Annotated in this window: 46 protein-coding genes and 1 pseudogene (1 of these 47 running past the window's edge); 18 read left to right on the forward strand and 29 right to left on the reverse strand. The window is 71.1% G+C overall.

Going from position 1 to position 57,671, the window contains the following annotated elements:
- The first annotated feature begins 354 nt into the window (after window positions 1–354).
- Window positions 355–945 (forward strand): 3'-5' exonuclease, encoded by a 591-nt coding sequence (locus AMK33_RS33615; protein WP_235618271.1) that lies wholly within the window; start codon window positions 355–357, stop codon window positions 943–945.
- Between the two features lie 178 nt (window positions 946–1,123).
- Here AMK33_RS33615 and AMK33_RS33620 read toward each other — a convergent pair whose 3' ends face one another.
- The 6 genes from AMK33_RS33620 to AMK33_RS33645 form a co-directional block, all read right to left on the reverse strand.
- Window positions 1,124–1,990 (reverse strand): GIY-YIG nuclease family protein, encoded by an 867-nt coding sequence (locus AMK33_RS33620; protein WP_143203887.1) that lies wholly within the window; start codon window positions 1,988–1,990, stop codon window positions 1,124–1,126.
- A 318-nt stretch (window positions 1,991–2,308) separates the two neighbouring features.
- Complete coding sequence (locus AMK33_RS33625; RefSeq protein ID WP_073936802.1) at window positions 2,309–3,607, reverse strand: TIGR02679 family protein; 1,299 nt, start codon at window positions 3,605–3,607, stop codon at window positions 2,309–2,311.
- Window positions 3,604–7,815, reverse strand: coding sequence for a TIGR02680 family protein (locus AMK33_RS33630; protein WP_073936803.1), 4,212 nt, complete (start codon window positions 7,813–7,815; stop codon window positions 3,604–3,606). Before AMK33_RS33630 ends, AMK33_RS33625 begins: the two co-directional genes overlap by 4 nt.
- On the reverse strand, window positions 7,812–9,149 hold the full coding sequence (locus AMK33_RS33635) for a TIGR02678 family protein (RefSeq protein ID WP_073936804.1): 1,338 nt from the start codon (window positions 9,147–9,149) through the stop codon (window positions 7,812–7,814). Before AMK33_RS33635 ends, AMK33_RS33630 begins: the two co-directional genes overlap by 4 nt.
- Window positions 9,149–10,798, reverse strand: a complete 1,650-nt coding sequence (locus AMK33_RS33640; protein ID WP_235618272.1) for a TIGR02677 family protein — start codon at window positions 10,796–10,798, stop codon at window positions 9,149–9,151. The genes AMK33_RS33635 and AMK33_RS33640 overlap by 1 nt, the downstream gene beginning before the upstream one ends.
- A gap of 269 nt (window positions 10,799–11,067) precedes the next feature.
- Window positions 11,068–12,792: a carbohydrate-binding module family 20 domain-containing protein gene (locus tag AMK33_RS33645; RefSeq protein WP_073936805.1), complete on the reverse strand. Its 1,725-nt coding sequence runs from the start codon at window positions 12,790–12,792 to the stop codon at window positions 11,068–11,070.
- A 395-nt stretch (window positions 12,793–13,187) separates the two neighbouring features.
- Between AMK33_RS33645 and AMK33_RS33650 the strand changes: the two genes are divergently transcribed.
- Both AMK33_RS33650 and AMK33_RS33655 read left to right on the forward strand, forming a co-directional pair.
- Window positions 13,188–16,184 carry a carbohydrate binding domain-containing protein gene (locus tag AMK33_RS33650; protein ID WP_073936806.1) on the forward strand — a complete coding sequence of 999 codons (2,997 nt, stop codon included), beginning with the start codon at window positions 13,188–13,190 and terminating at the stop codon, window positions 16,182–16,184.
- Between the two features lie 41 nt (window positions 16,185–16,225).
- On the forward strand, window positions 16,226–16,963 hold the full coding sequence (locus AMK33_RS33655) for a nitroreductase family protein (protein WP_073936916.1): 738 nt from the start codon (window positions 16,226–16,228) through the stop codon (window positions 16,961–16,963).
- Between the two features lie 78 nt (window positions 16,964–17,041).
- Here the strand turns inward: AMK33_RS33655 and AMK33_RS33660 are convergent, their stop codons facing one another.
- Genes AMK33_RS33660 through AMK33_RS33675 form a run of 4 tightly spaced genes read right to left on the reverse strand, consistent with a single transcriptional unit; the run spans window position 17,042 to window position 22,506 of the window.
- On the reverse strand, window positions 17,042–19,423 hold the full coding sequence (locus AMK33_RS33660; RefSeq protein ID WP_107425291.1) for a glycoside hydrolase family 3 N-terminal domain-containing protein: 2,382 nt from the start codon (window positions 19,421–19,423) through the stop codon (window positions 17,042–17,044).
- Window positions 19,420–20,238 carry a carbohydrate ABC transporter permease gene (locus AMK33_RS33665; protein WP_073936808.1) on the reverse strand — a complete coding sequence of 273 codons (819 nt, stop codon included), beginning with the start codon at window positions 20,236–20,238 and terminating at the stop codon, window positions 19,420–19,422. The genes AMK33_RS33660 and AMK33_RS33665 overlap by 4 nt, the downstream gene beginning before the upstream one ends.
- The gene (locus AMK33_RS33670) at window positions 20,235–21,191 is read right to left on the reverse strand and encodes a carbohydrate ABC transporter permease (RefSeq protein ID WP_073936809.1); all 957 of its coding nucleotides are present in this window, start codon (window positions 21,189–21,191) and stop codon (window positions 20,235–20,237) included. The genes AMK33_RS33665 and AMK33_RS33670 overlap by 4 nt, the downstream gene beginning before the upstream one ends.
- A gap of 10 nt (window positions 21,192–21,201) precedes the next feature.
- Window positions 21,202–22,506, reverse strand: coding sequence for an ABC transporter substrate-binding protein (locus AMK33_RS33675; RefSeq protein WP_073936810.1), 1,305 nt, complete (start codon window positions 22,504–22,506; stop codon window positions 21,202–21,204).
- Window positions 22,507–22,713: 207 nt separating this feature from the next.
- On the opposite strand from AMK33_RS33675, the gene AMK33_RS33680 reads away from it, so the two are divergent.
- On the forward strand, window positions 22,714–23,667 hold the full coding sequence (locus AMK33_RS33680; protein ID WP_383464163.1) for a LacI family DNA-binding transcriptional regulator: 954 nt from the start codon (window positions 22,714–22,716) through the stop codon (window positions 23,665–23,667).
- A 245-nt stretch (window positions 23,668–23,912) separates the two neighbouring features.
- Here the strand turns inward: AMK33_RS33680 and AMK33_RS33685 are convergent, their stop codons facing one another.
- Complete coding sequence (locus tag AMK33_RS33685; protein ID WP_073936812.1) at window positions 23,913–24,911, reverse strand: helix-turn-helix domain-containing protein; 999 nt, start codon at window positions 24,909–24,911, stop codon at window positions 23,913–23,915.
- 248 nt (window positions 24,912–25,159) lie between these two features.
- On the opposite strand from AMK33_RS33685, the gene AMK33_RS33690 reads away from it, so the two are divergent.
- Window positions 25,160–25,885, forward strand: a complete 726-nt coding sequence (locus tag AMK33_RS33690; RefSeq protein WP_107425292.1) for a hypothetical protein — start codon at window positions 25,160–25,162, stop codon at window positions 25,883–25,885.
- Window positions 25,886–26,068: 183 nt separating this feature from the next.
- Here AMK33_RS33690 and AMK33_RS33695 read toward each other — a convergent pair whose 3' ends face one another.
- The 4 genes from AMK33_RS33695 to AMK33_RS33710 all read right to left on the reverse strand — a co-directional run bounded on the left by AMK33_RS33695 (window position 26,069) and on the right by AMK33_RS33710 (window position 31,101).
- A complete protein-coding gene (locus AMK33_RS33695; RefSeq protein ID WP_073936814.1) occupies window positions 26,069–27,505 on the reverse strand; it encodes a GH1 family beta-glucosidase in 1,437 nt (478 codons plus the stop codon).
- A 59-nt stretch (window positions 27,506–27,564) separates the two neighbouring features.
- Window positions 27,565–28,488, reverse strand: coding sequence for a carbohydrate ABC transporter permease (locus AMK33_RS33700; RefSeq protein ID WP_073936815.1), 924 nt, complete (start codon window positions 28,486–28,488; stop codon window positions 27,565–27,567).
- A 12-nt stretch (window positions 28,489–28,500) separates the two neighbouring features.
- Window positions 28,501–29,496, reverse strand: a complete 996-nt coding sequence (locus AMK33_RS33705) for a carbohydrate ABC transporter permease (protein ID WP_073936816.1) — start codon at window positions 29,494–29,496, stop codon at window positions 28,501–28,503.
- A gap of 297 nt (window positions 29,497–29,793) precedes the next feature.
- On the reverse strand, window positions 29,794–31,101 hold the full coding sequence (locus tag AMK33_RS33710; protein ID WP_073936817.1) for an ABC transporter substrate-binding protein: 1,308 nt from the start codon (window positions 31,099–31,101) through the stop codon (window positions 29,794–29,796).
- A 302-nt stretch (window positions 31,102–31,403) separates the two neighbouring features.
- On the opposite strand from AMK33_RS33710, the gene AMK33_RS33715 reads away from it, so the two are divergent.
- From AMK33_RS33715 to qcrB, 3 genes are all read left to right on the forward strand, one after another.
- A complete protein-coding gene (locus tag AMK33_RS33715; RefSeq protein ID WP_073936818.1) occupies window positions 31,404–32,417 on the forward strand; it encodes a LacI family DNA-binding transcriptional regulator in 1,014 nt (337 codons plus the stop codon).
- 79 nt (window positions 32,418–32,496) lie between these two features.
- On the forward strand, window positions 32,497–32,817 hold the full coding sequence (locus tag AMK33_RS33720; protein ID WP_073936819.1) for a DUF2795 domain-containing protein: 321 nt from the start codon (window positions 32,497–32,499) through the stop codon (window positions 32,815–32,817).
- Between the two features lie 136 nt (window positions 32,818–32,953).
- Entirely contained in the window at window positions 32,954–34,624 is a 1,671-nt protein-coding gene (gene qcrB / locus AMK33_RS33725; protein WP_073936820.1) for a cytochrome bc1 complex cytochrome b subunit, read from the forward strand.
- Here qcrB and ctaF read toward each other — a convergent pair.
- The 3 genes from ctaF to AMK33_RS33740 form a co-directional block, all read right to left on the reverse strand.
- Window positions 34,585–35,004 (reverse strand): aa3-type cytochrome oxidase subunit IV, encoded by a 420-nt coding sequence (gene ctaF, locus AMK33_RS33730; protein WP_073936821.1) that lies wholly within the window; start codon window positions 35,002–35,004, stop codon window positions 34,585–34,587. The genes qcrB and ctaF overlap by 40 nt on opposite strands.
- Window positions 35,001–36,608: an aa3-type cytochrome oxidase subunit I gene (gene ctaD / locus AMK33_RS33735; RefSeq protein WP_268817393.1), complete on the reverse strand. Its 1,608-nt coding sequence runs from the start codon at window positions 36,606–36,608 to the stop codon at window positions 35,001–35,003. Before ctaD ends, ctaF begins: the two co-directional genes overlap by 4 nt.
- A 205-nt stretch (window positions 36,609–36,813) precedes the next feature.
- Window positions 36,814–37,149 (reverse strand): DUF6343 family protein, encoded by a 336-nt coding sequence (locus AMK33_RS33740; protein WP_073936917.1) that lies wholly within the window; start codon window positions 37,147–37,149, stop codon window positions 36,814–36,816.
- A 146-nt stretch (window positions 37,150–37,295) separates the two neighbouring features.
- On the opposite strand from AMK33_RS33740, the gene AMK33_RS33745 reads away from it, so the two are divergent.
- Together AMK33_RS33745 and AMK33_RS33750 are read left to right on the forward strand one after the other, a co-directional pair.
- Complete coding sequence (locus AMK33_RS33745; protein WP_073936823.1) at window positions 37,296–37,691, forward strand: DUF2267 domain-containing protein; 396 nt, start codon at window positions 37,296–37,298, stop codon at window positions 37,689–37,691.
- 14 nt (window positions 37,692–37,705) lie between these two features.
- Window positions 37,706–38,347: a dienelactone hydrolase family protein gene (locus AMK33_RS33750; protein WP_073936824.1), complete on the forward strand. Its 642-nt coding sequence runs from the start codon at window positions 37,706–37,708 to the stop codon at window positions 38,345–38,347.
- A gap of 51 nt (window positions 38,348–38,398) precedes the next feature.
- Here AMK33_RS33750 and AMK33_RS33755 read toward each other — a convergent pair whose 3' ends face one another.
- The 6 genes from AMK33_RS33755 to AMK33_RS33780 all read right to left on the reverse strand — a co-directional run bounded on the left by AMK33_RS33755 (window position 38,399) and on the right by AMK33_RS33780 (window position 43,037).
- Window positions 38,399–39,391, reverse strand: a complete 993-nt coding sequence (locus AMK33_RS33755) for a polysaccharide deacetylase family protein (RefSeq protein ID WP_073936825.1) — start codon at window positions 39,389–39,391, stop codon at window positions 38,399–38,401.
- Window positions 39,392–39,419: 28 nt separating this feature from the next.
- Window positions 39,420–40,421: a glycoside hydrolase family 11 protein gene (locus AMK33_RS33760; RefSeq protein ID WP_073936826.1), complete on the reverse strand. Its 1,002-nt coding sequence runs from the start codon at window positions 40,419–40,421 to the stop codon at window positions 39,420–39,422.
- Between the two features lie 411 nt (window positions 40,422–40,832).
- Window positions 40,833–41,456: an Rv1733c family protein gene (locus AMK33_RS33765; RefSeq protein ID WP_073936827.1), complete on the reverse strand. Its 624-nt coding sequence runs from the start codon at window positions 41,454–41,456 to the stop codon at window positions 40,833–40,835.
- Window positions 41,457–41,498: 42 nt separating this feature from the next.
- Window positions 41,499–42,302 carry a rod shape-determining protein gene (locus AMK33_RS33770; protein WP_073936828.1) on the reverse strand — a complete coding sequence of 268 codons (804 nt, stop codon included), beginning with the start codon at window positions 42,300–42,302 and terminating at the stop codon, window positions 41,499–41,501.
- The gene (locus tag AMK33_RS33775; protein WP_201263131.1) at window positions 42,299–42,670 is read right to left on the reverse strand and encodes a TraR/DksA family transcriptional regulator; all 372 of its coding nucleotides are present in this window, start codon (window positions 42,668–42,670) and stop codon (window positions 42,299–42,301) included. The genes AMK33_RS33770 and AMK33_RS33775 overlap by 4 nt, the downstream gene beginning before the upstream one ends.
- A 43-nt stretch (window positions 42,671–42,713) precedes the next feature.
- A complete protein-coding gene (locus tag AMK33_RS33780; protein WP_073936830.1) occupies window positions 42,714–43,037 on the reverse strand; it encodes a TraR/DksA family transcriptional regulator in 324 nt (107 codons plus the stop codon).
- A gap of 303 nt (window positions 43,038–43,340) precedes the next feature.
- Here AMK33_RS33780 and AMK33_RS33785 point away from each other — a divergent pair, with 303 nt between their 5' ends.
- From AMK33_RS33785 to secD, 4 genes are all read left to right on the forward strand, one after another.
- Complete coding sequence (locus tag AMK33_RS33785) at window positions 43,341–44,318, forward strand: HAMP domain-containing sensor histidine kinase (RefSeq protein ID WP_073936831.1); 978 nt, start codon at window positions 43,341–43,343, stop codon at window positions 44,316–44,318.
- Complete coding sequence (locus AMK33_RS33790) at window positions 44,315–45,019, forward strand: response regulator (RefSeq protein ID WP_073936832.1); 705 nt, start codon at window positions 44,315–44,317, stop codon at window positions 45,017–45,019. The genes AMK33_RS33785 and AMK33_RS33790 overlap by 4 nt, the downstream gene beginning before the upstream one ends.
- Window positions 45,016–45,414: a hypothetical protein gene (locus tag AMK33_RS33795; RefSeq protein ID WP_073936833.1), complete on the forward strand. Its 399-nt coding sequence runs from the start codon at window positions 45,016–45,018 to the stop codon at window positions 45,412–45,414. Before AMK33_RS33790 ends, AMK33_RS33795 begins: the two co-directional genes overlap by 4 nt.
- 93 nt (window positions 45,415–45,507) lie before the next feature.
- On the forward strand, window positions 45,508–47,772 hold the full coding sequence (gene secD / locus AMK33_RS33800) for a protein translocase subunit SecD (RefSeq protein WP_235618280.1): 2,265 nt from the start codon (window positions 45,508–45,510) through the stop codon (window positions 47,770–47,772).
- Between the two features lie 76 nt (window positions 47,773–47,848).
- Here secD and AMK33_RS33805 read toward each other — a convergent pair whose 3' ends face one another.
- Complete coding sequence (locus tag AMK33_RS33805) at window positions 47,849–49,732, reverse strand: ABC transporter ATP-binding protein (RefSeq protein ID WP_073936835.1); 1,884 nt, start codon at window positions 49,730–49,732, stop codon at window positions 47,849–47,851.
- A gap of 156 nt (window positions 49,733–49,888) precedes the next feature.
- Here AMK33_RS33805 and AMK33_RS33810 point away from each other — a divergent pair, with 156 nt between their 5' ends.
- From AMK33_RS33810 to AMK33_RS33820, 3 genes are all read left to right on the forward strand, one after another.
- A complete protein-coding gene (locus AMK33_RS33810; protein ID WP_073936918.1) occupies window positions 49,889–50,788 on the forward strand; it encodes a lysylphosphatidylglycerol synthase transmembrane domain-containing protein in 900 nt (299 codons plus the stop codon).
- Between the two features lie 183 nt (window positions 50,789–50,971).
- Window positions 50,972–52,069 (forward strand): mechanosensitive ion channel family protein, encoded by a 1,098-nt coding sequence (locus tag AMK33_RS33815; protein ID WP_073936836.1) that lies wholly within the window; start codon window positions 50,972–50,974, stop codon window positions 52,067–52,069.
- Between the two features lie 147 nt (window positions 52,070–52,216).
- Complete coding sequence (locus AMK33_RS33820) at window positions 52,217–54,436, forward strand: NADP-dependent isocitrate dehydrogenase (protein WP_073936837.1); 2,220 nt, start codon at window positions 52,217–52,219, stop codon at window positions 54,434–54,436.
- A gap of 78 nt (window positions 54,437–54,514) precedes the next feature.
- Here AMK33_RS33820 and AMK33_RS33825 read toward each other — a convergent pair.
- Window positions 54,515–54,849, reverse strand: a pseudogene (locus AMK33_RS33825) (DUF5713 family protein).
- Window positions 54,850–54,950: 101 nt separating this feature from the next.
- On the opposite strand from AMK33_RS33825, the gene AMK33_RS33830 reads away from it, so the two are divergent.
- Complete coding sequence (locus AMK33_RS33830) at window positions 54,951–55,748, forward strand: N-formylglutamate amidohydrolase (RefSeq protein ID WP_073936838.1); 798 nt, start codon at window positions 54,951–54,953, stop codon at window positions 55,746–55,748.
- Between the two features lie 206 nt (window positions 55,749–55,954).
- On the opposite strand, the gene AMK33_RS33835 is transcribed toward AMK33_RS33830, so the two are convergent.
- The 3 genes in view from AMK33_RS33835 to AMK33_RS33845 are tightly spaced (at most 59 nt apart) and all read right to left on the reverse strand, a layout consistent with a single transcriptional unit that may run on beyond the window.
- Window positions 55,955–56,398, reverse strand: coding sequence for a hypothetical protein (locus tag AMK33_RS33835; RefSeq protein WP_073936919.1), 444 nt, complete (start codon window positions 56,396–56,398; stop codon window positions 55,955–55,957).
- A gap of 8 nt (window positions 56,399–56,406) precedes the next feature.
- Window positions 56,407–56,982, reverse strand: coding sequence for an RNA polymerase sigma factor (locus AMK33_RS33840; protein WP_073936839.1), 576 nt, complete (start codon window positions 56,980–56,982; stop codon window positions 56,407–56,409).
- A gap of 59 nt (window positions 56,983–57,041) precedes the next feature.
- A protein-coding gene (locus AMK33_RS33845) for a S8/S53 family peptidase (protein ID WP_073936840.1) crosses the window boundary here: on the reverse strand, window positions 57,042–57,671 show its end. Its footprint extends 801 nt past the window's final position; the window shows 630 of its 1,431 coding nt (coding positions 802–1,431); its start codon lies beyond the right edge, outside the window; it ends in the stop codon at window positions 57,042–57,044.

The following is a 57,671-nucleotide window of genomic DNA, read 5'->3' on the forward strand; positions in this document are numbered from 1 at the left end:
ACAGATGAAAACGACCTCTTAGATCGCGGTGAGTTCGAGCTGGCCCGATACGGCGCCGCTGTCCTGCGGGATGCGCAGTTCGACGGTGTCCACGGGGAAGCCGCACTTGGGCAGGACGTTGCGGTTGACCAGGACACCGAGGAGGTCGCGGTGCGTCAGATTGCGGATGACCTTTGACCTTCTCGTACATGTCCGCCAGCCGGTACTTGCGGGCGGTCACCGCCTGATCGCGACACCCATCAGCGCATCTACGACCAGCAGGTCACCCTCGGCACCGTCGGCGTCAACATCCGGGGCTGCTCGTCCAGACTCACCCTCAGCTACCGCACCACCAAGGAGATCCTCTCCCGGGCCATGCAGGTGGTGAACCTCACCGGCAAGGACTTCGCCTACGACGACCTCGACGACAGCACCGACAACCTCGACGGGTACCGCTCCGACCTGCGCGGCCCCGTGCCCGACCTGGTCCCCTGCACGTCCTGGGACGACGAACTCGACCAGCTCGCAACCACATTGACCGCCTGGCGCAAGGAGATCACGACGGGCAACGGCGGCACCGGCCCGCGCCGGGACCCGCGCGGCAGTATCGCCATGTGTGTCACGGAACGAGACATGGTCAGCCAAGTGATGTTCCATCTGGCCACCAAGGCGGGGATCACCGTCGCCAAACTCACCAAGGATGGTTCCAAGAGGGACGGCGAGGTGTACGTCGGCACGATGCACCGCTTCAAGGGCCTCGAATACCAGAAACTGGCCATCGTCGGCGCCCGCGACGGTGTCATCCTCCGCACGGCGGTCATCGAGCGCTACCGCGCCACCGACCCGCGGCGCTGCGCCCGCGAGGAACTCAGGGCACGCTCACTGCTCTTCGTGGCCGCGACCCGCGCCCGCGACGCGCTCCGCATCAGCTGGCACGACAGGCCGAGCCCGTACCTGCCGGTCTGAGCAGCACCACGGCCTCGCGCGTGGGCCGCGTCCGACGGCGTACCGTACGGACGCGGCCCGTTTACGAGGGGCTGAAGATGAGACGAGCATGGAACGGAATTTAGAGGCGTCCAGCACCGGCCTCCTCGTGCATCCTGCATCTCACGGTGTGCATCCCCTTGTGCGACGGCCACTCCATTCAGGCTGAACGCCTACCCCGGCCGGATGGGCGATCCTTCTTCAGTCTGAGTTGGGGAAGCCAGCGCTCAGAACCGGGCAGCGGGAAGGTGAGTTCTTCGCGGGGCGCGGAGCGCGGGAACCAGGTGCGCGGTTCGGGGAGGCGGAGGGTGAGCTGTGAGACGGCCGCCATGGCGGGCGACGGTTCGCGCTCAAGGTAGTTGAGGATGAGAGGCATCCCTTCCGGACTCACTTGCGGGTTCCATGTACGGCAGGCGACCTGGCAGTACTCCCGGGCCTCGAACACCACGCCTTTGCACGTTCCCGGTTGCTCCCCATCCCTCATCCACAGGATGCGGTCGCCGGGCACGAGGCGCTCCCTGCCGATGAGCACTCCGTTGGCAACGCTCCCCGCAGCGTCGAGGTGAGGCACAGGATCGTCGTCCCCACCGACATCCCCATCGCTGAGACCGGCCGCCTCGTCCGGCACGCCCGCCGCGTAGATCTCCAACTGGTCGCCGTCGGCGTGGGACTGCCAGAGATCGAGCGGCTTCCATCCGCCGCCATCGAACAGCGACGGCCGGGCCAGCAACATGAAGACTTCGCCCGCCTCAAGGGCGAGCACAACCCGGTCATGACCACCGATGGGATGAATCTTCCCGGCCTCCCAAGCGTCGTTGCCGTTCACCTCCAGCACACATTCGCGGACGGCCTCCACGGCGATGTCGACAGACACGTGGAAGAACTCCCGGCGTGGGTTGATCCTCCATTCCGCCGGACGATGATGAATGAGCTTCTCGACTTGGGACCAGCGCATGGTCAGCGCACGGAAGACCACCTCGAACGGCAGAGGTACGCCTTCATGGCTGGCTGGAGATCTTCGCCGCACGCTCCTCTGGCAGCAACGTGGTGAGGCCGATCTTCACCATGTCAGGCAGCGCGGGATTCCGCATAACGCAGACAAAGCCGGTTTCATATGTGATCACATGCGTATTCTGGCGCTGTGCGGCAGAGTATGTTCACACTTTCATGCCTTTGTTGTGCAACCGAGGAACGAAAGTGGCAGTACATCGGGGATCCGGCCTCAGGCCTGATGCGGGGAAGATTCGCTTTCAGTATGAAGCGGGTTGGCCATCGGCGTCGTAGTGGGTGCTTACTGGCATCGTCAGTGAAACAGCCGCTCCGTTCGCCGTGCAGGCCCCTCCCTTCACCCAAGATCTTCAAGGAGCAGATCCAGCGCCGCCTCCTCGTGCAGGGAGATGCCCGACGCCTCCATGGCGGGCGCCAGTTCCGGGTCCCACGCGGCCTCCACCGGCAGGCCGGTGAGGGGGAGTTGCGGAGTGCCGTGCAGTCGGGTGCGGGTCGCCAGGTGCTCGTAGTCGGGGGCGCGCATGCGCCACGGGTCGGCCGCGTAGCGCCGGGTGACGCGGTTGGCGAGGGTGATGCCGGGCCAGTCGAAGTCGCCGTGGTAGACGAAGGTGCAGCCGGACGCCGCCAGGGCGTCGAGGAGGGTGAGGACGACCGTCGTCGCGCTGCCCGAGGTGCAGACCAGGGGTGCGGTGCGGGCGGTGTCGGCGGCGGCCTCGACCACGCGGGGGTTCTCGCAGACGTGGACCCGGGTGCCGGGTGGCAGCCGCAGGGTCAGCGTGCGTAGTTCGCGCAGGGTCAGGTGGGTTTCCCTGTGGTGGTCGGCGCGGTCGAGCAGGGCCGTCTCCTGCCAGGTGCCGCCGATGGGGCGCAGGCCGTAGGTGAGGACCGTGCTGGAGACCTCGTCCGGGGTGACCGAGGCGGTGCGCCACAGGGCCCGGCGGGTGGGGGCGTCGGTGGGGAAGTCGGTGTCGTGTGCCAGGGCTATGCCTCGTAGGACCAGTCGGGACAGCAGGGTGCCGTCGTCCAGGCCGTGGGCGGAGCCGGTGGCGCGGGTGGCCAGTTCGCCGCGGCCCCAGGAGGCCGGGGCGGGGTGCGCGTCGCCGTCCGGGAAGAGGGTGGCCAGGGTGCGGATCGCCTGGGTGACGACCGTGGTCGCGGTGTGCGGGTCCTGGCGGGTGAGGGTGCCGCCGCGGCGTAGGTCCTCCAGCCATTGCTCCGCCCATGGCCGGTCCGACAGGGATGTGGATTCCAGCTCCGTCCGGGCCGTCGACCATACGCGGGCCCGTTCGGCCGTCGCAGCGTCGCGGATCGCCCTGCGGTCCGTCAGGGGTGGCCCCAGTTCCTCCAAGACTGCGGCCAGGCCCCGGCCGACCGCGCTGGCGCGCAGGCGGGCGTCCAGGTCGGGGAGGCCGATCGTGGCGGTGGGGCCGGTGACGGGTCTGGCCAGGAGGAGGGAGAGGGCCTCGCGTTCCGGTGCGTCCAGGTGCTGGAGTCTCATGGTTCCGGCCGGCTGGAGGCCGTTGCGTTCGAGGCGGGTGCGGGCCGCCGTCCAGAGGCGGGTGAGTCCCGGCCGCGTGAGGAAGGCGAGGGTCTCGGCGCCCAGGGAACCCTCGTCGGCGCGTCCGGGGCGGCTCATACCGGCATCAGCCTCCGCTGCCGTCCGTTCCACGTGTAGTGGAGCGTCGCCACGCCCCGTACGTGCGGGTCGCGCAGGCACTCGTAGATGTGCAGGGACGGCACGTCGGGCCAGTTGCCGATCAGGCGTTCGCTGGTGAGGACGAAGTCGAGGTCCAGGTCGACCAGGATGCGGCCGAGGCGGGCGTGCGTGGGCTCGTCGACCTTGGCGAAGGCGTCGTCGAGGAGGATGAGGCGGGGGGTGTGCGGGGCGGCGTCGGCGAGGCCGGTGAAGTGCGCCGCCGCCGCGGCGAAGAGGACCAGGTAGGACAGGACCCGCTGTTCGCCCTGGCTCAGGCCGGTGCGGCCGGAGAGTTTGCGGCGGCTGCCCGGTGCCGCGTCGTCCACCACCCAGGGGGTGAAGGTGAACCAGTCCCGGTAGTCCAGGGCGGCCCGCAGGTGCGCCGCGTATCCGGCGGCCGGGTCGGCGCGGCGGGCGTCCTCGATACGGCGCTGGAGGACCTCGCGGAGCTGCTCGGACTGCTCGCGGGTGCGCAGGCCCGAGGGGCTGCGCAGGAGGTCGACGGCCGCCTTGACGTCCGCCTCCACGCCGTCGGCCAGTTTCCAGTCGAGGGTGACGCCCAGGCCGTGTGACGTGCGGACCGTGGCGAGGGTGGTGTTGAGGGCGGAGACCAGGGCTCCCGCGGCCAGGACCTGTGCGGACAGGTGGTCGCCCAGCTCCCCGGTCAGGAAGCGCTGGAAGACCTCGCGTTCGCGCTCCGTCAGACGCTCGCGCGCCTCGGCGGCCTCGGCCGCGATGCGTTCGCCGACCTCGGCGATGTCCCGCGGGCCCTGGTCGTCGACGAGCCGGCACAGCTTGATGCCGTCGTTCTCCTCGATGGTCGCGTCGTAGCCGCCGGAGAGCTGGTCGCGCAGTTCGGTGTGGCGGTTGAGGAGGGTGGTGTCGGAGATGTCGTGGCGTTCGGCGTCCAGGCCGCGGCGTACGGCGTCGGTCAGCAGGCCCAGTGCCGTGATGCGCTCCCGCACGCCCTGGTGGACGGGGTCCGGGGACTTCAGGGCCGCTCCCCCGTCCGCGTTGGTGTCGAGGCCCGCTCCCTTCAGTACGCCCGGCAGCGCGAGGGCCGCGCGCAGTCTCCTGCCGCGGGCCAGCACCTCGGTCTCCTGCGCGGCGAGTGCCTCGTGCCGCTTCCGCTCGTCCTCCTCGGCCCGTACGCGCAGGTCGTGCACGTCGCTCCGGTCCCTCCGCGCGGGCGGCAGTTGGCGTCCCACCGCGTCCAGGCGACGCTTCGCGTCGGCCTCCCGGGCGAGGATCTCCTGCTCCGTGGCGCCGAGGGCCTCCTCCAGGGCCCGGACGGTGCGGCGGGCGGCCTCCAGGCGGCCGAGGGGCTCGGCGTAGTCCGCCTCGGCCTCCCGGCGGGCCGAGGCGGCGCGCTCGTAGTCGGTGCGGCTGCCGCGGTGGTTCTCGGCCGTGGACAGGACCGCGCGGATCCGCCGCCGTAGTTGCCGCGTGCCCTGTCCGAGGCGGTCGAGGGCCAGGCGGACCGTTTCGAGTGCGGCCGGGTCCGTCGGGAGGCCCTGGGCGTTCGCCGTCGCCTCGGTCTCGCGCCGGGCGGCGACCGCGCGGGCACGCGCCTGGTGTGCCTCACGGGCGGCCGTGGACGCCTGCGCGGCGAGGGATCCGGCGGCGCGTTCGGCCTCGGTGGTACGGGCCCACGCGTCCGTCAGTCCACGGGCCGAGGGCGGTCGGCGCAGGGTGTGGTCCACCTGGTCGCGGTGGTCGGTGAGGATACGCAGGGCGTGCCGGCGCTCCTCCAGCTCGCCTTCCACGTCGCTCAGCCTGCGGTCGATGTCCGCCAGGGCGCGGCGGCGGGTCTCCGCGCGCACCTCCGCGCCCACGTACTCGGCGGTCCGCTTGGCGTGGCGGCCTCGGGCGACGCCGAGCCGCCAGGAGCCGTCGGTGCCGATCGCGGTGTGCGGTCCGGTCTCCGCGTCGGCGGCCGTGTCGGTACCGGTGACGGGGACTCCGGCCTCGGCGAGGGCCACCGTCTCCAGCAGGCGTCGTACCTGCTCCGCCGTCACCCCGCTGTCCGGTGCGGCGACGGGCCGCAGCACCTGGGTGAGTGTCGGCCCGGGCGCGGGTGTTCCGGGGACCAGGAGGGTGTCCCGCGTGGCCGGGTCGAAGGCCGTGCCGTCGGCGTGTACCCAGGCATCGAGCAGACCGCTCGCCTCCAGCGCGGCTTCCAGCCCTGCCCGCGCGTCCGGTTCCAGGTCGGGGGCGAAGTCCACCAGGCGGTACAGGGGTGCTCCGGTGCCGGGCGTGCGGGGCGCCGTGCGGTGGGGCTGGGGTGCGGGTTCGGGGTCGGTGCGGCGCTCCCATTGCTCGCGCCGGTGCCGTAGATCGTTCCGTTCCGCCTCCTGTGCGCGGACGGTCAGGGCGAGGGCGTCGCGTTCCTCGGCCAGGTCCGCCAGCCAGGGGTCGACGGCGGACCTGGCGGTGTCGGCCACCTCGTCGGGGGCGTGGGCGGGCAGCGGGCCGTCGGCCGGGTCGTGTGCGAGGAGGGCGAGTACGTCGTCCAGGGGCAGCCCGGTGAGTTCGCGCAGGCGCCCGGTCCACGTTCCGGCCGCGTCCGCGTACGTCTCCGACTCGCGCACGGTTTCCTGCCGGCGCTCTCCGGTCCGGGTGCGCGCGTGCTCCACCTGTTCTTCCAGGCGCTCCCGGGTGGCGTCGGCCTCGTCCGCCTCCCGGTGGGCCGCGTCCGACCGCTCGATGAGGGCGCCCAGTTCGGTGACGAAGCGGACCCGGTTCCTGATCAGCGGCTGCGCGGCGTCGAGCCGGGTGTCCCAGTCGTGCAGCGCGGTCGTGCAGAGTTCGGTGTCGACCGCCAGCACTTCGCTGTGCCGGACCAGGTGGAAGTCGCCTCCCGGGGCTGTCAGTTCCGCCGTGGTGGCGGGTGCGACCGGTGCGACGGGGGTCGCCATGGGCTCGCCCAGGTGCGCGGGGTCCACTCCGGACCGCTCGGCCTCTCGTACCGACTCGGCGTGTACGGTGCTCAGTTCCACCAGCTCTTCGCCGAGCCGCCCGGTCTCGCCGGTGAGGCGCCGGCCTGCTTCCTCCTCGCCCAGGTGCGCCTGGCGGACGGCCTTGAAGGCGGTGTCGGCCGCGCTGTGCAGGGCGGTGACGGTGTCGCGTTTCTCCCCGAGTTCCCGCAGGCTGCGGTATCCGGCACTGGCGTGCAGCGCGGCCAGGTCCGTCCCGGCCGCGGCCGACTCGCCTTCGAGGGTCTCGATGCGGGCGTCGAGTTCCCGCTCGCGCTCGCGGAGTTCCGCCGCCCTGCGCACCGCGTCGGTGGCGGACCCGTGGTACTCCGTCAGCCGCTCCAGGTCACCGCTCACCTGGTCGGTGCGGCGGCGCAGGGAGCCGTGCAGGTAGCCGCGGTAGCCGGTGAGGAAGGTGCTCAGTGCCTGGTCGGTGCGTTCGAGGCGTCCGAGGTAGGCCCGGACGGAGTCGAGGTCGTCCAGGCTGCGGGCCACCTTCTCCACGACCTCGTCGTCGAGGGCGGGCAGGGTCTCGGCGAGGACCTGGACCAGTCCGCCGGAGTCGATGCGGTCGCCGATGGTGGGACGGCGCAGCCGGTGCAGCAGGTGGAGCAGGTTGCGGTAGCGCGCCGGGTCGGTGAGGCCGAACAGGTCGCGGGCGACCCTGGCCCGGTGTTCGACGGCGCGGTCGGTGACGTTCTCCGGGCCGACCAGTGTCTTCAGCCGGTCGACGGGGAGGGGGTGGCCGGCGGGGGCGAGGTCGAGGTCCTCGCCGACGCGCAGGCGTGTGGTGAAGAAGAAGGGCTTCGCCGTCCTGGTCGACCGGGACGCCCGGATGGCGGCGCCGACGGTCAGGTGCTGATCGTTCCCCTCCTCGTCCGTCCGCGCGAATTCCAGCCAGAGGTAGCCCAGCCGGTTGGTCTGGGTGAAGCCGTCGAGCATCAGCCAGGTCAGGGTGGTGCGCCCGGTTCCCGTGGCGTCCAGCGCGCGGGCGTCGCCGTCGAGGAGGTAGGGCAGCAGCATCTCCAGGGCCTTGGACTTGCCCGCGCCGTTCTTGCCGCGCAGCAGCATGCGGCCCTCGCCGAAGGTGAACTCCTGGTGGTCGTACTGCCAGACGTTCCGGATGCCCGCGCGGTGCAGTCGGTAGCGGTGCGGGGACGGCGGGCGGTTCATCGGGGCGGCTCCTCGGCAGGGTCGTCCGTTGACGACTGGGTGGTACGTGGTCCGACGGCCACCGTGGTGGCGTAGCGGGCGGCCGCGGCGAGCAGGATCCAGCCGCCGGCGGCGCGGTCCTGGCCGCGTGCGCCCGAGACGTCGGTGACGGAGCGGCCGTCGGCCGCCGTCTCGTCGTATCCCTCGGGCACACCGTGGCCGTCCGCGCGGACGGGTCCTGCGGGCGCCATCAGGCGCATCCGGACGAGTCGGTCGAGCACGGCGGCGAGGAATCCGTCCCGGTCCTCCAGGTGGCCGCGCTGCCAGGTGCCGCGCCTGCCGTACTCCTCGATCAGTTCGTCGAGCAGGCCGGGCAGCAGTCCGTCCGGGACGGGTACGCCGATGACCAGTCGTCCGCCGACCGCCGGATGGCCGGGGTCCTCGGGGCGCAGCCGCTCGACCAGCCGTTCCACGAGGAGCAGCGCGGCCTGGGCGACCGTGCCGGTGCCCGGGAGGTGGAGGTCGGTGAGGTCGTCGTCCGTGTCGATCAGGGCGATGCCCTCGGCGCGGATCTCGGCCTCCAGACCGAGCAGTTCGGAGAAGGCCTGCGCCTCGCGCCGCTGCCGGGTGCGCAGCCACTCGCGCTCGGCGTCGGTGAGGTCGTCGAGGTGGACGACGGGGGTTTCGACGAGGCGCCGGCGGACGTACGTACGGGGTCCTCCGAAGCCGGGGTCGGCGGCCCGGCGGACGAGGTCCGCGCCGTCGCGGCTCTGGGCGAGCGGGCCGGCGACGACGGCTCGCGCGATGTCGCGGTCCACGGTGAGCAGCGCCTCCCCGGCCCGCTCCTCGGCGACGGCCGTCACCTGGCCCTCGGTCTCCACCAGGACGCCCCAGTCGACGAGTTGCCGCAGGGCGGCCGCGAGGGTGCGTCGCTCGGCCTGCCGCCCGGTGTCGGTGATCTCGATTCCGGCGTCGACGGCCGCGGCGCGCAGGTCGGCGACGAGCTGGGAGAGCAGGAGCTGTTCCGGGGCGGTGACGAGGACGGACAGGGCGAGGGCCAGGTAGGCGTACGTCCGTGGGGTGAACGGTGTTCCGGTCGACGGCCGTTCCAGGCGGTGACCCGAACCCGGGCCGAGGCCCGCCTTGAACAGCCGGGCGTAGGAGGCCTCGACCAGCAGGCGGTAGCCGAACACCTGCTGGAAGCGCTGGGCGAGCCAGTCGGCGTGGCGGCGGATCAGGGGGAACGTGTCGCTGTGCGGTCCGGTGCTGGTGACCAGGGGGTGGGCCAGCAGGAGCCGGGCGGCGGTGCGGCGCTCGGCCGCGAGGGCGACGTCGTGGGCGGAGGGCAGGGGCATCAGGCGCTCGCCTCCCTGACCTCGGGCATCGGCTCCTTCAGCGCGGGCGTCGGCTCCCCCACCGCGGACATCTCCCCCGCCGCGGGTGCGGAGGTGCTCTCGACGGCCACGGTGAGGTCGTCCGCGGTCAGGTCGCCGTCCACGGACCGCAGGACCGTGGACCGGCCGGGTGTGCGCCACGCGGTCAGCCGGATGCCGAGGTCCGCGTCGTCCGCCTGTGCGCCGTCGAGCAGGAAATCGCCGCTTTCCCGGTGCAGCCGGGCGTTGCCGAGTGCGGTGGTGAGCAGCTCCAGCAGCAGTCGCATGGCGGGGGCGCCGAGCCGCACCTGGTCGAACCGGCCGGACGCGCTGCTCAGTTCTTCGGCCGCCGTCCGCCGGGCCTCGGCCTGCTGCCGGGCCTGTTCCATGAGGCGGCGCTTCTGCTCGCTGTGGTCCTCGGCCGCCGCCGCGCGTCCGCGCGGTGATCTGCTGCCGCGCTCGCGCAGCGCCACCGGCACGTCCACCACGGGTCCGGTCCACCAGCTCACATAGGCGGGTACGGACCGGTCGGGGTCGGGCGCGACTCCCAGGTGCCGTGCGCCGTAGAGTCCGAAGGCGGCGACCGCCAGGTCGTGGGCCTCCTCCGGTTCCGCGGCGTCGAACCAGGCCGCGAGCCGCAGCAGGTCCTTGCGGCGGGACATCTCGCCGGAGGCCGAGCGCAGCATCCGCTTGGCGTTGGCGAGGAGCGACTGCAGGGCGCGCAGGGTGGCGTCCCGTAGCTGGTCCACCTGGCTGGAGTGCGCTCCGGTGGCGGTGAACCACTCCCGCATGCCTTCCCAGTCCGCCAGGTCACGTCCACGGCTGCGCTGCACCCGTGTCTCGGGCAGTCCGTCGGCGGGTGCTCCGATGCCCGCCGTGTGCGCGTCGATGCGGGCGAGCAGCGCCGGCAGGTGCGGCCGGACGGCGTCCAGGTGGGCCGCGATGCGCGGGCCCCGGAAGGAGACGTCCTCGGTGATGGCCTCCACGTAGTCGAGCAGCAGTTCCTTGAAGCCCTGGTACTCGGCGGAGTCGAGGTCGTAGCGTGCCAGCACTTGGCCGAGGTAGGCGTAGAAGTCCCGGACGGACTCCGCGAAGCCGGTGAACTGCACGAAGAGTGTGCTGATCCGCTCCAGTGCCTGCTGCGGGTCCGCTCCGCCCGGCGCCGCGGCCATGGCGGCGAGCTCGCGCAGACCTCGGTCGACCAGCGCCAGCAGCTCGCTGCTCACCTCGCGGGCCGCGTCCGCCCCGGCCAGCACCTCGTCCGCGTCGCGCTGCACGCGCTCCCCCAGCTTGGAGAGCTGGTAGCGGGAGCGGGAGCGCTGGTACTCGGAGATGCTCGTCGCCCTGACGGTGTGGGTGCTGCGCAGCAGATTGCCCCAGCGCACGAGCTCCTCGAGCCTGCGGGTGAGCGTCTCCGCGTCCGGTCCCGCCCCCGGGCCGCCGCGCTCGGCCAGCTTGGTGAGCAGGTCGGGCACGGACAGGTCCGCCAGCAGCGTGCCGCAGAACACGCGCATCACCGCGACGTACTCCAGGCGCTCGGGCGCGCTGAGGTACGCGTACGCGCTCAGCCGCTGCCAGGCCTCCGCGTCCGTTTCCTGCCCCTGCGGTGCGTTTCTTTCTTTCCCCTCCACATCGTCGAGACTACGGACCGCCACTGACAGCGCACAGCGGGGTGGGGGTGGACCGAACGATCAGGCATCTCATTCGATCAGTTACGGACACGATTGATTGTTTCTATATCGATTACGGCCAGAGATTACGGGTCGCCCAGGTACGTGGTCGTCTCGGCCTCGTCCAGGCAGGCTTCCCCGAGGGCGGCCCTGTGTTCCCTGCAGCCGGGCCGCCCCCCTCGGAAGGAGGGGGACGGCCGTACGGACAGCGAGCGGAGAGGCGGGGAACGTCAGCCGCGCCAGGTGTCGTTGAGGGTGGTCCGGGTCGAAGTGACGGTCGCGGTGCGGTTGGCGCCGCTCTCCCAGGTCACGTTCCCCGACTCGTCCTTGCGGATGTACTTGTACTCGAAGGACGTGCCTTCGGGGAGTTCCACGTCCAGCTTCCACACCGGGTAGGCGGCCGGGTCGAGCTTGAGGGCGCTGCCCGGGTTCCAGTTGCCCAGTTCCGGCCGGTTGCCTGTCACGTAGATGTTCTGGCCCCAGCTGGTGGTGGCGTTGACGGCGAAGGACACGCCGGGGGTCACCGGGTCGGGATCGGGGACGGTGCCGCCGTCGCAGTTCCGGGCGCCCGCGTGCAGGGCCAGGGCCGTGTCGGCACCGAGGGTGGCGGTGAACCGGCCGGATCCGTCGACGGTGACACCCTTGCCGGACTGGACGTCGCAGTAGTCGCCGGCGGGCAGCGAGGTCTGGAACGTGCGGGTCAGCGAGGAGCCCTCGTGGTTGATGGCGACGTACGCCTTGGAGCCGCGTCCGAAGGCGATCTGGTCACCGCCGTTGTCCCACCAGTCGGTCACGGCCTGGCCGCGGGCGGTGTTGCGGAAGCCGACCATGGAGGAGATCTCGCGCCAGGCGTGCTGGCACTTCCAGCCGTCGCTGTAACAGGCGTTCACCTGACCGCCGTTGGGCGGGCCTGCGTCGCGGTCGGTGAACTCGTAGCCGGAGTGGACGTCGGGGCTGCCGTAGGGCCAGGCCAGCATGAAGACGTGGGCCAGGGTGTAGTCGGCGCCGTCCTTGTAGCTGAGGGTGTCGCCGCCGCGCTCGGTGTCGTGGTTGGCGACGAAGACGTCGGACTTGTCCGAGGCCATGTAGCCCCAGCTCTCGCCGAAGTTCTTCAGGTACGCGAGGTTCTCACCGGTGAAGATCCGCTTGAGGTCACGTGCGTAGCGGAACTCCTGGACGTCGCCGCTGCCGAGGTACTCGGACGGGGAGACGGCCTCGCCCGCGCCGTGGATGGCCTCGTGCTTCCAGTACACGTCCGGATTGCCGAGCCGGGACTTGATGTTCGCCAGGTCACCGGCGGCCATGTGTTTGGCCGCGTCGATCCGGAAGCCGTCGACGCCGAGGGACAGCAGGTCGTTGAGGTAGCCGGCGATCCTCCCCCGTACGTAGTCCTCGCCGGTGTCCAGGTCGGCGAGGCCGACCAGCTCGCACTCCTGGACGTTGAAGCGGTCGCCGTAGTTGTTGCCGATCTGCGAGGTGCAGTTGTCGAAGTCCGGCGCCGAGTAGATGCCCGGGTAGTCGTACTTGGTGTACGACGAGCCGCCGGTCCCGGTGCCGTTGCCGGCCGACATGTGGTTGATGACCGAGTCGGCGATGACCTTCACACCCGCCGCGTGACACGTGTCGACCATGCTCTTGAACTGCCCGCGGTCACCGAGACGGCCCGCGATCTTGTAGCTCACCGGCTGGTAGGAGGTCCACCACTGCCCGCCCTGGATGTGCTCCTGCGGCGGGGAGACCTGGACGAAGCCGTAGCCGGCCGGGCCGAGGGTGTCGGTGCACGCCTTGGCCACCGAGTCGAACTTCCACTCGAACATCACCGCGGTGACGTCCTTGTCGCCGGGCGGGGCCGCCTGCGCCGGTGCCGCGGCGGTGAGGAGGCTGCCGGCCACGCCGGCGGTGAGGGCGAGCGCCGCGGCGGTGGTTCTGCGTGCTCTGCTGGTACTCCGGTGCATGGAGTCTCCCGTGTGAGGATGCGGGTGTCCCGGGTGCCGGCCGACGGATGACTGGGGAGTCGACCCACCCTTGCAATGCCTTGCAGAAAGATGACTGCAAGATGTTGCGGTCGTGACCGTAAGGGCAACGTTCAACTACGGTCAACCCCTTCGACGTCCCGCCTCTCCACAGCTCGTGACGTGTCGTCAGTCGGCCCGCGGGGCGAGCATGTTCAGGGGCGGCGCGGCAGAAAGTCGAAGCGAGACCCCTTTACGGCGCCGTTCCGCGCCGGTAACTTGCCGCTGCCGTAAGTGCTTTCTGAAATTTTCCGTTCGAACTTTCACCGTCCGGGCGCCCAGACCGCCCGTACCCCCTCACCTCGCCTCCCCTCCCCACGCCTCCTCCGGAGACACACATGAGACGCATCCGCACGCGGCTGCCCGGACGACCACTGGCGACAGCCGTGGCCGTCGGCGCCGTCCTGGGGCTGCTTTCCGTCCCCTCGACCGCCACCCCCTCCCCCAGGACCGCCCCCGCCGCCGCCACGGCCGACAACACGGCGACCGTCTTCTACTACACGAAGACGAAGAACTGGGACCGGTACAACCTGCACTACGCGCCCGACGGCGGTTCCTGGACCGCGGTCCCCGGTGTGGCGATGGAGACCGCCTGCACCGACTGGGTGAAGAAGACGGTCACCCTGGGTACCTCGGAGGGCCTGCAGGCCACCTTCAACAACGGCTCGGGCACCTGGGACAACAACTCCGGCAAGAACTACGCCCTCGGCACGGGGAACATCACGGTCAAGGACGGCGTGGTCGCCCACTCCGACCCCTGCGCCGGCGGCGAGGACCCGGATCCGACGCCGGGGGACGGCAACCGGGCCACCGTCTACTACTCCACCCGGGCCCTCGGCTGGACCACCGCCAACATCCACTACCAGCCGGCGGGCGGTTCGTGGACCACCGTGCCGGGGGCCGGCATGCAGGGCGCGTGCGCGGGCTGGTGGAAGAAGGACGTCGACCTCGGCACGGCCACCTCGATGAAGGCCGCGTTCAACAACGGCAACGGCGTGTGGGACAACAACAAGGGCGCCGACTACACCCTGCCCACCGGTGTCACCACCGTCTCCGACAACACGGTCACCGAGGACGCCGACGACCCGTGCGCCGACGAGGTGCCCGACACACAGGCGCCGACCGCCCCGGCCGAGGTGACCGCCCGGGCGGACGGCGTGTCCGTCGTGCTGACCTGGGAACCGTCCACCGACGACACGGGCGTCACCACGTACCAGGTCACCCGCACCGGCGGAACCAAGGGCGATCTCGTGACCGACGTCGGCTCGACCGTCTTCTCCGACACGAACCTGGAGGAGAAGACCACCTACACCTACACCGTCCGGGCCGTGGACGCCGCCGGCAACGTCTCCGCGGCCTCGGCCGCCGCGACGGCGACCACCGGCACGAAGCCGCCGACGCCCGCCGCCGGCAAGCCGCTTGCCACCGACCCGCGCAAGGACCCGATCTACTTCGTCCTCACCGCCCGCTTCGACGACGGCGACAGCTCCAACAACCGCGGCGGCAGCCAGCACGAGAAGTCCGGCAACGCGGCGAACGACGATCCCATGTTCCGGGGCGACTTCAAGGGCCTGGTCAACAAGCTCGACTACATCAAGGGCCTCGGCTTCTCGGCCGTGTGGATCACCCCGGTGGTCCTCAACCGCTCGGACTACGACCACCACGGCTACCACGGCTACGACTTCTACAAGGTGGACCCGCGCCTGGAGTCCGCCGGCGCCTCCTACCAGGACCTCATCGACGCGGCCCACGCCAAGGGCATGAAGATCTACCAGGACGTCGTCTACAACCACTCCTCCCGCTGGGGCGCCAAGGGCCTGTTCACCCCGACCGTCTACGGTGTGCGCGACTCCCAGTGGAGCTGGTACTACGACGAGAAGCAGCCCGGCTTCGAGTACGACGGCCTGACCGTCGACCCCAAGAGCGGAAAGTCCTACTACAACGGCGACCTGTGGTCCACCGCCGAGCCGTCCGGCAACACCTGCGTCGACTGGGGCACGCCCACCGGCGCCAAGAGCCCCGAGGGCTACACCATCTACAACTGCCAGTGGCCCAGCCCCACGTCCGGCATGTTCCCCAAGGCGCTCTACCACAACTGCTGGATCGGCAACTGGGAGGGCGAGGACTCCCGTTCCTGCTGGCTGCACGAGGACCTCGCCGACTTCGACACCGAGAACGCGCAGGTGCAGAACTATCTGATCGGCGCCTACAACAAGTACATCGACATGGGCGTCGACGGCTTCCGCGTCGACACGGCCGTGCACATCCCGCGCACCACCTGGAACCGCCGTTTCCTGCCCGCGATCCAGGAGCGCGTCGCCCAGCAGCACGGCGCCGAGGCCGCGAAGAACTTCTTCGTCTTCGGCGAGGTCGCCGCCTTCGTCAACGACAAGTGGAACCGGGGCTCGGTCAACCACTCCGCGCAGTTCTACACGTGGAAGGAGCGCAAGGAGTACAGCGCCGACGACGAGAAGGCGGCGCTGGAGATGTACGACTACGAGCAGCAGCAGGGGACGGGGAACCAGCCTACGTCCACCAACGCCTTCCTCGAAGGCAACACGTACCACACCCCGGACCACAGCCGCTTCTCCGGCATGAACGTCATCGACATGCGCATGCACATGAACTTCGGTGACGCGAGCAACGCCTTCCACAACGGCAAGGACTCCGACGACAGTTACAACGACGCCACGTACAACGTCGTCTACGTCGACAGCCACGACTACGGGCCCAACAAGAGCAGCGAACGCTACACGGGCGGCACCGACGCCTGGGCCGAGAACATGTCGCTGATGTGGACGTTCCGCGGCATCCCCACCCTCTACTACGGCTCGGAGATCGAGTTCCAGAAGGGCAGGAAGATCGACTGCGGCCCGAGTTGCCCGCTGGCCACGACCGGCCGGGCGTACTACGGCGACCATGTCGCCGGCGAGGTGAAGGCCTCCGGCTTCTCCGAGGTCGACTCGGCCACCGGCGCCGTCGCCACGACGCTGCAGCAGCCGCTCGTCAAGCACGTACAGCGGCTGAACCAGATCCGCCGGGCCGTTCCCGCACTCCAGATGGGCCAGTACTCCACGGACGGCATCAGCGGCGACATGGCCTTCAAACGGCGCTACACCAGTGGCGGCACGGACAGTTTCGCCCTCGTGACCGTCTCGGGCGGAGCGACCTACACCGGCATTCCCAACGGAACCTACCGGGACGCGGTCACCGGCGACACCCGGACCGTCACCAACGGCAGCCTCACCGTGGCCGCACCGGGGAAGGGCAACCTGCGGGTGTACGTGCTGAACGGCGGCGGGAAGATCGGGGCCGACGGTCCCTATCTCAAGTAGGAGCGGGGCAGGGGGTGTTCACAGTGCCTACACTCGCGATCATGACCACTGAGACCCCCCTCTCCGGGGCACCGGCCGACGACACCGCCGAACCGGCCCTCTTCGAGACCATGTCCACCATGCGGGCCATGCGGCGCCTGAAGCCCGACCCGGTGCCCGGCGACCTCCTGGACCGGCTGATACAGGCGGCCGTCTGGGGCCCCAGCGGCGGCAACATGCAGCGCTTCGAGTACGTCGTCGTCACCGACTCCGCGGTCATGGCCGAGCTCGCGCCGCTGTGGAAGCGTTGTGTGGACGCGTACCTGGCCACGACCGGCAAGTACGCCCCCGCCGGCATGGACGAGGCGGCGTACGCACGCATGGTCGCCGCCATCGAGTACCAGCGCGACCACTTCGCCGAGACCCCGGCGCTGATCATCCCCTGCTACCGGTTCCCGGAGCCGAGGATCGAGGAGGAGGGACTGCGCCTCTACGCCGAAGCGCTCGGCGCCGAGGCGACGGAGCGCATGGGGCGGATCCAGGAGCGCTTCTCCGCCCTCGCGGAGGGTTCCTGCGTCTACCCGGGCGTGCAGAACCTGCTGCTCGCCGCGCGTGCCCTGGGCCTGGCCGCCAACATCACCATCTGGCACCTGTTCCTGGAGAGCGAGTGGAAGGCGGCGCTGGGCATCCCCGACGCCATGAACACCTTCGCCGCCATCCCGGTGGGGTGGCCGCGCGGCAGGTTCGGTCCGGTGAGCCGCCGCCCGGTCGAGGAGGTCGTGCACCGCGACCGCTGGTAGGCCGCACGGTGCCCCCGAACCCGGCCGGCCCGGACCGCACACGCGGTCCGGGCCGGCCGGGTTCGGGACGGGTCCGGGTCACGCCTCCGGGGCCGCCTCCTGGGTGAAGGCCGCGTGGAAGCGGCGGGTGTGGTCCACCTGGCGTTCGGGGCCGGTCAGGGTGACCGTCGCCGTCAGGCGCGCGTCGGTGCTCGACGTGGCGAGGCGGAGTTCCAGGTCACCGGGTTCGACGACCCGGCGGCCGTCGCGGCCGGTGAAGGACGCCACGTCGGCCGGGACCGTGACGCGGACCCGGCGGGACTCGCCCGGCTCCAGCTCCACCCGGGTGTAGCCGACGAGCCGCTGTACCGGCTGGACGACGGAGGCGACCGGGTCGTGCAGGTAGAGCTGGACGACCTCGGTGCCGGAACGGTCACCGGTGTTGCGGACGGTGAGGGCGAGGCCGAACTCTCCGTCCGTACCCGCCTCCCGCCCGTCCACCGCGAGGTCGCTCCAGGCGAAACTCGTGTACGTCAGACCGTGGCCGAAGCCGAACGCCGGGGTCGGGTCGATGTTGGACACCTCGCTGACCTGGGCGAGCCGTGCGCCGAGGTAGGTGGTCGGCTGGGAGCCCGGGCCGCGCGGCACGCTGACCGGGAGCCTTCCGGAGGGGTTGGTACGGCCGCTGAGCACACCGGCGATGGCGTGGGTGCCCGCGACTCCGGGGAAGAAGGACTGCACGATCGCCGCGGACTCGGCGACGGCCCGGCCGAGCGCGTACGGCCGGCCGGCGAGCAGGACGGTCACCACCGGCCTGCCGGAGTCGAGCAGCGCGTCGAGCAGGTCCTGCTGGGCGCCGGGCAGGGCGAGGGACTCCGCGTCGCAGCCCTCACCGCTGGTGCCGCGGCCGAACAGGCCCGCGCGGTCGCCCAGTACGGCGATGACGATGTCCGCGTCCCTGGCCGCGTCCACCGCCTCACCGATGCCGGAGAGGTCCCCGTCGTCGACGCCGGTGCCGCGTACGGCCGTGATCTCCGCGTCGGGGAACTCGGCGGCCAGGGTGTCCCGCAGGGTGGGCAGGTCGATGCCGACCGGGACGTCCGGGTGCTGCACGCCCACGTGCTGGGGGAAGGAGTAGCAGCCCAGTACGGCGGTGGCCTCGGCCGCGTTGGGGCCGACCAGGGCGATGCGGCGGGGCGCGGCCAGCGGCAGGGTGCCGTCGTTGGTGAGCAGGACGACCGCCTTCTCGGCGATCTCGCGGGCCAGTTCCCGGTTCTCGGGCCGGTCCAGGTCGATCTTGCCGCGCAGGGCGTCCGGGTCGTCCAGGTCCACGCCGTCGAGCGCGGGCGGCACCGGGTTCCAGTCCGGGTCGAGCAGGCCGAGCATCGCCTTCTGGCCGAGGACGCGGCGCAGGGCTCGGTCGATGAGCGCCTCGGGGACGCGGCCGGCGGTGACGGCCTCGGCGAGCGGTGCGCCGAACGTCTTGACGGTGGGCAGTTCGATGTCGACACCGGCCTTCAGCGCGGCGCCCGCGGCCTCGGCCCAGTCTCCGGCGATGCCGTGCAGGGTCTTGAGGAAGGCGATGCCGAAGTAGTCGGCGACGACGGTGCCCTCGAAGCCCCAGGTGTCGCGGAGCAGTCCGGTCAGCAGGCTCTCGTCGGCCGCGGCGGGGACGCCGTCGGTGTCCGTGTAGGAGTGCATCACGGAGCGGGCGCCGCCCTCGCGGATCGCCATCTCGAACGGCGGCAGCAGGACGTCGGCCCGTTCGCGGGCGCCCATGGGGGCGGGGGCGAGGTTGCGTCCGGCGCGGGAGGCCGAGTAGCCGACGAAGTGCTTGAGGGTGGCGACGATCCCGGCGGACTCCAGGCCCTGGACGTACGCGGTGCCGATGGTGCCGACGAGGTACGGGTCCTCGCCGATGGTCTCCTCCACGCGGCCCCAGCGGGCGTCGCGGACCACGTCGAGGACGGGGGCGAGGCCCTGGTGGATGCCGACGGACCGCATGTCGCGACCGATGGCGGCGGCCATCCGGCGCACCACGTCCGGGTCGAAGGTGGCGCCCCAGGACAGCGGGACGGGGTAGGCGGTGGCGCCCCAGGCGGCGAAGCCGGCCAGGCACTCCTCGTGCGCGACGGCGGGGATGCCGAAGCGGCCCGCCGCCGTGATGCGGGACTGGGTGCGCAGCAGGGAGAGCGCGCCGAGCGCCGGGTCGACGGGTGCGGTGCCGAAGGGGCGGGTGAGCTGGCCCAGTCCGGTGGGCAGGAGCGCGTCGAGGTCGACGGCCTCCTCCATGTCGTGCTGGTGCGGGGCCACTTCGCCGCCGTTGGCGGACGCGCCGACCCACACGCCGTACAGCTGGGCGATCTTCTCCTGGAGGGTCATCGCGCCGATCAGCGCGTCGACTCTGGCGGCGACGGGGTGGGTGGGGTCGTTCCAGAGGGGGATTTCGGGGGTGGTCTCTACGGCCACGTCGGCAGTCACTTTCCTCCGACGCCCATCAGACCCTGGACCAGGGCGCGACGGGCGAACAGGTAGACGAGCAGGATGGGCACCATGGACAGCACCACGGCTCCCAGCAGACCGGGGATGTCGATGCCGTGCGCGGTCTGGAAGTTGTACAGGCCCAGGGTGACCACCTTGGTGGAGTCGGACTGGGTCAGGACGAGCGGGAACAGGAAGCCGTTCCATGCCTGGAGCGCGGAGAAGACCACGATCGTGGACAGTCCGCCCCTCGACAGCGGCAGGACGAGCTGGAAGAACATGCGCCGCGGGGTGGCGCCGTCCATGGCCATGGCCTCGTACAGCTCCGGGGAGATGTCGCGCATCGCGCCGCTGAGGATCAGCGCCGACATCGGCAGGCAGAACGCGGCCGTGGGCAGGATGACGCCCAGCAGGTTGTCGTACAGCCCGGCTTCGCTGATCAGGTAGAACATCGGCACGATGACGGCCTGGGCCGGGATGGCGAGTCCGAGCAGGAACAGCCGGAAGATCGCCGACGTGGTCCGGCCGCGGCTGCGGACGATCGCGTAGGCGAGCGGCGGGACCAGCAGCAGCACGATGCCGATCACGCAGGCGGTGACGACGAGCGTGTTGAAGAAGTACTGGCCGAAGCCCGAGTTGAAGGCACCCGTGTAGTTGTCCAGCGTGAAGCTGTCCGGGAAGGAGACCGGGCCGTTCTCGGCGTAGTCCTGGCGGGTGCGCAGGGTCGCGGCGAGCATCACGTACAGCGGCAGGCCGACCAGGAAGAGCCAGAAGAGCGAGCCGACGCCGGCCACGTAGTTCGGTCGGCGCCTCATGACACACCCTCCATGGAGCTGCGCATCTTGTCGTAGCCGGAGACCCGGACGACGATCAGCGAGATGATCGTGGACGCGACGACCAGGGCCAGGGCGATCGCGGAGCCGGTGCCGTAGTCGAAGCTCTTGAACGCCTTGTCGTACATGTAGTAGGCGCTGATGGTGGTGTCGGTGCCGGGGCCGCCCTGGGTCAGGATGAGGACCGTCTCGAAGGTGGTCAGGCCGCCGACGATCATCAGGATCATCGAGGTGATCATCGAGTTGCGCAGCTGCGGCAGCGTGATGTGGAAGAACTGCCGGTAGCGGCCCGCCCCGTCGATCTCCGCGGCCTGGTAGAGCACTTGGGGGATCGCGCGGGCGGCGCCCTGGTAGATCAGCGTGTGGAACGGGGTGAACTGCCAGGTGCTCACGAACGCCAGCACGCCGATGGCGGTGGCCTGTTCACCGAACAGGTTGCCGTCGCCGAAGAGCCAGGCGGCCTCGGCCGGGATGCCGAAGTTCGGGTCGAGCAGCGCCCGCCACAGCACGGAGACGGCCGTCGCGGACAGCAGCAGCGGGATGAAGTAGATGACGGACAGTACGGCGCGGTTGCGCTGGTGACCGGCGGCCCAGACGCCGAGCAGGATGCTCAGCGGGGTCTGGAGGACCACGCCGAGCACGGTCAGCAGCAGGGTCAGCCAGATGCTCTTGAGCATCACCGGGTCGTCCATCAGGCGCGACCAGTTGTCCATGCCGACGAACTCGGGCGAGCTGAGCCCGTCCCAGGTCATGAAGGACAGCACCGCCACCATGATCAGCGGGACGATCGCGAAGAGGGTGAAGAACACTGCGGCGGGCAGCGCCCAGGTGAAGCCGGGGCGGCCCACCGTCGTTGCGGACGAGGCGGGCGGCCGCCGCCGGGCCCCCTTGCGGGGTCCGGCGGCGGGCCGAGCGCTCGTGGTCTTTGTCGTCATGAGCCGTTCGTCACTCGGTCGGGAGGGCCTGCATGGCCTTGATGAAGCCGTCCGTGTCGAGCTGTCCGTTGAAGAACTGCTGGATGGCCTTGTGCATGTCCGAGCTGGCCTTCTGCGGGTACGCCTGGTCCCAGGAGAGCTGGAACGACGGGGCGTCGGCGACCAGGTCGTACTGGAAGCGCGAGTACTCGGGGGAGCCCGCGGTCTCGATGAACTTGTCGGTGTTGGTCGTGGTCGGCAGGTTGCCGATCTCCAGATGCGCCTTGACGAAGTCGTCGGAGTACATGAGCTTCAGGAACTCGGCGACGGCCTCGGGGTGCTTGGTCTTCTTCATCACCGAGTAGTAGTTGTTGGTGTTGCCGGCGACGTTGGCCGGGTCGCCCTTGCCGCCCTCGACGGCCGGGAAGGCGGTGTAGCCGAGGTCCTTCTCGGCGAACTCCTTGTGGTCCGTGAGCTGCTGGGAGTAGTACCAGGAGCCCATCAGTTCGAAGCCGGCCTTGCCCGCGGCCACGAGCTGGACCGAGCCGCCGTTGGTGTACTTGACGGAGTCGTAGTTCTTGCCGAAGGCGCCGGCGTCGACGAGTTCCCTGATCATGTTCAGGGCCTTCTTGCTGTCCGCGCTCTCCCAGGCGCTCTTGTCGCCCCCGACGGCCTTCGCGAACAGCTCCGGTCCGGCGATGCGGTCGTAGAGGTACTGGAACCACATCTGCGTCGGCCAGACGTCGCCGCCGCCGAGCGCGATCGGCGTGACGCCCTCGTCCTTGAGCTTGCCGACCGCGTCGAGCAGCTCGTCCCAGGTCTTCGGCGGCTTGACGCCCGCCTTGTCGAGGACCGCCTTGTTGTGGAAGAGCAGGACCGGCTGGGTGCCGCGCATCGGGATGCCGTACGGCTTGCCGTCGACGACGGCGTTGTTGAAGACGGACGGCAGGAACTTGTTCTCCAGGTCCGGGTTCTTCTTGATGAAGTCGTCGAGCGGCATCAGCAGGTCGGCCTTGACGAACGGCTTGATGCTGCCGCCGCCCCAGTTGAAGAAGACGTCCGGGGCCTGGGGGGTGCTGATGATCGTCTGCAGCTTCTGCTGGTAGTCCGCACCGGGGATGGTGTCGAGGACGACCTTGACGTCGGACGTCTTGTTGAACTTGTCGACGAGCTGCTTCTCGACCTTGTTGCTGGCGTCCCCGTAGACCAGGACATGGATCTTGCCGTCGTCCGCCGACGCCCCGCCGTTCCCGTCGCCGCAGGCCGAGAGGCTCAGTGCGAGGGCGAGCGTCGCACCGCAGGCGACCAGTCTGGGCAAGCGCGCACGTGTCTTCATCGTTCGCCTTTCGAAAGTTTCGGCATCATCACCGAAAGTCCATGCCGCTGGACAGTAGGTCAGACCGGTGTTTCGGTCAACGGTCGATTCAGTACTCGCCCAAACCGTTATCGACGCGTGGTGCCGTATCCTGCGCCTATGCACGAAGACGACGAGGTGAACGGTAGAGTCACCCTGGCCACGGTAGCGAAAGAGGCCGGCGTTTCGATGCCGACAGTTTCGAAGGTCCTCAACGGCCGATCGGATGTCTCTCGCGCCACCCGGGCCAAGGTGGAACGGCTGTTGGACGCCCACGGCTACCGCCGTCGCACCCAGTCGGCGTCCCGCTCACCGCTCATCGAGATCGTCTTCCACGAGCTGGAGAGCATCTGGGCGATGGAGCTGATCCGGGGCGTGGAGAACGTCGCCAAGGAGAACCGCGCGACGGTCGTCCTCACCGAGAGCGGCACCCGGCACACCCCCGCGCCGGAGTGGCTCCCGGGCGTGCTGCAACGCAGGCCGCTGGGCGTCGTGCTGGTCTTCTCCACCCTCCCGGAGGACATCAAGCGCCAGCTCAGGGCGGCGGCCATCCCCTTCGTCGTCATCGACCCGGCGGGCGACCCCGACCCGGACGTCCCCTCGGTCGGCTCGGCGAACTGGGCCGGCGGTCTCGCCGCCACCCGCCACCTCACCGACCAGGGACACCAACGGGTCGCGATCATCACCGGGCCCGAGGACATGCTGTGCTCACTGGCGCGTCTCGACGGCTACCGCTCGGCCATGGCGATGGCGGGTCTGGAGACCGACCCGCGGCTGATGCGCTTCGGCGACTTCCATGTGCAGGGCGGCTTCGAGCACGCCATGGACCTGCTGGAGGGTCCCGACCGGCCCACGGCGATCTTCGCGGGCAGCGACCTCCAGGCGCTCGGCGTGCTGGAGGCGGCCCGGGTCAAGGACCTGCGCGTGCCGGAGGAGCTGTCGGTGGTCGGTTACGACGACGTACCGCTGGCGCAGTGGTCGAGCCCGCCGCTCACCACGGTCCACCAGCCGCTGCGGCACATGGCCGAGGAGGCCGCCCGGATGCTGCTCCGCCCGGACGACCCCGGCACGGCCGCCCAGCGCATAGAGCTGGCGACGCACCTGGTGGTACGGCAGAGCACGGCTCCGCCCAAGGAGGCGTGAGGGGCGCCGGACCGGCCACGGAAGGACGGCCGGCCCGGCGTGCGGCGCCACGTCGGCGCGAGGCCCCGCAGGAGACGCGGCGCCCGTGCGTGCCGCCTACCGTCCCGCGCGACCGGTGAGCACGGCTCCGCCCGAGGAGGTGTGAGGGACGCCGGACCGGGGCCGAATGTTTCGGAGGCTTCCGGAGCACCGCATCGCTTGAGTGGCCCGGCTGTTCTTCGTCCCGTCGACGGCGAAACTTTCGCTCAGGCTGTGTGCCGGAAGTCGCTGGGGGAGATTCCGTAGGCGCGGCGGAAGGTGCGGCTGAAGTCGGCGGGGTGGCGGAAGCCCCAGCGGAGGGCGATCTCCCCGATCGTCCGGTGCCGCAGTCGCGGGTCGGCGAGGTCGGCGCGGGTGCGTTCCAGCCGGCGGCGGCGGATCGTGGCGCCGACCGTCTCGGGTTCCTCCTCGAACAGGGCGTGCAGGAGGCGTACGGAGATGTGGTGGTGCGCGGCTATCGTCGCCGGACTCAGCTCCGGGTCGGACAGGTTGTGCGTGATGAAGGCGTCGATCCGGGCCAGCAGCACCTGCTGCCTGCTCTCGACCGGCAGCGGCGGGGAGAGGTCGAGACGGGCGGCGAGGAAGGTGGCGGCCAGTTCGAGTGCCATGGCGCCGAGGCGTCGCAGCTCCGTCGTGTCGAACTGCCCGGCGTTCACTCGCAGACCGGTCAGGAAGGAGGCGAGCAGCGCGCCCGAACCGGCCTGTGCGGGCAGCCGGGTGGCCACCAGTCCGTCGGTTCTGTCACCGGGCAGCGGTACGGCGGCTCTGGGCAGCCGTAACAGGGACACCCGGGTGGGACGGCCGTGGTCCTGGAAATCGCAGAACAGGGGCTGCGAGGTGTCGACGATCGCCATCTCCCCCGCTGTGAGCAGGACGTCGTTGCGGCGCTGCTCCAGGGCGATCGGACTGCCGTGGACCAGGCAGAGGTAGTAGTTCTCCGGGTCCGACCTCCGGATGTGGTCGGGTGTCCGCCACGCCGACATCGGCGAGAAGGAGAAGGCGGACGCCTCGGTGTGCGCGAGTTCCAGTGTGGTCGCCTCGCCCCTGAAGTGGTCGGCGTGTTCGCTGGCCATCGTCACCGGCATGACCGCCTTGCCGACCATCTCGCCCCACCGGTCGAATCCGCCCGGTCCGCTGACGCTGTCGCTGGAGACGGACACCGGGCCCGCCGGCCCGCTCTTCCCCACCGCGTCCTCGCGCTCCATGGCCCTCCGCCCCCGCCGCAGGTGATCCCCTGCCGCATTCTCCACCGCGGGTGGGCGTCCCGGGGAGCACGGTGCCGGTCAGTTCGCGGCGGCGGTGCACGGAGGGTCAAGGAAGTCTGCGCGCCCGGCGGAGGACGGAACCGGCCGCGTACCGCACAGTGGTGTCCCTGGCCGTGAACGGAAGAGGTGCGGGGGGACAGTTGAGCGGTTCGGGCGGAGGAGTCTCACCGGGTCGGCGGTGGGGTGAAGTGGCGGCCGTGGTCTCGGCGATCACCGCGGTCGCCGGTCTGCTGCTGGCGCTCTTCGGGGTCCCGCTGATCGGCGGCTCCGCCGCCAACCGGAGCGTCGCGGACGACGTCGGGGCCGCTGCCGTACCGGCCCCCACCACGTCGGCTCCCACCACGCCGCCGAGCACCCGGGCAGCCGGGGATGACGAACCCGGGCCCTCCGGACCGCCGAGCACCCGGGCCGGAAGCGACGGCCCCGGACCCTCCGCCCCGCCCCCGCCCGAGGGCTGGCACCGGGTCGACGAACCCGGCCTGACCGTCTCCTTCGCGCTGCCGGACGGCTGGGTCCGGCAGCCGGCCAGTGGGATCCAGAGCACCTGGCGCTCCCCCGACGGCACGTACGACCTGAGCGTCAAGCGGGACACCTCGTACGGGCCGACCGCCCGGGCCGCCTCGGCCGGGCAGCTCGACTGGTACCGCATCGCCTCCGAGTCGTCGATGGACGGCCTCGAGGTCGTCCACCACACCACGCGGCAGAACGGCCGGGACGCGATCTGGCTGGAGATGGACTACCACTACGTGGGACAGAGCGAACCGCGCAAACGCCTGGAGGTGTTCGTCGCGGGCAAGGCGGGCCAGGTGTACCAGCTCCTGGTCGACACGACGGCGACCCGGCAACGTCTCGCCGAACAGCGGCGGTTGTTCACCACCGCCCGCTCCCACCTCCTGATCGACACGGCCGCCTGAGGAACCGGCCCGCCCCGGGGGGACCGGTGCGTGGACCGGTCCCCCCGTTCCGGCGGCGCCACCGGATTCCCCCCGTCACCGGGGTGCCGCCCGCCCGCCTACTGTGCCGCACCAGGGGCCACTCGGTCCTCGGCACGCAGCGCAGTGGTCATCGGCATGGCGTGCACCACCGCGCCCTTCCGGTCAGGCGCCGGGCAGGATGCCGGTGCGGGCCACCTCGGAGTACCAGCGGGCGCTGGCCTTGGGGATGCGGGTGCCGGTCGGGTAGTCCACGTAGACGGCGCCGAACCGCTTGCCGTAGCCGTGGGCCCACTCGAAGTTGTCCAGCAGCGACCAGAGGAAGTAGCCGCGCACGTCCGAGCCGTCGACGATGGCCCGATGCACGGCGGCCAGGTGGCCGCGCACATAGTCGATCCGGGCGGGGTCGTTGACGTTCCCGGAGGGGTCGGCGTAGTCGTCGAAGGCCGCGCCGTTCTCGGTGATGACCAGGGGCAGCTTCGGGAAGTCGGACGACAGGCGGCGCAGCAGGTCGTACAGGCCGGTGGGGTCGACGGCCCAGCCCATGGCGGTGGTGTCGCCGGGCGGCTGGTGGAAGGCGACCCGGTCGGCGCCCGGCCAGGGGCTGTGGGCGCTGTTGCCGTGTCCGTCGGAGTTGTGGGTGCCGGTGCCGTCGGCCTCGGAGACGACGGTGGGCGAGTAGTAGTTGACGCCGAGGAAGTCCAGCGGCTGGTGGATCTGTTCGAGGTCGCCGTCGCGGACGAAGGACCAGTCGGTCAGTGCCGCGGTGTCCTTGAGGAGGTCCTCCGGGTAGGCGCCCTGCAGCATCGGGCCGGTGAAGACCCGGTTGGCGAGCGCGTCGATCCGGCGGACCGCGTCGGCGTCGGCGTCGCTGTCGGTGAGCGGGCGGACGTGGTGGATGTTGAGGGTGACCGAGCACCGGGCTGCGGCGGGAAGGCGGTCGCGCAGCGCCTGGACGGCCAGGCCGTGGCCCAGGTTGAGGTGGTGGGCGGCGCGCAGCGCGGCGACCGGGTCGGTGCGGCCGGGGGCGTGCACGCCGGAGCCGTAGCCGAGGAAGGAGCTGCACCAGGGCTCGTTGAGCGTCGTCCAGGTCTTCACCCGGTCGCCGAGGGCGTCCGCGGCGAGGGCCGCGTACTCGGCGAACCGCTCGGCCGTGGCGCGCTCCGGCCAGCCGCCGGCGTCCTCCAGCTCCTGCGGGAGGTCCCAGTGGTAGAGGGTGGCGACGGGCTGGATGCCCTTGTCCAGCAGGTCGTCGACGAGGCGCCGGTAGAAGTCCAGGCCCTTCTGCACGGCGGGACCGCGGCCGGTGGGCTGGATCCGGGGCCAGGCCAGGGAGAACCGGTAGGCGCCCAGGCCGAGTTCGGCCATGAGGGCGACGTCCTCGCGCCAGCGGTGGTAGTGGTCGGTGGCGATGTCACCGGTGTCGCCGTTGCGGACCCGGCCCGGGGTGCGGGCGTAGGTGTCCCAGATGGACGGCGTACGGCCGTCCTCGGCGGCGGCCCCCTCGATCTGGTAGGAGGCGGTGGCGGAGCCCCAGAGGAAGCCCTTGGGGAAGGTACGGGCGGCGTCCGGGGCGGACGCGGTCTGCTGTGCGGTGACCACGTAAGTCCTTTCGGGGTGAGGGGATTCCGCAGGCGAAGGCCTGGCGGAGCGGGTGCGGGTCAGCCCTTGACGGCGCCGGCCATGATGCCGCTGACGATCTGGCGGCCGAAGACGATGAACATCGCCAGCAGCGGCAGCGTGCCGAGCAGCGCGCCCGCCATGATCAGCGACTGGTCGCGGACATAACCCGCGCTGAGCTGGGTGAGGGCGACGGGGACGGTCGGGTTGGTCATGTCGAGCACCACGAACGGCCAGAAGAAGTCGTTCCACGCGTGCACGAACGTGATCATGAACAGGACGGCCATCGCGGGCCGCGCCACGGGCAGCACGATGCTCCAGAAGATGCGCAGCGAGTGCGCCCCGTCCACGCGTCCGGCCTCGACGAGTTCGTCGGGCAGCGCCTCGGACAGGTACTGCCGCATGAAGAACACGCCGACGGCGCTCACCAGCGTGGGGAAGATGACGGCGGGCAACTGCTGCGACCAGCCCAGCTCGGACATCATCATGAACAGCGGTACGACGCCGAGCTGCGGCGGCACCATCATGGTGCCGATGACCAGCATGAGCAGGATGTTGCGGCCCTTGAACCGCAGTTTGGCGAAGGCGAATCCGGCCAGCGTCGCGAACATCACCGTGGACAGGGCGATCACCCCGGCCACGATCAGGCTGTTGACCATGGCCTTGCCCATCGCCGCCTCGTCCCAGGCCCGGGCGAGGTTGCTGAACAGGTTCGGGCCGGGCAGGAACGGCGGCGGGGTCTGGCTGACCCGGGTGTTGTCGGTGGAGGCCGCCACCATCGTCCAGTACAGCGGGAAGATCGACAGTACCGCCATGACGACGAGCAGGACGTAGGCGAGCGGGCCGGCGTGGTGCTGGCGGCCGGCGCCCTGGCGCAGCAGCCGGCGGCCGCCGCGGCCGGCCGGCTTCTCGACGGGGGTCCGGACCGGGGGCTCCGTCCGGACCGGGAGGCTGTTGGTGGTCATGGTGACTCCAGGTCAGGACGTACGGGAGCGCAGGCGCTTGATCAGGCGCTGCGCCACGAAGGCGAGGACGAGCAGCATGAACATCGCCCAGGCGACGGTCGCCGAGCGGCCCATCTGGTAGTTCTTCCAGCCCTCCTCGTACAGCAGCAGGCCCAGCGTCTGGTACTGGTTGTCGGCGCCGCCGGTGACGCCGTTGGGGCCCTGGCCGAAGATCAGCGGCTCACCGAAGAGCTGGGTGGCGCCGATGGTGGAGAGCACGATGGTGAAGACGATGGTGGAGCGGATGCCGGGGACGGTGACGTGGGTGAACTGCTTCCACCGGGACGCTCCGTCGATGGACGCCGCCTCGTACCGCTCGGCCGGGATGGCCTGCATGGCGGCCAGGTAGAGCAGCGCGTTGTAGCCGGTCCAGCGCCAGATGACGATGGTGGAGATCGCCACCTGGGCGGGCCACTTGTCGGACTCCCAGTGCACCGGGTCGATGCCGACCGAGCCGAGCGCCCAGTTGATCATGCCGAAGTCACGCTCGAAGATCATGGTGAAGACGAGCGCGGCGGCGGCGACCGAGGTGGCGTACGGGACCAGCGAGGCGACGCGGAAGAACAGCGAGGCGCGCATCCGGTAGTTGAGCAGGTGCGCCAGGCCGAGCGCCATCATCAGCTGCGGCACCGTGGAGATGACGCCGATGGTGATGGTGTTCTGCAGCGCGTTCCAGAACCGTGAGTCGCCCCAGAGTTCGACGTAGTTGTCGAACGCCACCCACTCCATGACGTCGAGGGTGGCCAGCTCCACGTCGTGCAGGGAGATCCACGAGGTGTAGACGAGGGGGTAGAAGCTGAACGCGGCGAAGACGACGAAGAACGGCGCGACGAACGCGTACGGCGCGCCCTTGACGTCCAGCCGGTGCAGCCATGCGCCGCGCCGGCGGGCGGTCTTCCCGCCGCCCGTGGCGCCGGGCGGGGCCGGCGGCTCCTCGCCGGTCAGGGCCTTGGTGGTGGAGGTGGCCACCGGACTTTTCCTTCCTGAGAGCGGATGTGTGAGGCGGGGCCCGGGCCCGTCGGCGGGAGGCCGGGGCTGTCGTCGGGCTGTCGTCGGGCTTCCGTCGGCCGCCCGTGGGGCGGGCCTTGCGGCGTCAGGTGCGTGCTCTCGGCGTGCCGGGCCCTGAGCCCTGTACCGGACGTACTCGGGTCAGGGCCCGGTGCGGCGAGTGGGAGTACCTCTCCGGGGAGCGTGCACGGCGTCGTGAGGCGGGCGGGAGTCCGACGACAGGGCCCGACGGGCCCGGGCGGGCGCGGGAGGCGTCGGTCAGCCGACGGCCTTCTCGATGCGCTCCGTGGTGGTCTTCCACGCCTCGTCACGCGCGGTGCCCTGCTCGACCAGGGCCAGGCCCTGGGAGAAGGTGTCCTTGATCGTGCCGTCCTTGCGGCCGAGGACCTGCTTGTCCGGGATCTCCTGCGCGGCGGCACCGAAGATCTGGCCGATCGGCGCGTTGTCGAAGTACTCCGACTTGGCGTTCTTCACGTCGTCGGTCTGGAGCGCCTTCTCGGAGGACGGGATGTTGCCGATCTCCTTGAAGATGTGGGCCTGCTGCTCCGGCGCGGTCAGCCAGGCGACGAGCTTCTTGGCCTCCTCCTTCACCGGGCTCTGCTCGATCACACCGAGGAAGGAGCCGCCCCAGTTGGCGCCCTTGGGCGCCCTGGCGACGTCCCACTTGCCCTTGTTGGCCTCACCGGCCTTCTCGCTGATGTGGCTGAGCATCCAGGCCGGGCACACCGCGGTCGCGAACGTGCCGTTGGCCAGGCCCGGGTCCCAACCCGGCTGGAACTGGCGGAGCTTGGCGGTCAGGCCCTCCTCGGCGGCATCGGCGGACAGGGCCCAGGCCTCCTTGACGGCCGGGTTCTTGTCGTAGATCAGGTCGCCCTTCTCGTCGTAGTACTGCTCGGGGTAGCCGTAGACCATGGCGTTGAACAGGCCGCTGGCCGAGTCCGTGAACGCCACCTTGTCGCCCTTGAAGTCCTTCTTGAAGGTGCGGCCGACCTCGACGTACTTGCTCCAGTCGCCCTCCCACAGCTTGCCGACCTCTTCGCGGTCGGCGGGCAGGCCGGCCTGCTCGAAGTAGTCCTTGCGGTAACAGACGGCCATGGGGCCGATGTCGGTGCCCAGGCCCAGCACCTTGCCGTCCGCGGTGCTGATCTGGGACTCCTTCCAGGGCAGGAAGTGGTCGGTGCCGGCCACGTCGGAGAAGTCCGCGAACTTGTCCGCCTGGGTCTCGGTGATCTCCTTGGCCCGGCCGATCTCGATGCCCTGGATGTCCTTCAGGCCGTTGCCGGCGGCGAGGTGGGTCTGCAGCGCGGTGTAGTACGTCTGCTCGTCACCGGCGATGTCGGCCTTGATGTCGACGTTCGGGTTCTCCTTCTCGTACTGCTCGAGAAGGCCGGTCTCCTTGAGGCCCATCACGCCGTACAGGCCCATGGTGATGGTGACCTTGCCGTCCTTCTTGCCACCACCGGTGACCGAGTCGTCGCTGCCGCCGCAGCCGACGACGAGTGCCAGCGCGCCGACGGCCGCGGCCGACGCCACCGCCTTCCTGCGCGACGAACCGTAAGTGCCCATGGATCTCCTCCTAGCGACGGCGCTGACACACCGAGGTGACGAGTTCTGCGATGACTACAGCGGCTCTGATAGGGATGGGAACGTACCCATTCCGGGGTGGGCACGTTCCCACCGCGCAACGAAGACTCATGGCTGATGGATAGGTCTGTCAATAACTTGAAACCAACTTGTCGTTTCGTACCGGGCCCCGCGTCCGCCGTCCCGCCCCCGGGGGGTGCTGGACCGACGGCGGCGTCTGCAAGAATTGCCGCAGGTCATCTCCGCGGCAGGCATCGCCGCCGCGGCCGCCCAGGGGGGAGCACATGAGCGGCAACCGCCGTCCGACCATCAAAACGGTCGCGGCCCGCGCAGGCGTGGGCCGCACCACGGTCTCCCGCGTCGTCAACGGCTCGGACCTGGTCAGTGCCGACGCCCGTGCGAGGGTCCTGGCCGCGATCAAGGAGCTGAACTACGTTCCCAACTCGGTCGCCCGCGGCCTGGTGACCAACCGCACCAACGCGGTGGCCCTGGTGATCCCGGAGTCGGAGAGCCGGCTCGGTTCGGAACCGTTCTTCGCCGCGCTGATCCGCGGTGTCAGCGGCGCCCTCGCGGAGAGCCGGACCCAGCTTCAGCTCATGCTCGTCCGCGACCAGGCCGAACGCGACCAGCTCACCGAGACGGTGGCGACGCACCGCGTGGACGGCGTCCTGCTGGTCTCCGTGCACGCCGACGACCGGCTGCCGGGCATGCTGGAGGAGATGGGACTGCCGACCGTGCTGGCCGGCCGCCGCGACGCGGGCGAACGGCTGAGCTACGTCGACTCCGACAACGCCGGGGGCGCCACCGCGGCGGTACGGCACCTGCTGCACCGCGGCCGGACCCGGATCGCCACGATCACCGGCCCGCTGGACATGGACGTCGGCCGCAGCCGGCTCGCCGGCTGGCACACCGCGCACCGGGAGGCGGGGGTGCCCGCGGACGAACTCCTGGTCGAGGAGGGCGACTTCACCGAGGGGGGTGCCTGCCGGGCCATGTGTTCGCTACTTGAACGCGCCCCGGATCTGGACGCCGTCTTCGCCGCCTCCGACCTCATGGCGGTCGGTGCCCTGGCCGAATTGCGCCGCCGGGGGCTGCGGGTCCCCGACGACGTCGCCGTCGTCGGCTACGAGGACTCCATCCTCGCCCGTCACACCGCCCCGCCGCTGACGACCGTGCGCCAGCCGGTGGAGGAGATCGGCCGCACCATGGCCCGGATCCTCACCGGCATCACCCAGCAGGGCGGGCCCCGGCAGCAGCGGACGCTGCCCACGGAGCTGGTGGTGCGGGAGTCGTCGTAGCGGGGCCTGCGCGGAGGTGAGGGACGGGCGATGGCGGTTACCCGGGAGGTTCCAGTACCGCGATGAGGGAGAAGGAGCCATGGCCCACAGGACGAGCGCCCGGGACGTGGTGAGCGCCATCAAGGACGTCGATTTCCCGGCCGGCAAGGACGACCTGGTCCAGGCGGCCAGTCGGTCGGGTGCCGCGCCGGACGTGGTCAAGGCGTTGCGCGGCATTCCCGCCGAGCAGTACGCCAATCGTGAGGAGGTGGCCCGGTCGGTGCGCGTGGACCCCGATTCCGACCTCGGTCTGAGCCCCGCGCAGCAGGCGGAGCAGGCCCGTGCGGGCGGCAGGCGGGGTCAGTCCCAGCACCTGCGTGACGTGCCGAAACCGCCGGTGGAGGACGAACTGGACCGCTGACCCCGGCGGACGGCGCGGGTGAGCCGTCCGGGGGTGTGAGGAGGGCGGGTGTCCTCCGGCCGTTTCCGGCTGTTTCGGACCGGCCGCTTCGGACTACCCATGCTTTGACTCCATCCCCCCATGGACGGCTCTCGATATGATCTTGTTTCCGGGTGGTCGGCGGAAGGTTCGGGCGGTCGCCGGGAAGGCGCGGGGCGCCGCCGAGCGCGGTACCGGGGCGCTGGACGGGCGGCTGCCGGTCAGTGAGGGCGGGCGGCTGCTGCGGAAGGCGTTCCCGGACCACTGGTCGTTCTACCTGGGCGAACTGGCGCTCTACAGTCTGGTCGTCCTGCTCGTCACGGGTGTCTACCTCACGCTCTTCTTCAAGCCGTCCATGGCGGAGGTCGTCTACGACGGGTCGTACGTCCCGTTGCGGGGCGTACGGATGTCCGAGGCCTTCGCGTCCACCGTCGACATCAGCTTCGACGTGCGGGGCGGGCTGCTGATCCGGCAGATCCACCACTGGGCGGCCCTGGTGTTCGTCGCCGCGATCGGGGCGCATCTGCTGCGGATCTTCTTCACCGGCGCGTTCCGCAAGCCGCGCGAGGTGAACTGGATCATCGGCGTCACCCTGTTCACGCTGGCCCTGGCCGAGGGCTTCGCCGGTTACTCGCTCCCCGACGACCTGCTCTCCGGGACCGGGCTGCGGATCGCGCAGGGCATCATGCTGTCGATCCCGGTCGTCGGCACGTACGTGCAGATGTTCGCCTTCGGCGGCGAGTTCCCGGGGGACGACATCATCAGCCGGCTGTACTCGCTGCACATCCTGCTGCTCCCCGGGCTGATCGTCGCGCTCGTCGTCGTCCATCTGATCCTGGTCTTCTACCTCAAGCACACCCAATGGGCGGCGCCCGGACGGACGAATCGCAACGCCGTCGGCAAACCGATGTTCCCGCAGTTCATGACGACGTCCACGGGCCTGATGTTCATGGTGTCCGGGGTGCTGGCGTTCCTCGGTGCCGTCGCCCAGATCAACCCCGTGTGGGCTTACGGGCCCTACCGCCCGGACCTCGTGTCGACCGGTTCGCAGCCGGACTGGTACGTCGGCTTCCTGGAGGGATCGCTCCGGCTGATCCCGCGCTGGGAGACGGAGGTCGCCGGGCACACCGTGATGTGGAACGTGTTCCTGCCCGCCGTGGCTCTGCCGGCCGCCCTGTTCGCGGTGCTGTACGCCTATCCGTTCCTGGAGGCGTGGGCGACGGGTGACCGGCGGGAGCACCATCTGTGCGACCGGCCGCGCGACCGGCCCGTGCGCACCGGCTTCGGTGTCGCCGGCACCGCCTTCTACGGCGTCCTGCTGCTGGCCGGCGGCAACGACATCATCTCCCACGTCTTCGAGATCTCCCTCAACCTGCTGACGTGGATCTTCCGGATCTCCGCCCTCGTCGTGCCCGTGGCCGCCTTCATGGTCACCAAGCGGGTGTGCCTGGCCCTTCAGGAGGCCGAGTACGAGCGGATGGAGGAGGGCGAGGAGACGGGAGACGTACGCCAGTCGGTCGAGGGGGGATACGTGGAGAGCCACCGGCCGCTGGAGGCGGCCGAGCGCCACACCGTGCTGCGCGGGAGCCTGGCGGTGTCGGCGCCGGCCACCGACGGGCGGGGCGGGCGTCTCGCGCGGCTGCGCGGGGCACTGGGCACGTGGGTCACCGGCCCGTCACGGCCGCGTCAGGCGCCGCCCGGTGAGGTCACGTCCGAGGACGCGTCCGAGGTCACGGCCGGGGAACCCGCTCAGCGCGGCTCCTCGGCGGACGACTCGCCCGGCGCCTGACGTCCCGCGTGCTCGAACACCATGCCGAAGACGCCCATTCCGAGCAGGCCGACCCCGATGAGCAGCAGCCACACGCCGTAGACCACGCCCACCGCCGCGACGCCGAAACCGCCGGCCAGCGTGATCGGCCAGGGGCTGTCGGGCGGGAAGAACTCCACCGGCCCGGCGGTGTCGGCCACCTCCGCGTCCCTGGTGTCCTGGGGCCGGCGCCCGCGCCGCCGGTACTGCACGGTGAGGAAGAAGGACACCAGTGCCGCCATCAGGAAGGCCACGATCAGGACGGCCGTACCGGCGGGGTCCTGGGCCCACGCCCCGTAGATGCTCGCCGTCACCCCGAAGAAGACGGCCACGCCAGCGAAGAGCACCGCCTCGGTCTTCATGAGCGCCACTCCTTCTCCGGGTGGTGCAGGTCGAAGGCGGGTGACTCGGAGCGGATACGGGGCAGGGCGGTGAAGTTGTGGCGCGGCGGCGGGCAGGCCGTCGCCCACTCCAGGGACCTGCCGTACCCCCAGGGGTCGTCGGTGTCGACCTTCCTGCCGTGCTGGGCGGTCTTCCAGACGTTGTAGAGGAAGGGCAGGGTCGAGGCGCCGAGCAGCAGCGCGCCGAGGGACGAGACGGTGTTGAGGGCGGTGAAGCCGTCGGCCGTCAGGTAGTCGGCGTAGCGGCGGGGCATGCCCATCTCCCCCAGCCAGTGCTGGACCAGGAAGGTGAGCTGGAAGCCGATGAAGAGCGACCAGAAGTGGATCTTCCCGAGGCGTTCGTCGAGCATTCTCCCGGTGAATTTCGGCCACCAGAAGTAGAAGCCCGCGAACATCGCGAACACCACGGTGCCGAACAGCACGTAGTGCAGGTGGGCGACGATGAAGTAGCTGTCGGTGAGGTGGAAGTCGAGCGGCGGGGAGGCGATGATCACCCCGCTCAGGCCGCCCAGCAGGAACGTCACCAGAAAGCCGACGGACCACAGCATCGGTGTCTCGAACGAGAGCGAGCCGTGGCGCATGACGCCGATCCAGTTGAAGAACTTCACCCCCGTGGGCACGGCGATCAGGTACGACATCAGGGAGAAGAAGGGCAGGAGCACCGCCCCGGTGGCGAACATGTGGTGCGCCCACACCACCGCCGACAACATGGTGATCGCGATGGTCGCGCCGACGAGACCGAGGTAGCCGAAGACCGGTTTGCGGGAGAAGACCGGCAGCACCTCGGTGATGATGCCGAAGAACGGCAGGGCGACGATGTAGACCTCGGGGTGTCCGAAGAACCAGAACAGGTGCTGCCAGAGGATCGCCCCGCCGCCCGCAGGATCGTAGATGTGCGCGCCGAGTTTGCGGTCGGCCTCCAGTGCGAACAGCGCGGCGGTGAGCACGGGGAAGGACGGCAGTACCAGGATCGACGTGAACATCACGTTCCAGGTGAAGATCGGCATCCGGAACATCGTCATGCCGGGGGCGCGCAGGCACAGGATGGTGGCGATGAAGTTGACCGCGGTCAGGGTCGTGGACACGCCGGTCACCACCAGACCCATGGTCCACAGATCACCGCCGGCCCCGGGGGTGCGCACGGCGTTGTTGAGCGGCGCGTAGGCGAACCACCCGAACGAGGCGGCGCCGCCCGGTACGAGGAATCCGCTGACCACGATCAGCGCGCCGAACAGGTACAGCCAGTAGGAGAGGGCGTTGAGGCGGGGGAAGGCGACGTCGGGGGCGCCGATCTGCAGCGGCATGATCGCGTTGGCGAAACCGGCGAACATGGGTGTCGCGAACAGCAGCATCATGATCGTGCCGTGGATGGTGAAGAGCTGGTTGTACTCGTGCTCGGTGACGATCTGCAGCCCCGGACGGGCCAGCTCGCTCCGCATCAGCAGGGCGAGCACCCCGGCGAACAGGAAGAAGCAGAACGAGGTCACCATGTACAGGTTGCCGATGACCTTGTGGTCGGTGGTGCGGGTGAGCCGCACCAGTGCCCGTCCCAGGGGCGGGGCCACGGGACGGGCCGCCTGTACGCGGCCTTCCTGCAACTCGGTCACTTGCGACCGCCTCTCCGGTCGGCACGCCGTCAGCCGGTGACGGCCCGGTCACGGACGGCTGGGTCCCCTTCGTCCCCGGATCCGAAACGTGAGACTAGTCCGGTACGCCCGCAACCGGCGTCCACGACACCGAAGGGACCGGGGGACGTGCGCGGGGGGCCGCTCAGTGGGCGGTGCCGCGTTCCCGTCGCAGACGGCGCAGTACGACCGTCAGGTCCAGGAGGGCCGTCAGCGCGAGCACGCCGCAGACGACGGCGAGCAGGATCAGCGGGCCCCGGCCGGGGCTGTCGCCGGCGTCGGAGCGCGCGGCCCAGGTGCCGAACAGCACGGTGCCCGCGAGGAAGAGGGGCAGGAAGACCGCGGCGAGCAGCAGGCGCAGCCGCAGCGGGCTCCGCGCGGTGACCGGTTCGGTGCCGGTCCGCGGGGAGCGGCGGCCGATCGTTCCGGAGCGGGCCCGGGAGACCGGCTCGCGGTTGGGACCGGTACGGGGATCACGCACGTCGGGCACCTCCTCCATCACGTTCGCGCCGGCCGGGTAGCCGCCGTCCCCGGTGACAAACCGGCGTTCGTTGGTGCGGACCCGTTCCGGGTACTCGCCCGGTGCCCGACCGCCGACAACCGCACCATGAGGAAGGACAGCGCCTCATGCAGCACGACGAGTTCATCGGAAAAGTGCAGGCTCTCACTCGGTTGCCGGACCGGGGAACGTCCGAGCGGGCGACCCGGGCCGTGCTGAGTACGCTGGCCGAGCGGCTGCCGTCCGGGCTGGCGGGCCATGTGGCCGCCCAGCTGCCGCCGACCCTGGCCGCGCCCATGCGGCAGACCACCTCGGGTGAGCGCTTCGACCTGACGACGTTCGCCGGACGGATCGCCGGACGCGCGGAGACGGACGAGGACGGGGCCGTGCGCGAGGCCGCCGCCGTACTGGAAGTGCTCGACGCGGCCCTCACTCCGGAGCTGACGGAGAAGCTGGTCGCCGCGCTGCCCAGGGACATCGGCGGCCTGCTGCCCGTCGGCCGTGCCGCCGACGACACCGACTGAGGAGGTGACCGGGCATGGTCTCCGAGTCCGTGACGGTTCCCTCGGGTGCGGCGGCCCTGTCCGGGGACCTCGTGGTCCCCGCCGGGGCGCGTGGGGTGGTGCTGTTCGCGCACGGCAGCGGCAGCTCACGGCTCAGTCCCCGCAACCGGGCGGTCGCCACCGCGTTGCAGGGGGCGGGGTTCGGCACGCTGCTGCTGGATCTGCTGACCCCGGAGGAGGAGCGCGAGGACGACGCGACGGGGCGGCACCGCTTCGACATCGGCCTGCTGGCCCGGCGACTGGCGCATGCCGTCGACTGGCTGGAGCAGCGCCCGGACGGCGTGGACCTTCCCGTGGGCCTGTTCGGGGCCAGTACGGGAGCGGCGGCGGCGCTGGTGGCCGCCACCGAGCGGCCCAAGCGGGTGTCGGCGGTCGTGTCGCGGGGCGGGCGCCCGGACCTGGCGGGCGACGCGCTCGGCCTGGTCGCGTGCCCGGTGCTGCTCGTGGTGGGCGGCGACGACGAGACGGTGCTCGGCCTCAACCGTGAGGCCGCCGGCCGGCTGTCCGCGACGCACCGCATCCATGTGGTGCCCGGCGCGACCCACCTCTTTCCCGAACCCGGCGCGCTGGAGCAGGTCGCCGAACTCGCCGCCGGCTGGTTCCGCGACCATCTGTGACCGGGCACGGGGCGGGCCGCGGCACGGTGTGTGCCGCGGCCCGCCCCGGTCTCAGCCCGTGCTGCAGGAGACGGTCGGCCAGTTCCAGTTGCCGTTGGCCATGATCGTCACCCCCCAGTTGTTGCCGCTGCCGTTGGACTTGGCGACGAGGGTCTGGCTGTTGGGGTAGGAGGTGCTGACGTTCCAGGTCGAGGAGACCTTCGCCGGGGACGGCACGTTCATGGTCACCGTCCAGTCGCTGCCGCCGCTGACCGAGACGTTGAGGTTGTAGCGGTCGCCCCAGCGGCTGCCCGCGGACAGGGTCGCGGTGCAGGCGGTGCCGCCGCCACCGCCTCCTCCCCCGCCGCCGGAACCGTCGGGGGCGACGGCGCGGCCGGTCTGCGGGGAGATCATGCCCGCGCACAGGCCCCGGGAGGCCAGGTTCTGCGCGATGCGCGGGATCGCGGCGATGGTGTTGGCCGGCCAGTCGTGCATCAGGATGACCTGGCCGTTGGTGAGCCGGGAGGCGGCCTGCACGATGGCGTCGGTGCTCGCGTTGTTCCAGTCCTGCGAGTCGACGTCCCAGATGACCTCGGTCAGACCGTACTTGGCCTCGACCGCGCGCAGCGTCGAGTTGGTCTCGCCGTACGGCGGTCGGAACAGCTTCGGTGTGCCGCCGCCGGCGTTGGCGATCGCCTGCTGGGTGCGGGCGATCTCCGAGTCCATCTGGGACTGGCTCAGCTGGGTCATGTGGGGGTGGGTGTAGCTGTGGTTGGCGACCCACATGCCGGCGTCGACCTGGGCCTTGACCAGGGAGGGGTTGGCGGCGGCGTACTGGCCCTGGTTGAACATCGTGGCCCGCAGCCCGTTCTGCTCGAGCGCGTTGAGCAGGTTCATGGTGCTGCCGGTCGACGGGCCGTCGTCGAAGGTGAGTCCGACGTAGCCGTTGCAGGCGGCGGCGTGCGCCGGTGCGGCGCCGAGGGTCGCGGTGGCGGTGCCGGCCAGGGTCAGCGCGGCGACGGCCAGTCCCGACACCAGGGACCGGGGGGCTTTTCCGGTGGTCATCTGCGGTGGTCCTCCTCGTGGTGGGGGGTCAGCCTGCGCTGCAGGAGACCGTCGGCCAGGTCCAGTTGCCGTTGGCCATGATCGTCGCGCCCCAGTTGTTGCCGCTGCCGTTGGACTTGGCGACGAGGGTCTGGCTGTCGGGGTAGGACGCACTGACGTTCCAGGTCGAGGAGACCTTCGCCGGGGAGGGGACCCGCATCGTGACGGTCCAGTTGCTGGAGCCGCTCACCGAGACGTTGAGGTTGTAGCGGTCGCCCCACTTCTCGCCGGCCGACAGGGTCGCGTTGCAGCCACCGGTGTTGCCGCCACCACCGCCACCGCCACCGCCACCGCCGGAACTTCCTTCGCTCACGGTGATGTTGGAGCTGCCGCTGCTCTGGTAGCCCTCGGTGGCCATGATCATGTAGTTGTGGTTGCCCAGGTTCATCCCCTTGCCGGCCCACGCGTCGAAGTGGTTGCCGCTGGTGATGGTGCCGCCCGTGCGCTTCGACTGGCGGACGCTCCAGTACTGGTCGAAGGTCCTGGTGCCCTCGATGGAGGGGGCGTTGTACCGGGTCGTCTTGTAGATGTCGTACGTGCCGCCGTCACTGGTGACGGTGCCCTTGTACTCGCCGGTGGGCCGGTAGGTGCCCCAGTTGTCGACGATGTAGTACTCGATGAGCGGGCTGGTGGTCCATCCGTAGAGCGTGAGGTACGCGTTGCCGGACGGGTTGAAGGAACCGGAGTAGTTGACGGTCTTGCGGCCGCCGGTGCTCCAGCCCTTGCCGGCCACGAAGTTGCCGGTGTTGCTCCACCGGGTGCTGTAGTTGCCGCCGGAGCCCAGGTCCATGGAGACGGTTCCCTGGGAGTCGGTCCAGAACGAGTACCACCAGCCGTTGTTGGTGCCGGTCTGGTTCGTGGTGACGGCGGTGGCGGTGGTGGCGGTCAGGAGCAGCGCGGTGACGGCGGCCAGCGCGATGGTCCAGACGCTCCTGACGCTGAGCAGCAGGCGGCCGCGTCTGCGGCCCTTCGGATGTGCGGACACGTGCATGTGGTGCGCCTCCTGTGCGGCTCGGTGAGGGCTCGATGCCGGACAGTGTTGGTCTGCACGCGTCAACCGTCAACGGTTTCGGTGAATGTTTCGAAATCTTCGCTTGATCAAAAACTGGGCTCGATTCACGTAAGCCCAGCTCAATGGATGTACTTAACCGGTCAAATTCAGGGACTCCACACCAGACGGCGGAGAGATGTCGAACTCTCATGCAGAGTAAGCGAAAGTTTCGCTCCCCCGGACGCGACCAGCGATGTCACCTGCCGGTAGCGGGCTCGCGAGGGGATGCCGGGTCACGAGGGGATGCCGGGTCACGCGCCGCAGCACTCGGGTGCCTCCTCCACACCGCGGAGACGGTGATCACCCTGCGTCGGGTCAAGTTCCTCGTCACCAGATGACGGTGACCACGCCTCACGTAGGTGTCGTCCAGCGCGGGGCCGTCTCCGCCCAGGCCGTGTCCCAGTCGGCGAGGTTGCGGCGGCGCAGGGCCAGGCCGGTCAGGGCGTGGGCGGCGGCCCCGGTGAGGGCGACGCCGATGGCGGCGAGGAGGGCCCAGCCCATGGTGCGGCTGCGGACCTCCTTGCGGGTCAGCGGCCGGTCCGTCGCCTCGCCGTCGGCGGTGACCCAGATGCGTACGGTGTTGTCGGCGGCCAGCCCCGGCTGGACCTCCGCCCGGGTGGTGCGGGTCCGCCCCTCGCGGGTGACCACGCGGACCTCGACCGGGTAGCGGGTCTTCTTCTCCTCGTCCGAGCCCGGTTCGGGATGGCGCGGGGCGTCATGGATGAGGGTCGCGTCCGTCTCGTACCGGGTCTGGTTCTGGTGGCGGGCGGTGTCCTCGTAATGCCGGCGGGCGGCGTCACCGGCGAGGACGGCGGCCACGGGTGCCACGGTCAGTACGGCGATCAGCGCCCCGAGGCCGAGCCAGGCGTGGAGCGCGTCGGTGCGGCGGCGCAGGGGGTTGGGCCGCCAGCGCCACAGCAGGGGGCGCGGGGGCGGGCCCGGGGGCGGCTGTGCCGGAGGTATCTCGCCGGCCACGTCAGGGCTCCTTCCGGGGGCGGGCGCGGGCGGTCGGGCCGGTCAGACGGTTCCGGCGACCGAGGGGTGGTGGTGCGCCGAGGCGAGGAGGCCGGCGGCGCCCCGGACGGCGGCGGTGTGCGGCGACGGGACCTGCTGGACCGCGCAGCCGAGGCCGGCGGGGAGGTCGCGGGTGATGTCGGGGCGCAGCGCGCCGCCGCCGGCCAGCAGGACGCCCCGGCGCAGGGCGGCACGGGTCAGCCCGGTGCGGTCCTGCCGCAGCATCGCGGCCACCATGTCGACCACCGCCGCGGTGATGTCGCCGGGTGACGTGCCGTCGGCCAGGTCGGCGGTGCCCAGCGCGGTGCGGCGGGCGTCGGTGACCGCGCCGTCCACGAGCAGCACCACCTCGGTGAGGTGGGCGCCGATGTCCACGACGAGCAGCGGCCGGATGTGGTCGGCGCCCGCCGCCAGGGCCACCGCGCGGGCGCCGGGGACGGTCAGTACGGCGCGCGGGCGGAGGATCTCGACGGCCGTGCGGGCGGCGGTCCGGAAGGCGAGCCCGTCCAGGACCGGCGCCGTGACGACGACCAGCGGGCGGCCGATCCGGGGCAGCCGGTGCCCGAGCAGCCGCTCCAGCATCCGTGCCGTACCGGGGGTGTCGACGATGGTGCCGCGCTGGATGGGGTGGATCGCGCCGGTGCCCGGGAAGGTCACGGTGGGCACGTCGAGGACCATGCCCCGTCCGGCGATCCACGCGCGTGTGCGGGCGCTGCCCAGGTCGAGAGCGATACCTGAGCAGCGCCGGCACAGCGGCCAGTGCCGGTGCCGCACCGGTGCCGGAGAGGAACGCCGGATCACGGTCACCGGCCGGCCTCCCTCACCTGCTGGCAGCGCCCGCAGTAGCGGGCCTGGGGGACGATCAGCAGGCGGTGGCGTTCGACGGCGCGGCGGCACAGGTGACAGGTGCCGTACTGCCCGGAGTCCATCCGGGCGAGCGCCGCCTCGACGTCGGCGAGCACCATGCGGGCGGACGCCGCGAGCTTGACGCCGACCTCGATCTGAGCGGCGTCCGCCTCCCGGCGCCGGTCGTCGGCACGGTTCGAGGAGTGGACGGCGAACTGCCGTAGCTGCTCCTGCCGGAACAGCCGCTGCTCGTGCAGGTTCTCGCGCAGCGCGGCGAGGTCCTCGTCGTCGAGGACCGTGTCGCGCTCGCCGATGGTCTGGTGGGTCACCACTGCACCCCTTGGGCAGAGCGGGAGAGAAGGACGACAGGATCTAGGAGCGGCCCTGGCAGGCGACGCAGTACCGGGTGTGCGGGAGGATTTCCAGCCGCTCCGGCGGTACGGCCTTGGAGCAGCCCAGGCAGGTGCCGTAGGTGCCGTCGTCGACGCGTGCGAAGGCCTCGTCGATCTCCTTCAGGACACGCTTGATGGCGTCCTTCTGGTTGGACATCAGGTGGTCGCCGGGACTCTGCCCCGTTTCGTCGAGGGCCTTGAGCTGTGCGAGCCGGGTCGTACGGGCGTGTTCGAGGCGCCGGCGGACCTCGTCGGCGGCCGGGTGGGCGGTACGGGTTTCGGTTCGGGGCAGGTCGAGCGACACGGGTGGTCCTCCTCGGGGACGGTGACGTGCAGGGGTGGCGTACGGCTGTGACGTACGGGTGTTGTCCCCACCCTCGCCCGTTTCCGTCCCGGCGCCCATCGGGCGCGGTACCCATCTGAGCGGGGTCCGAGGACCCACCCCGCCCGGTGTGGGTCGGGCGGGCCGGCGGAAATGGGTCGCGGGGCCCATCGACCGGAGGCCGCTCCTGGTGCAGGCTGGCCGGTGTCCGCCGGGACAAGGGGGCCGCAGCCGCACAGGATGGCGCGGTGACCGACAGTAGAGGCAGACGAGAAAGAGGAAGGCGTGACCTCCGTGTCCCTGTACTGGCGGATCTTCGGGCTCAACGCGGTGGTGCTGGGCAGTGCCACCGCGCTGCTGCTGTGGGCTCCGGTGACCGTGTCCGTTCCGGTGCTGCTGACCGAGGCGGTGATCCTGGTGGGCGGCCTCGGCGTCATGCTCGTCGCCAACGCGGCCCTGCTGCGCATCGGCCTCGCCCCGCTGGACCGGGTGACGCGGCTGATGACCACCGTGGACCTGCTGCGTCCCGGCCAGCGGCTGCCCGTGCGCGGTGGCGGCGAGGTCGCCGAACTGGTCAGCACGTTCAATTCGATGCTGGAGCGGCTGGAGGGGGAACGCGTCGCGAGCAGCGCCCGCGCCATCCTCGCCCAGGAGGGCGAGCGGCGCCGTATCGCCCAGGAGCTGCACGACGAGGTCGGACAGAGCATGACCGCCGTGCTGCTGGCGCTGAAGCGGGCGGCCGACGAGGCGTCGGAGCCGCTGCGCGGTGAGCTCCAGCAGGCGCAGGAGATCACCCGGGAGAGCCTCGACGAGGTCCGCCGGCTGGTGCGCCGGCTGCGTCCGGGCGTCCTGGACGACCTGGGCCTGGTCAGTGCGGTCACCTCGCTGGCCACCGAGTTCGCCACGCACACCGGGCTGCGCGTGCTGCGCCGCTTCGACTCCGATCTGCCCGCTCTCGACCACGAGGCGGAGCTGGTGATCTACCGTGTGGCGCAGGAGAGCCTGACCAACGCCGCGCGGCACGCCGAGGCGCGGTGCGTGGAGGTGAGCCTGCGCGCCGCCGACGGGTGCGTCGTTCTGGAGGTGGGTGACGACGGCCGCGGCATCGGTGCCGCCCGCGAGGGCGCCGGGCTCCGCGGGATGCGGGAGCGGGCCCTGCTGATCGGGGCCGGGCTGGACATCTCCGGCCCCGGCGAGACCTCCGCGACACCGGCCGGTACCCGGGTCCGGCTGACCGTGCCCACCGTCAGGAAGCAGTCATGAACCACCAGGACACCCAGGACACCCAGGACACCCACGACGACCGCCGGACGGACACCACGATCCGGATCCTGCTCGCCGACGACCACGCGCTGGTGCGGCGCGGTGTGCGGCTCATCCTCGACCGGGAGCCGGACCTGGAAGTGGTCGCCGAGGCGGGTGACGGCGCGGAGGCGATCACCATGGCCCGCACCCACGACGTCGACCTGGCCGTCCTGGACATCGCCATGCCGCGGCTGACCGGTCTGCAGGCCGCCCGCGAGCTGACCGCGCTGAAGCCGGGGCTGCGCATCCTGATGCTGACGATGCACGACAACGAGCAGTACCTGTTCCAGGCGCTCAAGGCCGGGGCCGGCGGTTATGTGCTGAAGTCCGTCGCGGACCGGGACCTGGTCGCCGCCTGCCGGGCCGCGATGCGGGACGAGCCGTTCCTGTACCCGGGTGCGGTGACCGCCCTGATCCGCAACTACCTCGACCGGGTCCGGCACGGCGAGGAGGCGCCGGAGCAGTTGCTGACCCCGCGCGAGGAGGAGGTGCTCAAGCTGGTCGCCGAGGGGCATTCGTCGAAGGAGATCGCCGAGCTGCTGTTCATCAGCGTCAAGACGGTCCAGCGACACCGCGAGAACCTGCTGCACAAGCTGGGGCTGCGGGACCGCCTCGAACTGACCCGTTACGCGATCCGCGCCGGGCTCGTCGAACCTTGACCGCCGACCGGCGGGGACGCTCCGCCCGCCTTCCGTCCCGGGCCGCCGCGGCGGCCCTCGCCGCGTTCGCGGCCGTGCTGCTGATCCTCGGGTTCACCCACGGCGCGGAACTCTCCCCCGCCGCCGCCTCCTCCGCCGCCTCGGCGTACCAGTCCGACACCCGTCCGTACGGCGACGACGCCTACGTCGGTGCCCGCACCCCGCTCACCAGGCCGGAGCGGGACGCCGGTGAGCGGACGGTGCCCGCCGGGCATCTGCTCTTCACCGCGGCGCACACGCCGCCGGTCCCGCCCCGGCCGGCCCGGCCCGCTCCGGCGGCCGGGCACGCGCCGCCCGCCGCCGCGCACATGCCGTCGGACCTGGGGCGCGCCCCGCCCACGGCCTCCAGCACCTGAGATTCCCTCTTCCTCTTTTCCGCGTGCCTGCTGGAGGCATCTGTGAAACGTCCCGCCCGCGTCAGGGCGTTGTTCGCGCTCGCCGTGATCGCCATGTCCGTGTTCATCGCCGTCACCGTCCCGGTCCGTCTGGGCCTGGATCTGCGGGGCGGCACCCAGATCGTGCTGGAGACCCGTTCCACCGAAACCGTGAAGGCCGACGCCGAGGCCACCGACCGCACCCTGGAGGTGCTGCGCGGCCGGGTCGACGCGCTCGGCGTCGCCGAACCGAGCATCGTCCGCTCCGGGGACAAGCGGATCATCGTCGAGCTGCCCGGCGTACAGGATCCGCGCAAGGCCGCCGACGTCCTCGGCCGTACCGCACAGCTCTCCGTGCACCCGGTGCTCGGCACCGCCACCGAGTCCGACAAGGCGCAGAAGGAGGGCGAGCGCATCCTGCCCGACGAGCAGTCCGGTGAACGGCTCCGGCTGGCCGCCGCGTCGCTGACCGGCCAGGACGTCAAGGACGCCGAGGCCCTCTTCGACCAGCAGAGCGGCGCCGGCTGGCACGTCACCGTGGACTTCGAGGACGACAAGGGCTGGGCGAAGCTGACCGGTGAGGCCGCCTGCCACCCGGCGGGCGACCCGCAGCGCCGGGTCGCGATCGTGCTGGACGACAAGATCATCTCCTCGCCGCAGGTCGACCCGTCCGTCGCCTGCAACACGGGTATCACCGGCGGGTCCACCCAGATCACCGGTTCCTTCACCAACGACGAGTCCAAGGAGCTCGCCCTGCTGGTCAAGGGCGGCGCCCTGCCGGTGCCGGTCGAGACGGTCGAACAGCGGACCGTGGGCCCGACGCTGGGCGCCGAGGCCATCGAGGCCAGCGCCTGGGCGGCCGTCGTCGGCACCGCGCTGACCGCGCTCTTCATCATCGTCGTCTACCGGCTCATGGGCGTCCTGGCCACCCTGGCCCTGCTCTGCTACGGCCTGATCTCCTACGCCGGTCTGGCGGCCCTCGGCGCGACCCTCACCCTGCCCGGTCTCGCCGGTTTCGTCCTGGCCATCGGTATGGCCGTGGACGCCAACGTGCTGGTCTTCGAACGGGCCCGGGAGGAGTACGGCAAGCGCAACCGGCCCAGCGGCCGCTCGGCCCTGACCGCCGGTTTCAAGGGCGCGTTCAGCGCCATCGCGGACTCCAACGTCACCACACTGATCGCGGCGGTGCTGCTGTTCCTGCTGGCGTCCGGTCCGGTGAAGGGCTTCGGTGTCACGCTGGGCATCGGTGTCCTCGCCTCCATGATCAGCGCCCTGGTGATCACCCGGGTGCTCGCGGAGTTCGCCGTGGCCCGCCGCTGGGTGCACCGGCGTCCGAAGTTCACCGGTCTGGCCTCCATCGGCCGGGTCCGTACGTACCTGACCCGCCGCGACCCGCAGCTCATGCGGCGTCCGCGCCGCTGGCTGGCGGTGTCCGCCGTGGTGCTCGTCGTCGCCGGCGCGGGCATCGTGGTGCGCGGGCTGAACTTCGGGGTGGAGTTCACCGGCGGCCGTCTCATCGAGTACTCCACCGGTGAGACCGTCGACCCGGACCGGGCCCGGGAGGCGCTGGCCGACGTCGGCTTCCCGCAGGCGGTCGTGCAGTCCTCCGGCGACGACAAGCTGACGGTGCGCACCGAGGAGCTGACCAACGCGGAGGCGGTCGAGGTGGCCGACGCCATCGCCGAGGTCGGCGGCGGGGCGGAGAAGGTCCGCGACGAGCTGATCGGCCCGAGCCTCGGCGACGAGCTGCGGCGCAACGCGCTGATCGCGCTCGGTCTGGCGCTCGGCGCCCAGCTGCTGTACCTGGCGTTCCGGTTCCGCTGGATGTTCGGTACGGGGGCGGTGGCCGCCCTGGCGCACGACGTGGTGATCCTGGCCGGCATCTTCGCCTGGCTGGGCAAGCCGATCGACGGCGTGTTCCTGGCCGCGCTGCTCACCGTGATCGGTTACTCGGTGAACGACTCCGTCGTGGTCTTCGACCGGATCCGCGAGCTGTGGCGCAAGGACGGCAAGGCGCCGCTGGCGCAGGTCACCAACCAGGCGATCCTGCAGACGGTGCCCCGTACGGTCAACACCGGTATCGGTGTGATCTTCATCCTGGCCGCGCTGGCCCTGCTGGGCGGCGACTCGCTCACCGACTTCGCGCTCGCGCTGCTGATCGGCATGCTCGTGGGCACGTACTCGTCGGTCCTGACCGCCTCGCCGCTCGCCGTCGTGCTCGACGCGTACGGCGGTGACGGCAAGGGCGGCCGGAGCCGTGGCCGGAGCCGTTCCGGACGGGCGAAGTCCGGCGCCGCGGAGCGCCCGGACCGGACCGAGGCCGCCGCGCGGGCGCGGTAGGAACAGGCGGAAGCAGGCGGAAGGGGCGGGCCACCCGGAGGCGGCCCGCCCCTTCCGTTTCCGTCCGGCAGCGCCGCTACGCCACCACCGCCTCCCCCGGCTGCCGTTCGAACTGGGTGCGGTACAACTCGGCGTAGCGGCCGTCGGCGGCCAGCAACCGCTCGTGCGTGCCGCGTTCCACGATCCGGCCGGCCTCGACGACCAGGATGAGGTCGGCGGCGCGGACGGTGGACAGCCGGTGGGCGATCACCACCGCCGTCCTGCCCTCCAGCGCCTCCGTGAGCGCCTCCTGCACGGCCGCCTCGGAGGTGTTGTCCAGGTGGGCGGTGGCCTCGTCGAGGATGACGACGCGCTGGCGGGCCAGCAGCAGCCGGGCGATGGTCATGCGCTGGCGCTCGCCGCCGGAGAGCCGGTAGCCGCGTTCGCCGACCACCGTGTCCAGGCCGTCGGGCAGGGACCGTACGAGGGCGTCGAGGCGGGCCCGGCGCAGGGCGTCCCACAGGTCGGGCTCGCCGGCGTCCGGCCGGGCCAGGAGCAGGTTGGCGCGCACCGTGTCGTGGAAGAGATGACCGTCCTGGGTAACCATCCCGAGAGTGGCGCGCAGGGAGGCGGCGGTCAGGTCGCGGACGTCGACGCCGCCCACGCGTACGGCGCCGGAGTCGACGTCGTACAGCCGTGGCAGGAGCTGGGCGACGGTCGACTTGCCCGCGCCGGAGGAGCCGACGAGGGCGACGGTCTGCCCGGGTTCGGCGCGGAAGGAGATGCCGTGCAGGACCACGTCACCGCCGCGCTGGTCGAGGGTGGCGACCTCCTCCAGGGAGGCCAGGGAGACCTTGTCGGCGGACGGGTAGCCGAAGCGGACGTCGTCGAACTCGACGGCGACCGGGCCCTCGGGCACCTCGCGCGCGTCCGGCCTCTCCCGGATCAGCGGTTCGAGGTCCAGGATCTCGAAGACCCGCTCGAAGCTGACCAGCGCGCTCATCACCTCCACCCGTGCCCCGGCGAGCGAGGTGAGCGGCGCGTACAACCGGGTCAGCAGCAGCGCCAGCGCCACGACGGCGCCCGGCTCCAGGGTGCCGCCGAGGGCGAGCCGGCCGCCGAGGCCGTAGACCAGGGCGAGGGCGAGGGCGGAGACGAGGGTCAGCGCGGTGATGAACACCGTCTGCGCCGTGGCCGTACGCACCCCGATGTCCCGCACCCGGCGGGCGCGGACCGCGAACTCGGCGGACTCCTCCTCGGGGCGTCCGAACAGCTTGACCAGGGTGGCGCCGGGCGCGGAGAACCGCTCGGTCATCCGGGTTCCCATGGCCGCGTTCAGGGCGGCGGCCTCGCGCTGCATCCCGGCCATACGGCGGCCCATGCGGCGGGCCGGGATCACGAACACCGGCAGCAGGACCAGCGCGAGCAGGGTGATCTGCCAGGACAGGGTGAGCATCACGGCGAGGGCGAGGACCAGGGTGACCAGGTTGCCGACCACGGTCGACAGGGTGTTGCTGAAGGCGCGCTGGGCGCCGATGACGTCGTTGTTGAGACGGGAGACGAGCGCTCCCGTACGCGTACGTGTGAAGAACGCGACCGGCATCCGCTGTACGTGGTCGAAGACCGCTGTCCGCAGGTCGAGGATGAGTTCCTCGCCGAGGGCCGCCGACAGTCTGCGGCCGAGTACGCCGAGGGCCGCCTCCACGACCGCGATCAGCGCGATGAGCAGGGCCAGCCGGACCACCGTGGCCTCGTCGCCCGCGGAGACGATGGTGTCCATGACGCGCCCGGCGAGTACGGGGGTGGCGACGGCGAGCGCCGCGGTCGCCGTGCCGAGGAGCACGAACAGGATCAGACGGCGGCGGTGCGGGCGGGCGAAGGCGCCGATGCGGCGCAGCGTCGCCCTGCTGAGGGGGCGGTGCTCGTCCTCGGCGGTCATGACGCTGCGCAGCTGTGTCCACGCTGTGGTCTCCATGCTCATGCGGACGAAGGTAGGACCTCAAGCATGATTGAGGTCAAGGGCGGCCCGGTCCCGCTGCCCGGCCGTCAGCGGGCGTCCGGGCCGCCGCAACCCGCCGTTGGTGCCCGGCGGACATCCTCGGTGGCCGTGACGGGGACGATCCGCCGGGTCCTGTGTGTGCTGCCGCTGCTGCTCGTGACCGTGGTCGCGGTGCGGCACCGGTCGGTGCTGGCCGAGGGGTTCGCCCAGCTGGCGACCGCCCGGTGGCCCTGGCTGCTGGCCGCGGCGGGCGTGACCTGTCTGACCTGGGTGGCGGCCGCGTGCACCCGGCAGGGCGCGGTGCTCGAACGGCTGCCCCGGAGGCGGTTGTTGGCCACGCAGTTCGCGGCGGGCGCGGCGAATCATCTGCTGCCGACGGGGCTGGGGGCGAGTGCGGTCAATCTGCGGTTCATGACGGTGTGCGGGCTGCCGCCGGCCCGCTCCTCGGCCGCGCTGGCGCTGTATCTGCTGGCGGAGTCCGTCGGCCGGGTGGGGCTGCTGGCGGCCCTGCTCGTGGCGTTCCCCGGCGCGCTGCGGTTCGGTTCCCTGCTGCCCGAGGGGGCGTTCGGCCCGCTGCTGCTCGCGGTCGGCGCGGTGCTGGCCGTCGCGGCGGGCGCGCTCGTGGCCGTACGACGGCTGCGGCGGGCGGTGGGCGCGTTCCTGCGGACGGCGCTGGGCGAGGCGCGGTCGGTGCACGCCCTGCCCTCCCGGGCGCTGGCGCTGTGGGGCGGGGCGCTGGCCTTCCCCGCACTGCAGGCGACCGTGCTGGTGCTGGTGGGCCTGGCGTTCGGCCTGTCGGTGCCGCCGGCGCACATGGCGGTGGCGTATCTGGCGGCGACGGTCGCGGTGGCGCTGGTGCCGACTCCCGGCGGGATCGGCTCGGTGGAGGCGGCGCTGGTCGTGGCGCTGGTGGCGGTGGGCGGGGCCGCCGCGCCGGCCACGGCGGTGGTGCTGGCCTTCCGGGTCATCACGGTGTGGCTGCCGCTGCTGCCGGGGGCGTTGACCCTGGGCGTGCTGGTGCGGCTGAAGGTGATCTGACCAGCGGGGTGAGGCCGGGGCCGGTACGAACTGCCCTGCGGGATACGGCAGGATGAGCGGTCGCGCCGACCGCCGGTCAGGGACGGTCGGCGCGACGTACATCCCGTAGAAATCGAGCAGGTGACGACACGTGACACGACTTCACATACAGCCGTCGGCCAGGGCGTTCGCCGGAGGTGAGCGGTGACCCGCGCGCTCACCGGGCACGACCTGCTGTACGCCGGCATCGCCCTCGCGGCCGGCCTGCTGGCCGCCTTCCTGCTGCGGATGCTGCTGCGCTGGCTGGGCCGGCACGCGGACCGTACCCGCTGGCGCGGGGACGACGTCCTCGTGGACGCGCTGCGCATGATCGTGCCGTGGGCGGCGATCGCGGGCGGTGCGGCCTCCGCGGCGGCGGCGCTGCCGCTGACCCGGACCGTGCAGCACAACGTCAACCAGACGCTGACGCTGATGGTCATCTTCGCCGCGACCATCTCGGCGGCCCGGGTGGTGGCGGGGCTGGTGCGCTCGGTCACCCAGTCCCGCTCCGGGGTCGCCGGGTCGGCGACCATCTTCATGAACATCACCCGGATCCTGGTCCTGGCGATCGGTTTCCTGGTGGGGCTGCAGACGCTGGGCATCTCGATCGCCCCGCTGCTCACCGCCCTCGGCGTCGGCGGTCTGGCGGTCGCGCTGGCGCTGCAGGACACGCTCGCCAACCTGTTCGCGGGCATCCACATCCTCGCCTCCAAGACCGTGCAGCCGGGTGACTACATCCGGCTGAGCAGCGGCGAGGAGGGCTATGTGGAGGACATCAACTGGCGGCAGACGACCGTCCGTGAACTCTCCAACAACCTGGTGGTCATCCCGAACGGGCAGCTCGCCAAGACGAACATGACCAACTTCATGCGTCCCGAGCAGCAGCTGACCATCCTGGTGCAGGTCGGGGTGTCGTACGACAGTGACCTGGAGCAGGTGGAGCGGGTCACGACGGACGTCGTCGCCGAGGTGATGACGGAGATCACCGGCGCCGTGCCGGAGCACGAGCCGGCGGTGCGGTTCCACACCTTCGGGGACTCCCGGATCGGCTTCACCGTCATCCTGGGCGTCGGCGAGTTCAGCGACCAGTACCGGATCAAGCACGAGTTCATCAAGCGCCTGCACCGCCGCTACCGCGAGGAGGGCATCCGCATCCCGTCGCCGGCGCGGACGGTGGCGCTCCAGCAGGGTTCCGTGGTCTTCCCCCAGCAGCGCGACGCGGACGCCGCACCGGACGACATGACCGCCACCCGGCCGATCTGAGCACACCGGCCGGGCGATCTCCCGCCGCGCCGACGAGGATCGTGGCGGGAGGTCGGCCGGAACTCGGCGCGGACCCCTGTCGAGCCCCGGTCGATCACGAGATATCTTGATGTCGAGCAATGTTGCAGACGTGGAGCGGAGCACCCGGTGACTGACTCGACCATCATCTATACGCACACTGACGAGGCCCCGGCCCTGGCGACGTATTCCTTCCTGCCGGTGGTCCAGGCGTACGCCTCGCAGGCGGGTGTCGCCGTGGAGACGCGTGACATCTCGCTGGCCGGGCGCATCATCGCCCTGTTCCCGGAGTACCTGGCCGAGGACCAGCGCATCCCGGACGCCCTCTCGGAGCTCGGTGAGCTGGCCAAGACGCCGGCGGCCAACATCATCAAGCTGCCGAACATCTCGGCGTCGATCCCGCAGCTCAAGGCCGCGATCGCCGAGCTGCAGGGCCAGGGCTACGCGCTGCCGGCCTACCCGGACGACCCGAAGACCGACGAGGAGCGCGACATCCGCGCCCGCTACGACAAGGTCAAGGGTTCGGCCGTCAACCCGGTGCTGCGTGAGGGCAACTCCGACCGCCGCGCCCCCGCCTCGGTGAAGAACTACGCCAAGACCCACCCGCACCGCATGGGCGCCTGGACCGCCGAGTCCAAGACCAACGTCGCGACCATGGGCGAGAACGACTTCCGCTCCACCGAGAAGTCGGTCGTCATCGCCGAGGACGGCGCGCTGCGCATCGAGCTGGTCGGCGACGACGGCACCACCACCGTGCTGCGCGAGTCCGTGCCGGTGAAGAAGGACGAGGTCGTCGACGCCTCCGTGATGCGCGTCGCCGCGCTGCGCGAGTTCCTGACCGCGCAGGTCGCCCGCGCCAAGCAGGAGGGCGTGCTGTTCTCCGTGCACCTCAAGGCCACGATGATGAAGGTCTCCGACCCGATCGTCTTCGGCCACGTGGTGCGCGCCTTCTTCCCGAAGACGTTCGCGCAGTACGGCGAGCAGCTCGCCGCGGCCGGCCTCACCCCGAACGACGGCCTGGGCGGCATCTACAAGGGCCTGGAGTCCCTGCCCGAGGGCGCCGAGATCAAGGCGTCCTTCGACGCCGAGCTCGCCGAGGGCCCGGAGCTGGCGATGGTCGACTCCGACAAGGGCATCACCAACCTGCACGTCCCCTCGGACGTCATCGTCGACGCCTCCATGCCGGCCATGATCCGCACCTCCGGCCACATGTGGGGCCCCGACGGCCAGGAGGCCGACACCCTCGCGGTGCTGCCGGACTCCAGCTACGCCGGCGTCTACCAGGCCGTGATCGAGGACTGCCGTGCCAACGGCGCGTACGACCCGTCCACCATGGGCTCGGTGCCGAACGTCGGTCTGATGGCGCAGAAGGCCGAGGAGTACGGCAGCCACGACAAGACCTTCGAGATCCCCACCACGGGTACGGTCCGGCTGGTCGACGGCAACGGCGACGCGGTCCTCGAGCAGACGGTCTCCGCCGGTGACATCTTCCGCGCCTGCCAGACCAAGGACGCGCCGATCCGCGACTGGGTGAAGCTGGCCGTCACCCGCGCCCGCGCCACCGGCGACCCGGCGGTGTTCTGGCTGGACGCCACCCGCGCCCACGACGCCAACCTGATCGCCAAGGTCGAGCAGTACCTGCCGGAGCACGACACCGAGGGCCTGGACATCCGCGTCCTGTCCCCGGTCGAGGCGACCAAGCTGTCGGTGGAGCGCATCCGCCGCGGCGAGAACACCATCTCGGTGACCGGCAACGTGCTGCGTGACTACCTCACCGACCTGTTCCCGATCCTGGAGCTGGGCACCAGCGCCAAGATGCTGTCGGTCGTCCCGCTGATGGCGGGCGGCGGCCTGTTCGAGACGGGTGCCGGCGGCTCCGCGCCGAAGCACGTGCAGCAGCTCGTCAAGGAGAACTACCTGCGCTGGGACTCGCTCGGTGAGTTCTTCGCGCTGGTGCCGTCCCTGGAGCAGTACGCCGCGGCCACGGGCAACAGCCGCGCCAAGGTCCTCGCCGACACCCTCGACCGCGCCACGGCGACCTTCCTCAACGAGGACAAGTCCCCGACCCGTCGCGTCGGCGGCATCGACAACCGCGGCAGCCACTTCTTCCTGTCCCTGTACTGGGCGCAGGAGCTGGCGGCGCAGAGCGACGACGCGGACCTGGCGAAGGCGTTCGCGCCGCTCGCCGAGACGCTCGCCGCCAACGAGGCGAAGATCGTCGAGGAGCTGATCGCCGTGCAGGGCAAGCCGGCCGAGATCGGCGGCTACTACCAGCCCGACCCGGCCAAGGCGGCCGAGGTCATGCGTCCGTCCACCACGTGGAACGAGGCGCTGGCGTCCCTGAGCTGACGCGAGCGGTTTTTCGGTGCTCCGCCCCGGCCGGCCATGCGCCCGGCCGGGGCGGAGCCGTCTCCGCCGCGTGGCGGCTCACCAGTCGCGGGTGGCGATCAACTCCTCGGCGTCCGCGTCGGCGAAGCCGTACGCCCGGGCGACGAACCAGAACTCCCCGCCTATCTCGTCCCGGGCCACCGTCTAGATCTCGCTGCCCGCCTCCTCGAGGACGGCCTGCAGGTCGTCGAACTCCTCGGTGGCGGCGTGGGTCAGGGCACGGAGCGCGGTGAGGTCGGCGGGGCGGCCCGTCTCGACGCGCTCGCAGAGGGCGGGCAGGACGGCCCGGCCGCGGTCCACCACGTGGTCGGGGCAGTAGGCGTCCCGGTACAGGGCGCGCAGGAACGGTGGTCGGTCGCCTGCCCGTTGCCGATCGGCGTGGTGGTCCCCGGTCCTTCGGCGGTGGGCGTTGTCAGTGCCGTATGGCACGGTTGATCATGTCGTGAACCACTGACAATGCCTTTGGAGCAGCTGCATGACCGATGTGTCGTCGTCCTTCGCGTTCCTTTCAGGTGATCCGGGCTCCCCCGTGATCCTGCACGTGCCGCATTCCTCGCGGGAGATACCGGGGGATGTGCGATCCGGGATCGTGCTGGACGATGCCGGGCTGGAGCGGGAGCTCGATCACATCACCGACTCGCACACCGCGTCGATCGCCGAGGCCGCGGCGCTGGCGGCCGGGGTCACGCCGTGGCGGTTCGTGAACCGGCTCTCGCGGCTGGTCGTCGACCCCGAGCGGTTCCCGGACGAGCGGGAGGAGATGCTGGCCGTCGGCATGGGCGCGGTCTACACGCGGACCACGCACAAGGACGTGCTGCGGCCCGAGGACTTCGACGCCGAGCCGCTGATCGAGCGGTACTTCCGTCCGTACGCGCGGGCGATGACGGAGGCCGTCGCCGACCGGCTCGCGGCGACCGGGCGGGCCGTGATCATCGACGTGCACTCGTATCCGAGCGCGCCGCTGCCCTACGAGCTGCACGGCGACGGGCCACGGCCTGAGGTCTGCCTGGGCACCGACTCCTTCCACACCCCGCCCGGGCTGCTCGCCGCGGCCCGCGAGGCGTTCGCGCCGTGCGGGGAGACGGGGCTGGACAGCCCGTTCGCCGGGACGTACGTACCGCTGGAGTTCTACGGCGAGCGGGCGGAGGTGTCCGCCCTGATGGTGGAGATCCGCCGGGACACCTACATGACCGAACCGGGCGGCCCCGCGGGGCCGGGCCTGCGCGGGCTCGCCTCGGCACTCGCCACCCTGATCGACACGGTCTCCCACTGACTCAGGCGCATCACTGCCTCCGGCGCGTACCAGCCCCTCCGGCGTTTGAGGAGCGGGGGTCCGGGGGCAGCCGCCCCTGGGACGGGGCGGCGGGGGCGAAGAACCGGGCCCGGCACAGCAGCCGCTGCCGGTCCGCCGCGCAGCGACCTCGAAGGGCGGGGAGTCGGGGAGGCGCGGCCGCCCCCTCGGCTCCCCGCCCAAAGGGGTCAGGCCCGGAGCCACTCCGTGACGACCACGTCGTCGTCGGTGTGCAGGCGTAGGGCGAAGGGGCCGGAGGGTGGGGTGGCGGTGGTGAAGCGGCCCAGGTCGTCGGCGGTGAGCGGGGTGGTGGGCTGCGGGCCGCCGAGCACCTCGACGCGGGCCGGCCGGGGCGGCAGCACCTGGCCCATCAGGCCCTCCGCGGTCACCTCGACGTCCAGCGTCACCTCACCGGCGGTGAAGGTGAGCATGCGCGGCACGTCCGTCGCGCCCCTGACCGGGATGGCGTCGACCAGCGAGTCGAAGGTCAGCTCGGCCACGCGGGCGTCGAGGTCGTGCAGCGCGTAGGCGTCGACGGCGATCTGCAGCAGGGCAGGGGGCAGCGGGTCCAGGACGGCTGCCGCCTGTCGGAGTTCCTCCTCCAGCAGCCCGCTGTCGAAGTCGTCGTTCATGTCGTCGTTCACGTCGCCCCCCGTGCCTCGAGCCGGGCCCGCAGCCGGCGCAGACAGCGCTGGCGCAGCGGCCCGATGCTGCCCACCGCGATGTCGAGCGCGGCGGACACCTCCTGATAACTGGGCGGCGGCGAGGCGATCAGCACGCGCAGCAACTGCCTGCACCGCTCGCCCAGTTCCTCGAACTCCTGCCACAGCCGCCGCACGCGTTCGCTCTGCGCCGCCGCCTCCTCCGACTCCAGCAGCGACTGCTCCGGCGCACCGTCCTCGCTGACCCGGTCCAGCAGCTGCGGATCGTCCGTCAGCATCAGCCGGCGCGCGTTCCTGTGCACCTTCAGGCACTCGTGCCGCGCGGTACTGGCCAGCCAGGAGCCCGTCTTGTCGGGTTCCCGGATCCGCCCCAGATGCTGGGCGAAACGGAACCACACGGTCTGGTAGACCTCGTGCGCGTCGGCGTCGGAGAGCCGGTGCGCACGCACCACGGACCACACCAGTGGGCCCAGCCCTTCCACGATCGCCTTCCAGGCCGCCGCGTCGCCGTCGACAGCGGACCGGACCAACGCGCCGACTTCAGTACGCTCCACGGTCCCACCCCTCGTGTACGGCACGTCATCGTACGCCGTGGAAGGGAGAACTCCGCTCCTCATGCCCGGGCCGAGGGTGGTGAGACCCGCTCGGGGCGCCAGGTGGGCGGAAGGAGCGCCGGGACGTGCGCCCCGCGCACTTGGGCGTACTCGGTGTTGGCGTCGAGCAGTTGCCGGCGGGCCTTGCGCGCGTCGGTCTCCGCCTGCGCGGTCATGTGGGCGGCGACCATACCAACAACGACGGGGGTGGCGAACGAGGTCCCGCTCCACTGGGCGAGCCCCTCGAACATCACCTGGTCCGGCTTGCCGGAGCCCTCGTCCTCGCTCAGTACGCCGGTGTGGCGCGGGTGGTGACACGTGCAGGCGTACGTGAAGCCGTAGCGGCAGGCGTCGTAGGTGGAGTGCTGGTACACGTACGGGACGGGCGTGGTGAAGCCGGTGAGGGCGCTGACGAGACGCTCACCGGGCGCGTAGGCCTTCACCCAGCCGCCGTGGTTGCTGAAGCAGGCGCCGAACTCGCCGTCCCCGCGCAGCGCGCCGACGGACAGCACGGTGTTCTCGTAGCCGGGCAGATCGGCGTAGGCGGCGGGCCAGAAGGGCGTGGCGCTGCCGTTGTTGCCGGCGGCGGCGACCAGCAGGGTGGGCCGCTCGCGCAGTTCCCGCATGAAGGCGTCGACGCCGAGGAGCCC

This window comes from Streptomyces sp. CB02400 (assembly GCF_001905725.1).
Lineage (GTDB): Bacteria > Actinomycetota > Actinomycetes > Streptomycetales > Streptomycetaceae > Streptomyces > Streptomyces atrovirens.

What these genes read in the sequence shown, in the direction of transcription:
- AMK33_RS33650 (WP_073936806.1), top strand. Translation starts at nt 13,188, where the DNA reads ATGAGACGCATCCGCACGCGGCTGCCCGGACGACCACTGGCGACAGCC.
- AMK33_RS33665 (WP_073936808.1), bottom strand. Translation starts at nt 20,238, where the DNA reads ATGAGGCGCCGACCGAACTACGTGGCCGGCGTCGGCTCGCTCTTCTGG.
- qcrB (WP_073936820.1), top strand. Translation starts at nt 32,954, where the DNA reads ATGATCTTGTTTCCGGGTGGTCGGCGGAAGGTTCGGGCGGTCGCCGGG.
- AMK33_RS33750 (WP_073936824.1), top strand. Translation starts at nt 37,706, where the DNA reads ATGGTCTCCGAGTCCGTGACGGTTCCCTCGGGTGCGGCGGCCCTGTCC.
- AMK33_RS33655 (WP_073936916.1), top strand. Translation starts at nt 16,226, where the DNA reads ATGACCACTGAGACCCCCCTCTCCGGGGCACCGGCCGACGACACCGCC.
- AMK33_RS33680 (WP_383464163.1), top strand. Translation starts at nt 22,714, where the DNA reads ATGCCGACAGTTTCGAAGGTCCTCAACGGCCGATCGGATGTCTCTCGC.
- AMK33_RS33675 (WP_073936810.1), bottom strand. Translation starts at nt 22,506, where the DNA reads ATGAAGACACGTGCGCGCTTGCCCAGACTGGTCGCCTGCGGTGCGACG.
- AMK33_RS33790 (WP_073936832.1), top strand. Translation starts at nt 44,315, where the DNA reads ATGAACCACCAGGACACCCAGGACACCCAGGACACCCACGACGACCGC.
- AMK33_RS33625 (WP_073936802.1), bottom strand. Translation starts at nt 3,607, where the DNA reads ATGAGCCGCCCCGGACGCGCCGACGAGGGTTCCCTGGGCGCCGAGACC.
- AMK33_RS33710 (WP_073936817.1), bottom strand. Translation starts at nt 31,101, where the DNA reads ATGGGCACTTACGGTTCGTCGCGCAGGAAGGCGGTGGCGTCGGCCGCG.
- ctaF (WP_073936821.1), bottom strand. Translation starts at nt 35,004, where the DNA reads ATGAAGACCGAGGCGGTGCTCTTCGCTGGCGTGGCCGTCTTCTTCGGG.
- AMK33_RS33700 (WP_073936815.1), bottom strand. Translation starts at nt 28,488, where the DNA reads ATGACCACCAACAGCCTCCCGGTCCGGACGGAGCCCCCGGTCCGGACC.
- AMK33_RS33685 (WP_073936812.1), bottom strand. Translation starts at nt 24,911, where the DNA reads ATGGAGCGCGAGGACGCGGTGGGGAAGAGCGGGCCGGCGGGCCCGGTG.
- AMK33_RS33615 (WP_235618271.1), top strand. Translation starts at nt 355, where the DNA reads ATGCAGGTGGTGAACCTCACCGGCAAGGACTTCGCCTACGACGACCTC.
- AMK33_RS33670 (WP_073936809.1), bottom strand. Translation starts at nt 21,191, where the DNA reads ATGACGACAAAGACCACGAGCGCTCGGCCCGCCGCCGGACCCCGCAAG.
- AMK33_RS33755 (WP_073936825.1), bottom strand. Translation starts at nt 39,391, where the DNA reads ATGACCACCGGAAAAGCCCCCCGGTCCCTGGTGTCGGGACTGGCCGTC.
- AMK33_RS33835 (WP_073936919.1), bottom strand. Translation starts at nt 56,398, where the DNA reads ATGAACGACGACTTCGACAGCGGGCTGCTGGAGGAGGAACTCCGACAG.
- secD (WP_235618280.1), top strand. Translation starts at nt 45,508, where the DNA reads ATGTCCGTGTTCATCGCCGTCACCGTCCCGGTCCGTCTGGGCCTGGAT.
- AMK33_RS33645 (WP_073936805.1), bottom strand. Translation starts at nt 12,792, where the DNA reads ATGCACCGGAGTACCAGCAGAGCACGCAGAACCACCGCCGCGGCGCTC.
- AMK33_RS33630 (WP_073936803.1), bottom strand. Translation starts at nt 7,815, where the DNA reads ATGAACCGCCCGCCGTCCCCGCACCGCTACCGACTGCACCGCGCGGGC.
- AMK33_RS33635 (WP_073936804.1), bottom strand. Translation starts at nt 9,149, where the DNA reads ATGCCCCTGCCCTCCGCCCACGACGTCGCCCTCGCGGCCGAGCGCCGC.
- AMK33_RS33715 (WP_073936818.1), top strand. Translation starts at nt 31,404, where the DNA reads ATGAGCGGCAACCGCCGTCCGACCATCAAAACGGTCGCGGCCCGCGCA.
- AMK33_RS33830 (WP_073936838.1), top strand. Translation starts at nt 54,951, where the DNA reads ATGACCGATGTGTCGTCGTCCTTCGCGTTCCTTTCAGGTGATCCGGGC.
- AMK33_RS33745 (WP_073936823.1), top strand. Translation starts at nt 37,296, where the DNA reads ATGCAGCACGACGAGTTCATCGGAAAAGTGCAGGCTCTCACTCGGTTG.
- AMK33_RS33805 (WP_073936835.1), bottom strand. Translation starts at nt 49,732, where the DNA reads ATGAGCATGGAGACCACAGCGTGGACACAGCTGCGCAGCGTCATGACC.
- AMK33_RS33720 (WP_073936819.1), top strand. Translation starts at nt 32,497, where the DNA reads ATGGCCCACAGGACGAGCGCCCGGGACGTGGTGAGCGCCATCAAGGAC.
- AMK33_RS33760 (WP_073936826.1), bottom strand. Translation starts at nt 40,421, where the DNA reads ATGCACGTGTCCGCACATCCGAAGGGCCGCAGACGCGGCCGCCTGCTG.